The organism is Brevundimonas sp. SPF441 (assembly GCF_009661015.1).
GTDB classification, from domain to species: domain Bacteria; phylum Pseudomonadota; class Alphaproteobacteria; order Caulobacterales; family Caulobacteraceae; genus Brevundimonas; species Brevundimonas vesicularis.
Genome location: NZ_WJWX01000023.1, coordinates 1 through 52358, shown reverse-complemented (window position 1 = coordinate 52358; position 52358 = coordinate 1). Strand labels below are relative to the sequence as shown.

68 protein-coding genes and 1 tRNA gene (1 of these 69 running past the window's edge) are annotated in these 52358 nt (G+C 66.4%); 39 read left to right on the top strand and 30 right to left on the bottom strand.

What is annotated here, in order from left to right:
- From GGC30_RS12830 to GGC30_RS12815, 4 genes are all read left to right on the top strand, one after another.
- A protein-coding gene (locus GGC30_RS12830; RefSeq protein WP_153924856.1) for an exopolysaccharide biosynthesis protein crosses the window boundary here: on the top strand, positions 1-88 show its final stretch. It extends 557 nt beyond the left edge of the window; 88 of the gene's 645 nt are visible here — the last part of the coding sequence; its start codon lies beyond the left edge, outside the window; it ends in the stop codon at positions 86-88.
- Between the two features lie 134 nt (positions 89-222).
- Positions 223-1332, top strand: a complete 1110-nt coding sequence (locus GGC30_RS12825; protein ID WP_153924853.1) for a DUF5694 domain-containing protein — start codon at positions 223-225, stop codon at positions 1330-1332.
- 142 nt (positions 1333-1474) lie between these two features.
- A complete protein-coding gene (hppD, locus tag GGC30_RS12820) occupies positions 1475-2587 on the top strand; it encodes a 4-hydroxyphenylpyruvate dioxygenase (RefSeq protein WP_153924850.1) in 1113 nt (370 codons plus the stop codon).
- The gene (locus GGC30_RS12815) at positions 2588-2773 is read left to right on the top strand and encodes a hypothetical protein (protein WP_055807817.1); all 186 of its coding nucleotides are present in this window, start codon (positions 2588-2590) and stop codon (positions 2771-2773) included.
- A gap of 15 nt (positions 2774-2788) precedes the next feature.
- On the opposite strand, the gene GGC30_RS12810 is transcribed toward GGC30_RS12815, so the two are convergent.
- Both GGC30_RS12810 and GGC30_RS12805 read right to left on the bottom strand, forming a co-directional pair.
- Positions 2789-3292 carry a DUF1543 domain-containing protein gene (locus GGC30_RS12810; RefSeq protein WP_153924847.1) on the bottom strand — a complete coding sequence of 168 codons (504 nt, stop codon included), beginning with the start codon at positions 3290-3292 and terminating at the stop codon, positions 2789-2791.
- 11 nt (positions 3293-3303) lie between these two features.
- Positions 3304-4968 carry an FAD/NAD(P)-binding protein gene (locus GGC30_RS12805; protein WP_153924844.1) on the bottom strand — a complete coding sequence of 555 codons (1665 nt, stop codon included), beginning with the start codon at positions 4966-4968 and terminating at the stop codon, positions 3304-3306.
- 253 nt (positions 4969-5221) lie between these two features.
- On the opposite strand from GGC30_RS12805, the gene GGC30_RS12800 reads away from it, so the two are divergent.
- From GGC30_RS12800 to GGC30_RS12770, 7 genes are all read left to right on the top strand, one after another.
- Entirely contained in the window at positions 5222-6394 is a 1173-nt protein-coding gene (locus GGC30_RS12800) for an isoaspartyl peptidase/L-asparaginase family protein (RefSeq protein WP_153924841.1), read from the top strand.
- Positions 6395-6631: 237 nt separating this feature from the next.
- The gene (locus GGC30_RS12795) at positions 6632-6898 is read left to right on the top strand and encodes a hypothetical protein (RefSeq protein WP_153924838.1); all 267 of its coding nucleotides are present in this window, start codon (positions 6632-6634) and stop codon (positions 6896-6898) included.
- Positions 6899-6942: 44 nt separating this feature from the next.
- Entirely contained in the window at positions 6943-7962 is a 1020-nt protein-coding gene (locus GGC30_RS12790; RefSeq protein ID WP_153924836.1) for a fumarylacetoacetate hydrolase family protein, read from the top strand.
- Positions 7963-8025: 63 nt separating this feature from the next.
- Positions 8026-8562 carry a CcdC protein domain-containing protein gene (locus GGC30_RS12785; protein WP_370451986.1) on the top strand — a complete coding sequence of 179 codons (537 nt, stop codon included), beginning with the start codon at positions 8026-8028 and terminating at the stop codon, positions 8560-8562.
- 54 nt (positions 8563-8616) lie between these two features.
- A tRNA-Leu gene (locus tag GGC30_RS12780) sits at positions 8617-8701 on the top strand.
- Positions 8702-8958: 257 nt separating this feature from the next.
- Positions 8959-9924 (top strand): ParB N-terminal domain-containing protein, encoded by a 966-nt coding sequence (locus tag GGC30_RS12775; protein WP_194943599.1) that lies wholly within the window; start codon positions 8959-8961, stop codon positions 9922-9924.
- Positions 9921-10766 (top strand): hypothetical protein, encoded by an 846-nt coding sequence (locus GGC30_RS12770; RefSeq protein WP_153924831.1) that lies wholly within the window; start codon positions 9921-9923, stop codon positions 10764-10766. Before GGC30_RS12775 ends, GGC30_RS12770 begins: the two co-directional genes overlap by 4 nt.
- Here GGC30_RS12770 and GGC30_RS12765 read toward each other — a convergent pair whose 3' ends face one another.
- The 3 genes from GGC30_RS12765 to GGC30_RS12755 all read right to left on the bottom strand — a co-directional run bounded on the left by GGC30_RS12765 (position 10767) and on the right by GGC30_RS12755 (position 13172).
- Entirely contained in the window at positions 10767-11615 is an 849-nt protein-coding gene (locus GGC30_RS12765) for a Dam family site-specific DNA-(adenine-N6)-methyltransferase (protein ID WP_194943598.1), read from the bottom strand.
- Between the two features lie 23 nt (positions 11616-11638).
- Positions 11639-12883 (bottom strand): tyrosine-type recombinase/integrase, encoded by a 1245-nt coding sequence (locus tag GGC30_RS12760; RefSeq protein ID WP_153924825.1) that lies wholly within the window; start codon positions 12881-12883, stop codon positions 11639-11641.
- Positions 12884-12953: 70 nt separating this feature from the next.
- On the bottom strand, positions 12954-13172 hold the full coding sequence (locus tag GGC30_RS12755) for a hypothetical protein (RefSeq protein ID WP_153924822.1): 219 nt from the start codon (positions 13170-13172) through the stop codon (positions 12954-12956).
- A gap of 34 nt (positions 13173-13206) precedes the next feature.
- Between GGC30_RS12755 and GGC30_RS12750 the strand changes: the two genes are divergently transcribed.
- The gene (locus tag GGC30_RS12750; protein WP_153924819.1) at positions 13207-13830 is read left to right on the top strand and encodes a hypothetical protein; all 624 of its coding nucleotides are present in this window, start codon (positions 13207-13209) and stop codon (positions 13828-13830) included.
- Positions 13831-13874: 44 nt separating this feature from the next.
- Here the strand turns inward: GGC30_RS12750 and GGC30_RS16315 are convergent, their stop codons facing one another.
- The 6 genes from GGC30_RS16315 to GGC30_RS12725 all read right to left on the bottom strand — a co-directional run bounded on the left by GGC30_RS16315 (position 13875) and on the right by GGC30_RS12725 (position 15770).
- On the bottom strand, positions 13875-14027 hold the full coding sequence (locus GGC30_RS16315; RefSeq protein WP_194943597.1) for a hypothetical protein: 153 nt from the start codon (positions 14025-14027) through the stop codon (positions 13875-13877).
- Between the two features lie 9 nt (positions 14028-14036).
- The gene (locus tag GGC30_RS12745; protein ID WP_153924816.1) at positions 14037-14309 is read right to left on the bottom strand and encodes a hypothetical protein; all 273 of its coding nucleotides are present in this window, start codon (positions 14307-14309) and stop codon (positions 14037-14039) included.
- Positions 14306-14722: a hypothetical protein gene (locus tag GGC30_RS12740; protein ID WP_153924813.1), complete on the bottom strand. Its 417-nt coding sequence runs from the start codon at positions 14720-14722 to the stop codon at positions 14306-14308. Before GGC30_RS12740 ends, GGC30_RS12745 begins: the two co-directional genes overlap by 4 nt.
- Positions 14722-15195 (bottom strand): helix-turn-helix domain-containing protein, encoded by a 474-nt coding sequence (locus tag GGC30_RS12735; protein WP_153924810.1) that lies wholly within the window; start codon positions 15193-15195, stop codon positions 14722-14724. The genes GGC30_RS12740 and GGC30_RS12735 overlap by 1 nt, the downstream gene beginning before the upstream one ends.
- Before the next feature lie 66 nt (positions 15196-15261).
- A complete protein-coding gene (locus GGC30_RS12730) occupies positions 15262-15576 on the bottom strand; it encodes a hypothetical protein (RefSeq protein ID WP_153924807.1) in 315 nt (104 codons plus the stop codon).
- Positions 15573-15770, bottom strand: a complete 198-nt coding sequence (locus GGC30_RS12725) for a hypothetical protein (RefSeq protein WP_153924804.1) — start codon at positions 15768-15770, stop codon at positions 15573-15575. Before GGC30_RS12725 ends, GGC30_RS12730 begins: the two co-directional genes overlap by 4 nt.
- 184 nt (positions 15771-15954) lie before the next feature.
- Between GGC30_RS12725 and GGC30_RS12720 the strand changes: the two genes are divergently transcribed.
- Positions 15955-16398, top strand: a complete 444-nt coding sequence (locus tag GGC30_RS12720; RefSeq protein ID WP_153924801.1) for a phage regulatory CII family protein — start codon at positions 15955-15957, stop codon at positions 16396-16398.
- Positions 16399-16497: 99 nt separating this feature from the next.
- Positions 16498-16731, top strand: a complete 234-nt coding sequence (locus GGC30_RS12715; RefSeq protein ID WP_153924798.1) for a hypothetical protein — start codon at positions 16498-16500, stop codon at positions 16729-16731.
- On the opposite strand, the gene GGC30_RS12710 is transcribed toward GGC30_RS12715, so the two are convergent.
- Positions 16728-17012: a hypothetical protein gene (locus GGC30_RS12710; protein WP_153924795.1), complete on the bottom strand. Its 285-nt coding sequence runs from the start codon at positions 17010-17012 to the stop codon at positions 16728-16730. The genes GGC30_RS12715 and GGC30_RS12710 overlap by 4 nt on opposite strands.
- Before the next feature lie 89 nt (positions 17013-17101).
- Here GGC30_RS12710 and GGC30_RS12705 point away from each other — a divergent pair, with 89 nt between their 5' ends.
- Genes GGC30_RS12705 through GGC30_RS12680 form a run of 6 tightly spaced genes read left to right on the top strand, consistent with a single transcriptional unit; the run spans position 17102 to position 20160 of the window.
- Positions 17102-17452: a hypothetical protein gene (locus GGC30_RS12705; RefSeq protein ID WP_153924793.1), complete on the top strand. Its 351-nt coding sequence runs from the start codon at positions 17102-17104 to the stop codon at positions 17450-17452.
- A complete protein-coding gene (locus tag GGC30_RS12700) occupies positions 17449-17916 on the top strand; it encodes a hypothetical protein (protein ID WP_153924791.1) in 468 nt (155 codons plus the stop codon). Before GGC30_RS12705 ends, GGC30_RS12700 begins: the two co-directional genes overlap by 4 nt.
- Entirely contained in the window at positions 17913-18857 is a 945-nt protein-coding gene (locus tag GGC30_RS12695; protein WP_153924788.1) for a CHC2 zinc finger domain-containing protein, read from the top strand. Before GGC30_RS12700 ends, GGC30_RS12695 begins: the two co-directional genes overlap by 4 nt.
- Before the next feature lie 28 nt (positions 18858-18885).
- Positions 18886-19257, top strand: a complete 372-nt coding sequence (locus GGC30_RS12690; RefSeq protein WP_153924785.1) for a hypothetical protein — start codon at positions 18886-18888, stop codon at positions 19255-19257.
- Between the two features lie 55 nt (positions 19258-19312).
- Positions 19313-19642 (top strand): hypothetical protein, encoded by a 330-nt coding sequence (locus GGC30_RS12685; protein WP_153924781.1) that lies wholly within the window; start codon positions 19313-19315, stop codon positions 19640-19642.
- On the top strand, positions 19639-20160 hold the full coding sequence (locus GGC30_RS12680) for a hypothetical protein (protein WP_153924778.1): 522 nt from the start codon (positions 19639-19641) through the stop codon (positions 20158-20160). Before GGC30_RS12685 ends, GGC30_RS12680 begins: the two co-directional genes overlap by 4 nt.
- On the opposite strand, the gene GGC30_RS12675 is transcribed toward GGC30_RS12680, so the two are convergent.
- A complete protein-coding gene (locus GGC30_RS12675; protein ID WP_153924775.1) occupies positions 20161-20313 on the bottom strand; it encodes a hypothetical protein in 153 nt (50 codons plus the stop codon).
- 180 nt (positions 20314-20493) lie between these two features.
- Here GGC30_RS12675 and GGC30_RS12670 point away from each other — a divergent pair, with 180 nt between their 5' ends.
- Together GGC30_RS12670 and GGC30_RS12665 are read left to right on the top strand one after the other, a co-directional pair.
- The gene (locus GGC30_RS12670; RefSeq protein WP_153924772.1) at positions 20494-20874 is read left to right on the top strand and encodes a hypothetical protein; all 381 of its coding nucleotides are present in this window, start codon (positions 20494-20496) and stop codon (positions 20872-20874) included.
- A gap of 160 nt (positions 20875-21034) precedes the next feature.
- Positions 21035-21259 (top strand): hypothetical protein, encoded by a 225-nt coding sequence (locus GGC30_RS12665; RefSeq protein WP_153924769.1) that lies wholly within the window; start codon positions 21035-21037, stop codon positions 21257-21259.
- A gap of 93 nt (positions 21260-21352) precedes the next feature.
- Here GGC30_RS12665 and GGC30_RS12660 read toward each other — a convergent pair whose 3' ends face one another.
- Positions 21353-21544 carry a hypothetical protein gene (locus GGC30_RS12660; RefSeq protein WP_066550153.1) on the bottom strand — a complete coding sequence of 64 codons (192 nt, stop codon included), beginning with the start codon at positions 21542-21544 and terminating at the stop codon, positions 21353-21355.
- Between the two features lie 352 nt (positions 21545-21896).
- On the opposite strand from GGC30_RS12660, the gene GGC30_RS12655 reads away from it, so the two are divergent.
- The 4 genes from GGC30_RS12655 (at position 21897) to GGC30_RS12640 (ending at position 23375) form a co-directional block, all read left to right on the top strand.
- On the top strand, positions 21897-22409 hold the full coding sequence (locus GGC30_RS12655) for a TIGR02594 family protein (RefSeq protein WP_153924766.1): 513 nt from the start codon (positions 21897-21899) through the stop codon (positions 22407-22409).
- Positions 22406-22813, top strand: coding sequence for a hypothetical protein (locus GGC30_RS12650; protein ID WP_153924764.1), 408 nt, complete (start codon positions 22406-22408; stop codon positions 22811-22813). Before GGC30_RS12655 ends, GGC30_RS12650 begins: the two co-directional genes overlap by 4 nt.
- Positions 22814-22835: 22 nt before the next feature.
- Entirely contained in the window at positions 22836-23015 is a 180-nt protein-coding gene (locus GGC30_RS16310) for a hypothetical protein (RefSeq protein WP_194943600.1), read from the top strand.
- Positions 23016-23138: 123 nt separating this feature from the next.
- Entirely contained in the window at positions 23139-23375 is a 237-nt protein-coding gene (locus GGC30_RS12640; protein WP_153924757.1) for a hypothetical protein, read from the top strand.
- Positions 23376-23438: 63 nt separating this feature from the next.
- Here the strand turns inward: GGC30_RS12640 and GGC30_RS12635 are convergent, their stop codons facing one another.
- The 4 genes from GGC30_RS12635 to GGC30_RS12620 all read right to left on the bottom strand — a co-directional run bounded on the left by GGC30_RS12635 (position 23439) and on the right by GGC30_RS12620 (position 25432).
- Positions 23439-23636 (bottom strand): hypothetical protein, encoded by a 198-nt coding sequence (locus GGC30_RS12635; protein WP_153924753.1) that lies wholly within the window; start codon positions 23634-23636, stop codon positions 23439-23441.
- Positions 23629-24339 (bottom strand): SOS response-associated peptidase, encoded by a 711-nt coding sequence (locus GGC30_RS12630; protein ID WP_153924750.1) that lies wholly within the window; start codon positions 24337-24339, stop codon positions 23629-23631. The genes GGC30_RS12635 and GGC30_RS12630 overlap by 8 nt, the downstream gene beginning before the upstream one ends.
- Positions 24339-24575, bottom strand: coding sequence for a hypothetical protein (locus GGC30_RS12625; RefSeq protein WP_153924747.1), 237 nt, complete (start codon positions 24573-24575; stop codon positions 24339-24341). The genes GGC30_RS12630 and GGC30_RS12625 overlap by 1 nt, the downstream gene beginning before the upstream one ends.
- 578 nt (positions 24576-25153) lie before the next feature.
- Entirely contained in the window at positions 25154-25432 is a 279-nt protein-coding gene (locus GGC30_RS12620) for a hypothetical protein (protein WP_153924745.1), read from the bottom strand.
- A 187-nt stretch (positions 25433-25619) separates the two neighbouring features.
- Here GGC30_RS12620 and GGC30_RS12615 point away from each other — a divergent pair, with 187 nt between their 5' ends.
- The gene (locus tag GGC30_RS12615; protein WP_153924742.1) at positions 25620-25871 is read left to right on the top strand and encodes a hypothetical protein; all 252 of its coding nucleotides are present in this window, start codon (positions 25620-25622) and stop codon (positions 25869-25871) included.
- Positions 25872-25944: 73 nt separating this feature from the next.
- On the opposite strand, the gene GGC30_RS12610 is transcribed toward GGC30_RS12615, so the two are convergent.
- Together GGC30_RS12610 and GGC30_RS12605 are read right to left on the bottom strand one after the other, a co-directional pair.
- Positions 25945-26283: a hypothetical protein gene (locus GGC30_RS12610; RefSeq protein WP_153924739.1), complete on the bottom strand. Its 339-nt coding sequence runs from the start codon at positions 26281-26283 to the stop codon at positions 25945-25947.
- Positions 26246-26527, bottom strand: a complete 282-nt coding sequence (locus tag GGC30_RS12605; RefSeq protein ID WP_153924736.1) for a hypothetical protein — start codon at positions 26525-26527, stop codon at positions 26246-26248. Before GGC30_RS12605 ends, GGC30_RS12610 begins: the two co-directional genes overlap by 38 nt.
- A 171-nt stretch (positions 26528-26698) precedes the next feature.
- Between GGC30_RS12605 and GGC30_RS12600 the strand changes: the two genes are divergently transcribed.
- Positions 26699-27565: a DNA adenine methylase gene (locus tag GGC30_RS12600; protein ID WP_153924733.1), complete on the top strand. Its 867-nt coding sequence runs from the start codon at positions 26699-26701 to the stop codon at positions 27563-27565.
- 60 nt (positions 27566-27625) lie between these two features.
- The gene (locus GGC30_RS12595; protein WP_153924730.1) at positions 27626-28177 is read left to right on the top strand and encodes a YfbU family protein; all 552 of its coding nucleotides are present in this window, start codon (positions 27626-27628) and stop codon (positions 28175-28177) included.
- A 189-nt stretch (positions 28178-28366) separates the two neighbouring features.
- On the opposite strand, the gene GGC30_RS12590 is transcribed toward GGC30_RS12595, so the two are convergent.
- On the bottom strand, positions 28367-29218 hold the full coding sequence (locus GGC30_RS12590) for an alpha/beta hydrolase (protein WP_153924727.1): 852 nt from the start codon (positions 29216-29218) through the stop codon (positions 28367-28369).
- A 61-nt stretch (positions 29219-29279) separates the two neighbouring features.
- Positions 29280-31325, bottom strand: coding sequence for an AsmA family protein (locus GGC30_RS12585; RefSeq protein WP_153924724.1), 2046 nt, complete (start codon positions 31323-31325; stop codon positions 29280-29282).
- A 167-nt stretch (positions 31326-31492) separates the two neighbouring features.
- On the opposite strand from GGC30_RS12585, the gene GGC30_RS12580 reads away from it, so the two are divergent.
- The gene (locus tag GGC30_RS12580; protein ID WP_153924721.1) at positions 31493-31786 is read left to right on the top strand and encodes a hypothetical protein; all 294 of its coding nucleotides are present in this window, start codon (positions 31493-31495) and stop codon (positions 31784-31786) included.
- A gap of 75 nt (positions 31787-31861) precedes the next feature.
- On the opposite strand, the gene GGC30_RS12575 is transcribed toward GGC30_RS12580, so the two are convergent.
- Together GGC30_RS12575 and GGC30_RS12570 are read right to left on the bottom strand one after the other, a co-directional pair.
- A complete protein-coding gene (locus GGC30_RS12575; protein WP_153924718.1) occupies positions 31862-33973 on the bottom strand; it encodes a S9 family peptidase in 2112 nt (703 codons plus the stop codon).
- A 69-nt stretch (positions 33974-34042) separates the two neighbouring features.
- Positions 34043-36145: a S9 family peptidase gene (locus tag GGC30_RS12570; protein ID WP_153924715.1), complete on the bottom strand. Its 2103-nt coding sequence runs from the start codon at positions 36143-36145 to the stop codon at positions 34043-34045.
- Between the two features lie 115 nt (positions 36146-36260).
- Between GGC30_RS12570 and GGC30_RS12565 the strand changes: the two genes are divergently transcribed.
- From GGC30_RS12565 to GGC30_RS12530, 8 genes are all read left to right on the top strand, one after another.
- Positions 36261-37115, top strand: a complete 855-nt coding sequence (locus tag GGC30_RS12565) for a GNAT family N-acetyltransferase (RefSeq protein WP_153924712.1) — start codon at positions 36261-36263, stop codon at positions 37113-37115.
- Complete coding sequence (gene tsaE, locus GGC30_RS12560; protein WP_153924709.1) at positions 37112-37570, top strand: tRNA (adenosine(37)-N6)-threonylcarbamoyltransferase complex ATPase subunit type 1 TsaE; 459 nt, start codon at positions 37112-37114, stop codon at positions 37568-37570. The genes GGC30_RS12565 and tsaE overlap by 4 nt, the downstream gene beginning before the upstream one ends.
- The gene (amgK, locus tag GGC30_RS12555) at positions 37563-38654 is read left to right on the top strand and encodes an N-acetylmuramate/N-acetylglucosamine kinase AmgK (protein ID WP_153924700.1); all 1092 of its coding nucleotides are present in this window, start codon (positions 37563-37565) and stop codon (positions 38652-38654) included. Before tsaE ends, amgK begins: the two co-directional genes overlap by 8 nt.
- The gene (gene murU, locus GGC30_RS12550; RefSeq protein ID WP_194943596.1) at positions 38651-39370 is read left to right on the top strand and encodes an N-acetylmuramate alpha-1-phosphate uridylyltransferase MurU; all 720 of its coding nucleotides are present in this window, start codon (positions 38651-38653) and stop codon (positions 39368-39370) included. Before amgK ends, murU begins: the two co-directional genes overlap by 4 nt.
- A complete protein-coding gene (addB, locus tag GGC30_RS12545; RefSeq protein ID WP_370451984.1) occupies positions 39367-42417 on the top strand; it encodes a double-strand break repair protein AddB in 3051 nt (1016 codons plus the stop codon). Before murU ends, addB begins: the two co-directional genes overlap by 4 nt.
- Complete coding sequence (gene addA, locus GGC30_RS12540; protein ID WP_153924697.1) at positions 42414-45851, top strand: double-strand break repair helicase AddA; 3438 nt, start codon at positions 42414-42416, stop codon at positions 45849-45851. The genes addB and addA overlap by 4 nt, the downstream gene beginning before the upstream one ends.
- A gap of 116 nt (positions 45852-45967) precedes the next feature.
- A complete protein-coding gene (gene trxA / locus GGC30_RS12535) occupies positions 45968-46297 on the top strand; it encodes a thioredoxin (RefSeq protein ID WP_017506226.1) in 330 nt (109 codons plus the stop codon).
- Positions 46298-46369: 72 nt separating this feature from the next.
- Positions 46370-46555: a hypothetical protein gene (locus GGC30_RS12530; RefSeq protein WP_066552684.1), complete on the top strand. Its 186-nt coding sequence runs from the start codon at positions 46370-46372 to the stop codon at positions 46553-46555.
- On the opposite strand, the gene GGC30_RS12525 is transcribed toward GGC30_RS12530, so the two are convergent.
- Positions 46552-47838: a folylpolyglutamate synthase/dihydrofolate synthase family protein gene (locus tag GGC30_RS12525; protein ID WP_153924693.1), complete on the bottom strand. Its 1287-nt coding sequence runs from the start codon at positions 47836-47838 to the stop codon at positions 46552-46554. The two genes, GGC30_RS12530 and GGC30_RS12525, sit on opposite strands and share 4 nt — an antisense overlap.
- A gap of 36 nt (positions 47839-47874) precedes the next feature.
- On the opposite strand from GGC30_RS12525, the gene GGC30_RS12520 reads away from it, so the two are divergent.
- Complete coding sequence (locus GGC30_RS12520) at positions 47875-48318, top strand: DoxX family protein (protein ID WP_153924691.1); 444 nt, start codon at positions 47875-47877, stop codon at positions 48316-48318.
- Here GGC30_RS12520 and accD read toward each other — a convergent pair.
- The 5 genes from accD to GGC30_RS12495 form a co-directional block, all read right to left on the bottom strand.
- Positions 48273-49163: an acetyl-CoA carboxylase, carboxyltransferase subunit beta gene (accD, locus tag GGC30_RS12515; protein WP_153924688.1), complete on the bottom strand. Its 891-nt coding sequence runs from the start codon at positions 49161-49163 to the stop codon at positions 48273-48275. The two genes, GGC30_RS12520 and accD, sit on opposite strands and share 46 nt — an antisense overlap.
- Before the next feature lie 10 nt (positions 49164-49173).
- Complete coding sequence (trpA, locus tag GGC30_RS12510) at positions 49174-50016, bottom strand: tryptophan synthase subunit alpha (RefSeq protein ID WP_153924684.1); 843 nt, start codon at positions 50014-50016, stop codon at positions 49174-49176.
- Entirely contained in the window at positions 50013-50492 is a 480-nt protein-coding gene (locus GGC30_RS12505; protein WP_370451983.1) for a hypothetical protein, read from the bottom strand. Before GGC30_RS12505 ends, trpA begins: the two co-directional genes overlap by 4 nt.
- Entirely contained in the window at positions 50489-51691 is a 1203-nt protein-coding gene (gene trpB / locus GGC30_RS12500) for a tryptophan synthase subunit beta (protein WP_153924874.1), read from the bottom strand. Before trpB ends, GGC30_RS12505 begins: the two co-directional genes overlap by 4 nt.
- An 89-nt stretch (positions 51692-51780) precedes the next feature.
- Positions 51781-52358: phosphoribosylanthranilate isomerase (locus tag GGC30_RS12495; protein ID WP_153924681.1), on the bottom strand; the 578-nt coding region annotated here is incomplete at its 5' end.

The window sequence follows — 52358 nt, the reverse complement described above, 5'->3', positions numbered from 1 at the left end:
CACCACTGTCTGGTTGACCATCCTGGGCGCGCTCGGGACCGGCCTTCTGATGGGCGCCGAATGGGCGACCCGCTGGCTGCCGGGCTGACGCCGACATCGGTTCCAGCGCTGCAAGCGTAGCCTTAGATGTCCAAGAATTAACGGGCGCCCGGGCGGTGATCCGTGGAAGGTGGCGTGACCGACCGACGGTCGATCCTTCTCAAATTCCTTTCACGGCGTGTCATGGCCTTGCCTCTTCGTTCCTCCCGCATCCTGTTCGTCGCCGTCGGTGCGCTGCTGGCCGTCGCCCTGCCAGCAGCCGCGCAGGACTACCGCCAGCCTTTCCATCCCGATCAGCTGAAGGGACCGCCCGCCGGGGCGCTGAACGAGGTGCTGGTCCTGGGCACGCCGCACCTGTCGAACCTGGGCGACGGCTTCAAGGCCAAGAGCCTCGCGCCGCTGCTGGATCGGTTGGCGGGCTGGAAGCCGACCGCCATCGCCACCGAGGACCTGTCGGGCCTGCAATGCGACAGCCTGCGTCGCTATCCGTCGCGCTATGCCGAGACGGTCGACAACTATTGCTGGGATCCCGCCCCCGCCGCCCTGGCCACCGGTCTGGACGTACCCGCCGCCAACGCCGAGGCCGAGCGGCTGCTGGCCGAATGGCCCGCCCAGCCCACGGCGGCCCAGCGGCGTCATCTGGCGGCGGTCTTCCTGGCGGCCGGCGAGCGGGGATCGGCCCTGGTTCAATGGCTTCGCCTGCCCGCCCAGGATCGCATCGCCGGGGACGGCCTGAACGACGCCTTGGTCGGCGTGCTGAACCAGATCGAGGAACAGGCCAACGAGACCTTCCTGATCTCCGCCCCCCTCGCCGCGCGCCTGGGACTGGAACGGCTATGGAGCGTCGACGACCACTCCGCCGATTCGCCCGACCCCGCCGACCCTGTGGAGAAGAAGGCATCACAGGACGCCGTCATGGCCGCCTGGGACAATCCCGCCAGCACGGCCCGTCGGGCGCAAGACGAACGTCTGAGCGCCGCCCTGGATCAGCCGGGCGGCCTTCTTCAGATGTACCGCGCCTACAATGCGCCGACCGTCCCGGCCATGGCCTATCAGTCCGATTTCGGCGCAAATCTGGTCGAGCCGTCGCCGCAGGCCTTCGGCCGGCGCTACCTTGGCTATTGGGAGACGCGCAATCTGCGAATGGTCGCCAATATGCGCGATGTCCTGGGCCTCTATCCGGGCACTCGGATGCTGACCATCGTCGGCGCCTCGCACAAGGGCTACTACGAGGCCTATCTGGACCAGATGCACGACGTCCGGCTGGTCGATCCCGAAGCCGTCCTGCGCTGATCGCATAAAGACGACAGACGGGGCTTACGGGTCGTCCGTCATCACGACCCCGTGGCTTCGTCTTGGCTCCGTCGTCTTCTGTGACTAGGTTCCGCGCCAATCGGCGGCCAGACCGCCCTCAAGATCACGCGGGAGACGCGCCATGAACGACATGACCCAGGCCCAAGATCAGGCCACGGCGGAACAGATCGACCTCGAAAACCCCCTCGGCGTCGATGGTTTCGAGTTCGTCGAATTCACCGGCCCCGAGCCCGAGGCGATGATTTCGCGCCTGGAGCTGATGGGCTTCACCCAGACGCACGTAAACCCCAAGACCGACGTGGTGCGCCTGAAGCAGGGCGATATCAGCTTCCTGGTGCAACGCTCGCCCAAGGGTCAGGCCGCCGACTTCGCCAAGGATCACGGCCCGTCCGCCAACGGCATGGCCTTCCGCACCACCGACGCCAAGGCCGCCTATGAGGGCGCCCTGGCCCGCGGCGCCGTTGCCGCAACGGACGCCGCCGGCGGCGCGCTGGGCGACGACTATCCCTACATCCTGCAAGGCATCGGCGGCTCGCTGCTGTATGTCATCGATCAGTACGGCGACGCCGGCTCGCTCTATGACGCCTGGGACGAGATCGAGGGCTGGGAAGAAGCCGAGCGCAAGAACTCGATGGGCCTGGAGATCCTGGACCACCTGACCCACAACGTCCGGCGCGGCCAGATGCGCACTTGGTCGGGCTTCTACAACTCGATCTTCAACTTCGAAGAGCAGAAGTATTTCGACATCAAGGGCAAGGCGACGGGCCTGTTCTCCCAGGCCATGATCGCGCCCGACCGCGCCATCCGCATCCCGCTGAACGAAAGCCAGGACGAAAACTCCCAGATCGAGGAGTTCATCCGTCGCTACAACGGCGAAGGCATCCAGCACATCGCCCTGACGACCGAGAACATCTTCGAGACGGTCGAGGCGATGAAGGAACGCGGCGTCGCCTTCCAGGACACGATCGAGACCTATTTCGAACTGATCGACAAACGCCTGCCCAACCACGGCGAGGACGTGGAGCGGATGCGCAAGAACCGCATCCTGATCGACGGTTCGGACGAGGAAGGCCTGCTGTTGCAGATCTTCACCCAGGACACCTTCGGCCCGATCTTCTTTGAGATCATTCAGCGCAAGGGCAACGAAGGCTTCGGCAACGGCAACTTCCAGGCCCTGTTCGACTCCATCGAGCTGGACCAGATCCGTCGCGGCGTCATCAAGGTCGACGCCTGAATGACGATGCGGCCGCCGACCTGGCTGCCCTGGCTCGGCCCGGTCCTGGCGGCCGGCGCCGGTGCTTTGGCCGGCGAATACTGGCTGGGCGGCGGCTTCTGGATGGTCCTGATCGCCGCCCTCCTCTGCGGCTTCGCCCCCATCATCGGCTATCAGGTGTGGAAGCGGCTGCACCACAGGGGGTGAGGGCGGCCCCTTGCATCAGCGAAGCGGCATGTAGCGGCAGGTGAAGCTCGGGTCGCCGGACATCGGGCGGGGCGTCAGGTGGATATGCATCCGCTGGGTCTGGGCGGCGTCCTGGAGTGCGAAGGCTTGTTCGGCCTCATACATCTCGTCGCGGTGGGCGTCGCTCCAGCCTGAGGCCAGCTTGATGGCGCGCGACTTGGCGGCCTGAAGCGTGTCAGCGACGACGAAGACGTTCCGGTGCTGCTCGGCGAAGGCCACCCCGTCATAGCCGCCCAGGTTCACATAATAGAGCTTCTCCTGGCCGGTGTAGGGCTCGGGACGCAGGCTGACGTCATAGCCGTCCGCGTGTGAAATCTCCGACCAGCAATCGATGTGCAGACTGCCCGTCTTGCCCCACCACTGTTCACGCAGAGCGTCGTAGGTGGCCTCGATCGAGGGCGCGGCGATGAAGCGCATATCATGCACTTCGATATTGGCACCGGGGTGCTCGCCGCCGATGTAGATCGCAAACAGCTTCATCAGGTCTCGCTTCAGGCCGCCGAGGCGGCGGGATGGGTCGGGTTCTCCTCGCCTTTGACCACCAACGCCAGCCTGCGCCCGACGATCCCTCCCATTTCAAAGGAACTGGTGATGCCCTGCGCAAAGGGGTGGCGGCCCATCAGGAACGGCAGCGTCAGACAAAACAGCCGGTCCGGCGGCAGGGGTGCATCGACGGGTCGAAACAGCTCATCGACAGCAATGCCGCGCACCACGTCGGGCGCGTCATTGGCGACCTCGTCGCGAACGATGCCCTGTTCCAGCAGCGACAGGAACGGAAACTGGATCGCGGCCAAGGCCTGCTGGCCGGTCGCCTCGATGAATATCGGAAAATGTCTTGTCCGTCCGGCGATCGTCACGTCGGCCCCCCGTTCCGGACTTTGCGTATCGACCGCGTGGTCCTCGCCGAGCGCCAGAACCTCCAGCTTGCCGGCCTCGTGCAAGGCCAACATCCGCTCGATCGATTCATGGGGCACGCCGGCGTAGACGTCGACGAAGATCGGTTTGAACACCCGGCTGAAGCGCTCGAACTGCGCGGCGTCCAGATGCGGCACGATCGCGGCGACGACTTCATGCATGCGAAGGATGGCGTCGCGCCACGCCACCGTGACCCTGGCGGTGTGATTGGCCCGCGCTTCTTCCAGGTTCGCCGCGGCCCAGACGAACGGATCGCTCGCCGCACGTCGGGCGAAATAGGCCTGGGCGAACGTTTCCAGAGTCGCTTCTCCCAACCCCGTTTCTGCGGCGTAGATCGGATCGGCTTGGATCAGCTCGCGCCGAAAGAGGTCGAACACCGCGTCCAGAAGACCACCTGTCTCCTGCACGATCAGGGCGGCAACCGCCTCCGGCGTGCAGATGTCCAGCGGGGCGTGGGGCAGCGGAAAATAGAAGTCCGCTTCCGGCAGGATGCCCTTGCGCGACATCATGGTCAGGCGAAACGCTTCGGTGGCCGGGGCGGGTTCGTACACTAGTCGCTCGCCTTGACGGACGAAGGCGCCGTGTGAACCCGCGAGCGCGACCGCCGCATCGATCGCCGTCAAGGACGAGCCGCGTATCCCGATGTCCGTCGCGGGGATCTTGGACAGCGCCGAGGCCGGCCACGGACTGAGGTAATAGCCCGGACGGCCCTGCTGTCGTGACGGCCATTGGTGACCCGTGGCGAGGACCACATGATCGAAGACCGCCTTGCTCGCGCGAAGGGATGGCGGCGAGACATAGGTCAGTTCGATGCCGTCCGGCGTGTTCGCGGCGTCGACGACGCGACAGTCGGTCATCACCTGGATCGAGACGCCACCGGCCCTCGCCCGTTCCACAAGGGCTCTGAACTGGTCCTCGAAATAGCGCCCCAAAGCGAGACGCGGCACGAAACTACGCTCGTCCAGCGCGGCAGGGTCGACGTCCAGCGCGCGCACCTCCGCCGAGGTCCGTTCAGCCAGCCAGTCCGCCAGGGTTTGCGTGACCGGCGGGATCTCCACGCTGGCGATGTTCGACAGCATGGCCCGGTCGTTCCACTCGGCGCTGTAGGGGCTGCCCGATCCCGCAGACCCGCCCGCCTCGATCACGGTGATGCGCGCCGACAGGTCGCCTTGGGACAGCAGGGCGTGAAGCGCGTAGAGAGTGGTTGGCCCCGCTCCGACAAAGGCGATTGATGCAGTCATGCGCCCACAATGCGCGACGCGCAAAAAGGCGCCATGCCGAATGTTTTTCAATGGAAACAGCTACCTGTACGCTACTGAACAAGTTCGATCTGCGCGATTTCGCACACAGGACCGCCGAGATTCGCCCGACTTAGTTATGAGCTTCGTTTTTCTTTGATCGATCAGCCTGACACGACCCCGTGATGGGTTACAGTGGCGGGTGCCGACGTCCTGCCGACGGGGTGCGTCCTGATCCGGCGCCGGGAGGAATTCCATGATGCGTATCGCCTGTTCGGGACTAATTGCCCTCTTTGCACTGTGTTTTTCCTCGGCGTACGCAGAGGACGCCGCGCCGCAATGGTCGCTGGCGATCCACGGCGGGGCCGGCGTGATCGAGCGGGCCAGCCTGACGCCCGAGCAGGACGCGGCCTATCGCGCGGCGCTGCAAGGCGCGCTGGACGCCGGTTCGGCCGTGCTGAAAAGCGGCGGCTCGGCGCTGGATGCGGTCCAGGCCGCCGTTCAGGTCATGGAGGATGATCCCCTGTTCAACGCCGGGCGCGGGGCGGTCTTCACCGCCGCCGGCCGTAACGAGTTGGACGCCGCCGTCATGGACGGATCGGACCTGACCGCCGGTTCCGTCGCCGGCCTGACCACCACGCGTCACCCCGTCGCCGCCGCTCGCGCAGTGATGGAGCGATCGCCCCACGTCATGCTGATCGGCCCCGGCGCCGACGCCTTCGCCGCCTCGGTCGGGCTGGAGCAGGTCGATCCGGCCTTCTTCTTCACCGAGCGCCGGTGGCAGGGACTGGTCAAGGCCCTGACCGAGGCCGGACAGCCCGTCCCCGAACGCCCCGCCAGCGCGCCCCTCTCCCCAACGGCTCTAGGCGCACAGGCTGAAATCGCCCCGCCCTTGAACGAAAAGAAGTTCGGCACGGTCGGCGCAGTGGCCCTGGACAGCCAGGGACGCCTCGCCGCCGCCACCTCGACCGGCGGCATGACCGCCAAACGCTGGGGACGGGTCGGCGACGTGCCGGTCATCGGCGCAGGCACCTACGCCTCCAACGCCGACGGCTGCGCCGTGTCCGCGACCGGCGACGGCGAATATTTCATCCGCGCCACCGTCGCCCGCGACATCTGCGCGCGCATCGGTGTCTGGCGGAGTCTGAGCGACGATGAGCGATTTGAGCGAGAACGCACTGGCTCTGAGGCAGCTTGTCGAGACTTCCCTCCCGACCAGATGTGTTTGGCTCACATTGCGCCCGCGCACATCGCGGCGGCGAAAGCCGAGCTTGCCGAGGCTAAGGCCCTTGGCGGGCTCGGCGGCGTGATCGTCATGCCGACAGGAGGCTATCCTTACTTCGCCATGACGACATCGGGCATGTATCGCGGCGCGGCATCTTCCGACAGGCCCGCCCGCGTCGCCATCTATGCCGATGAACAACCCTGAGCCGCTCTCTTCTTTCGTCATCCTCCGGGCCGCGCAGCGGAACCGGGGGGCCCAGCGGCGCCGAAGGCGAAATCCATCCGCCTCGCGATGTCTGACGGTCATAGCTGCGACAGGTTCGCGCTATCGCGCGCCGCTGGGTCCCCCGATCTGCGCCGCTGGCGCGGCTTGTCGGAGGATGACGAAAGCAAATTTCAGACTATTCAGACGTTTCAGACTCTCTTTTTCCAGACCGAGCCCATGCCTGTATCCGACGATGAACTGACAGTGATGGCCCAAGAGGAGCTGGACGCCGCCTGCGCCATGGCCTTCGTGGAGGTGAAGAAGATCACCCCCTGGGGCGACAGCTACGAGGGCTTTGCGCCGTCGGGCCGCACGGTCGAGGTCGAGCGCCGCTATTTGTGGGCGGTCGAACCCGAGGGCGGCGTCATCGTCGAGGTCGAGGTCCGCGACGCGGCCGCCCGAACCGGGGCAGAGGCCCGCGCCCTGCTGACGCCAAAGGGATGAGCGCTCGGTTTCCAACCTCGTGAATTCGGTCTAGGCCTTTGTCCATGAAACTCGCCTCGCTCAAGCACGGCCGCGACGGCCGCCTCGTGGTCGTCTCCCAGGACCTGAACTGGTTCACCGACGCATTCCTGATCGCCCCGACGCTGCAGGCGGCATTGGACGACTGGGACCGTTGCGGTCCGCGGCTTGAGGCCCTGGCCGAAAGTCTGGAGCACGAGGGCGTGCCGCGCGGTCGCTTCCACGAACGCGACGCCGCTTCGCCGCTGCCCCGCGCCTATCAGTGGGTCGACGGCTCGGCATACGTGAACCACGTCGAACTGGTGCGTAAGGCGCGCGGGGCCGAAATGCCCGAGACCTTCTGGACCGACCCGCTGATGTATCAGGGCGGTTCCGACAGCTTCCTGTCGCCGCGCGACGCCATCCCGCTGGCCGACGAGGCCTGGGGCTGCGACCTGGAGGCCGAGATCGTCGTGGTCGTCGGCGACGTGCCTCAGGGCGCGACGCGCGAGGAAGCGCTGGCCGCCATCCGTCTGGTCGGACTGGTCAACGACGTGTCTCTCAGGAACCTGATCCCCGCCGAACTGGCCAAGGGGTTCGGCTTCGTCCAGTCCAAGCCCGCCAGCACCCTGTCGCCCGTTTTGGTCACGCCCGAGGCGCTCGGCGACCGCTGGAAGGACGGCAAGCTGCACGGCGCGCTGAACGTCCAACTGAACGGTCAGGACTTCGGCAAGGCCGACGCCGGCGTGGACATGACCTTCGACTTCGGAACCCTGATCGCGCATCTGGCCAAGACCCGGTCGCTGGGCGCCGGGACCATCATCGGTTCGGGCACGGTGTCCAACAAGGACGCCGACGGCGGCCCCGGCAAGCCGGTGTCCGAAGGCGGCCTGGGCTATAGCTGCATCGCCGAGGTCCGCACCGTCGAGACGATCCTGCGCGGCGCCGCCGAGACGCCCTTCCTCAAGCACGGCGACACGGTGCGGATCGAGATGCTGGACGAGCGTCATCATTCGATCTTCGGCGCCATCGAACAGACCGTAGCGCCGCTATCCAGCGCGGATTGACGCCGCTAGGGTGCTGACAGCGGCCTCGGGGGAGGCCGCATCCTGTCTTTGGGGAGAGACGACGTGCCGCCTGAAAAACTGATCCCGCTGCTCATGATCCCGATCATGCTGGTGGTGGTGCTGCTGAAGAACCGCAGGAAGCGCGTGCTGAAGCCGCAACTTCTGTGGGTCATGCCGACCATCGTCCTGCCGCTGATCGGCCTCGGCCTATGGGGGACGGCTCAGAACCCCCACATGGCCCACGCCCCGTTCGGCCCCGACGCCTGGGCGGTGCTGGCCATTGGCGGCGTCTTGGGCGGGATCGCCGGCTGGTATCGCGGCAAGACCGTCACCATCGAAAAGGAGCCGGACGGTTCGCTGATGGCCCAGGCCTCGCCGCTGGGCCTGATCCTGCTGGTCGTGCTGCTCGCCGGCCGGTCTCTGCTGCGCGACCTGATCGAAAGCCACGCCGCCGCCTGGCATCTGAACGCCATGGCCGTAACCGACGCCTTCCTGGTCTTCGCCATGGGGCTGATCGTCATGCAGCGCGTCGAAATGTACATCCGCGCCCGCCGCATCCAGTCCGGCGGCACGGACAGTCATGTGGAGGTCGCGGCCTAACGCTTCGGGCTGGACGCGGCCTTCGCCTCTGTGGCATGAGGCGGTCCTTCCGCTGCGGGCGTGGTGGAATTGGTAGACGCGCTGGACTCAAAATCCAGTTCCGAAAGGAGTGCCGGTTCGACCCCGGCCGCCCGCACCACCTTTTAAGTCAACGACTTAGCTAAAAGGCCCCGACAAAAATCGGGGCCTTCTGCGTTTTGGGTCCTTCGTTGAATTCATTCAACTTTCTCCCACTTTCTCAGGTTTCCGCCATGCTCCGGGCGCCGCGCCAGCGCCGCGATGTTCCGATTCGGTTCTCACGAGCTAAGAACCAAGCAGCAAATCAAAGCGCTAGGGCCAGAAAATACTTGTGCGCGCGGAGCCGCAACCTATCATTGGCGTGTTCGGGGAGGCTCTATGAGCATTGCGACTGCAGCGGCCCAGCCGCGGCCAAAACCACAGACGGTCGAGACAAATCGTCTTCGACCCAATCCGCATAACCCTCGGATGCTATTCGACGCTGACCCAATGCTTACGCTGAAGGAGTCGATCCAACGCGTTGGAATCCTGGTGCCCCTAACCGTGTATCGCGCTGAGGGTTCAGAGAAGTTTACTATTTTAGATGGGCAGCGCCGTTGGACGTGCGCCACGGCGCTGGGGATGCCCGAAGTGCCTATCAATGAGGTTCCAGAGCCCTCTTTGACCGAGAACATCGTCACGATGTTCCAGATACACAAGCTGCGCAAAGATTGGGAACTGATGCCGACGGCGCTCAAGCTTGGCGTCTTGATGGATCACCTCGACGAGAAGCGCGAGAGTGTCCTGGCATCGTTAACCGGCCTAGATACAGCCGTTGTGACGCGGTGCAAAAAGCTGCTCACGTTCGAGCCAAAATATCACGACAAGATGCTGCATCCTGACCCCGGCAGGCGGCTCCAGGCAGATCTGTTCATCGAGATGTATCCGATCGTCACTGACCGCTCTGTGGTGAAAGCGGACTGGTTCAATCGCGTCGATATGATCGAGTCCTTTATTCGTAAGCATGAGGAAAAGCTGTCAGGGTTCAAAGCCGTGACAGATTTTCGGAAGATCAAAGCTTACCTCACTGCTGCGCGGAAAGCAGACCGCGAAGATGATACGCTCAATCGTCTGCGAGATTTAGTGTACTCGGACCACGTCACTATAGCCGATCTAGAAGTTGACGAAGCACGCATCCACAGCACGGCTGACGGATTGATAAGATCAATTGTGCGATTGCGTGGCGACTTAATGGCTCTCGACGTGGATGAATTTGCTGCCGAGGATAATCTGTGGCGTGAGATGGAAGATTTTCTTCTAGCGTTGAAGGAGAAACTTCTTTCCGCAGAGCGACGCCCAGTATGAGTTCCGTCAATATTGAAGTTGGCCTACCGTTGCCGGCCACTGATGAGCAGCTAAGCGCTTGGGAAGCACGTTTCCGTCCGTATCGTCGACATCCCACAAGGGAATGCTTGATCGCGTGGCTTCGCCAATTTGAAGAAGAACATCAGTCCATCGCACATCGCGTCTTGGACAACGTCATTCTTCTTAGTGAGGATGACATCCTCCAAGGCTACAAGGGCACGTTAGAAAGTCTACCTGGCTGGAGCAAACAGCCCAATGCGCGGATTGGTCGCTGGTTTTTCGTCGGGATGGGAGATGCCGGCGAGAGCGGGCAGGCAATGTTGCGTTTGTTCAGAGAGGCAAACGGCCTTTCCGCAGATCGATGGCAAAGTCTCTGCGTCATGCCCCGTGAGTTGCCGGGTCTCGCCTTGAAAGCCGTTGACAGCGTCGTATTCGTCGACGATTTCGCTGGTAGCGGCCAGCAAATGGTTGATTACTGGCCCTATATCGAGGAGCTGGTCGCTTCCGAGGCCAAGTGCTACTTAGCGCTCTCAGCAACAACCACACGGGCACAAACCCAGATCCAGACCAACACCGAACTCGAGGTCCGGGCGCCTGTGGTGCTTCAAGAAAAGGACAATCTGTTCTCCGACGCCTGTGAAGTCTTCTCGGCAGATGAAAAAGTTGTTCTCGAACGCTACGGCAAGAAAGCCTCTAAAAGCCAACCGCGAGGGTTCAAGGACTGTGGCTTGGCAATTGTTTTAAGCCATAAGACGCCCAATAACTCAGTGCCGATTTTGCACGCAAACCACGCTAACTGGATCAGCCCATTCCCGCGTCAGCTAATACATAACGCTGCCTAGTTAGAATGAAACAAACATCGCTTCTGTAACGCGTCCTCGCTTCGACGCATTAGATGCCAGAGTGGACGGTCTTTCGAGCTGGACTAGCCTAAAGCCTTCATAGAGCGCGACGACGTCAGCGTGGTCTGCGTTTGATATGATTACGTGCACTCCACGGTCAGCTAGTCGCTTGGCAGTCAAAGCAAGTCGTTCCTGATCGGACCAGCTGAACAGCTTTTCGTTGTAATCCCTAAAGCCATTCAGATTGTGCTTTGTGACGTAGGGCGGATCTAGAAATACAAGATCCCCCGCGCGAGGCCTGCTTAAAGTTTTCCCGAAGTCACAGCGAGTGATGGTAACACCCCGACGTTTCAGAAGGGTGGAGCAGGCACGAAGGTTTCCCTCATCAAAGATGAAATCGCTTTGGGGTGCGCCGTAGGGAACGTTGAACTCCCCGCGTTTATTTACCCGGTAGAGCCCATTCCAACAGGTCTTGTTCAGATAGAGAAACTCAGCCGCTCTTTCAGGATAATCGGTCGCCCTGTTGGCCCGAATGTCATAGAATATGCCTTTATCAGGCTTCAGCGGACGTAAGTAGGCGCCCAGATAGTCGGCATTATCCCTAACTGCTTTCCACACGCCTACCACTTCTGGGCTGAAGTCAGATAATGATGCGCGATCTGGCTGAAGAGCTAGAAACAAAGCTCCGGAGCCCAGAAATGGCTCGTAATACCTTCCGTAGGTTGTCGGGATGAATGGTAGAATTTGACCCAGCAGTCTCTGCTTCGACCCGGCCCAACGAAGAAATGGGCGCGCATCGGCTTTGATCCCAACGATCTCCGGACCGGGAGTAGTGACTTGCTCGCTCATAGCTCGGCCTAACGAATTCACCTTCATTGGGGAAGTGATCTTGCTGCGATCATGCGTTCGCTGGCCTGGGCGATGGCGTCGTCGCCGGCGGGATCGGTCCAGAGGTGGCCGTAAAGATCCATGGTCAGCTGCAGGGTGGCGTGACCAAGCAGCTCCTGCAGCTTCTTCGGCTTCACGTCCTGTTCGATCCAGAGGCTGGCGGCCACGTGGCGCAAGGTGTGCGGTCCGAACGCCGGAACCGGCCGGTTCTTGCCCTTGCTGTCCGGCAGCATGTCGACAAGGCCGGCGCGGCGCAGCATGGGCAGCCAGCACTCGCGGAAGAACTCGTTGTAGCTCCAGACGCCTTGTCCGGATTCCGGATGCGGGAACAGTCGGCCGGCGGCGCGGACTTTCTGCCGGCGGCCGTCGACGTGGTCGAAGGGGCTGACCGGTCCACGCGAAAGGCGCCAGGCGCGGATGGCCAGCGACGTCGTTTCGCCGATCGGCACCTCGCGCGTGCCCTTCTTCGACTTCGGCGGATCCAGGGTGCGATAGTGGCGATCGAGGCGCTCGCGAATCCGGACCTTGCCGCCCTTGGGCTTCACCTGGGCGGCGTCGTCGGCCAAGCCGAGAACCTCGGAGATCCGCAGGCCGCCGAACATCAGCAGGCGCACGATGGCGGCGTCGCGCAGGGGTGCGTCGCCTTCGCCGGCGGCGGCGAGCAGTCGGCCGAGGACGGCCTTTTCCGGAATGGCGAACTCCTCGTCTTGATCGCGTTCGACGCGCTTGCCGCCCTCGACCTTGCAGGCCTCGGCCGGGTTGGTCAGCAGCCAGCCCTTGCGAATACCGAACCGGCACCAGGTCACCAGACTGCGGCGAACGCGGCGGGCGAGGTTGACGGATCCGGAGCTGGCCAGGACGTCATCGAGCAGCCCTTGGATCTGAGGGGCGCGCAGGTTCGACAGGCGTGTGCGGCCGAGGGCGTGCGGCGCAAGGTGGACGTCCAGGACGGACTGATAGCCATCACGCGTGATGGCCTGGCGCTGGCCGATCTTCACCAGGCCGTCGAAGTGGCGAATGTGCTGCTCGGCCAGTTCCGTCAGCGTCATGATCGAGGATCCGCCGACGCGGCCGGCGCCGACCTCGTTCAGCCAGGCCTGGGCCTCGCCCTTGCGTTCGAAGTTCTTGGACTGGCGCGATCCATCCGGGCCGGACCAGGTCGCGCGCCAGCTGGTCTTGACGCTGCCGTCCTTGCGCGGACGGTGTGAGATCTTGCGGATGTTGGCCACGCTGCGGCTCCTCTTCGGGCCGCATAGATACACGTCAGGCGCGCGGCGTCACCTTCCGCGCCGGGATCGGTCAGGCCGGCCGGTGCGGAAGGGTCTCGGGATCGTTGAGCCAGGCGTCCAGCTCGTCGGGGAAGGCATAGTAGCCCAGGCCGTCGCGCTTGCGGATCGGCACCGACCAGCCGCGCTCGCGCGCCTGGTAGACCCAGCGCTCCGGTTTGCCGATGTAGTCGCCGATCGCCTTCACGCCGTCCAGGCGCGGGCGCACGGCGTGCGCAGATCCATCAGCCATGGACAGAGCTCGCAACCTGTGCGGTATGCGCAATATGAAGCAACCGCTCGGACCTGTAGTCTTCTGCACCATCTACACACTGGGCGTGGCGCTTACAGTCGTTCTCGCCATGGTCCACGACAGGCTCGGCGAAGCCTTCCTGAAAATTTTCCTGCCGGCATTTCAGATAGTCATCACCACTGGAGCAATTCTGTCCGCGTGGTTCCTGCAGCAACACAAGCGCACCACGGACGAACGCGACCTGGCAAAAGCGACCGCCGACGCTGTGCTGGCTGTTGCTAGCTCGATCGATAAGACCGTCGAACACGTAGCTGTTCGCAGTCAGACGAAGACTTATTCCGCGCTGCTGTTTTCCGCCAATGCGTTGATCTTGAGAGAGGAAGTCACATCCCTGTCTACCGTACCGTTGACCGCTCTCAGGCCAGCGGCCGCCGCCGTGGCGCTGGTAGACTACCGACGGGTCGCGAGGCAGGCTTCCGTTATAGTTGAACGCTGCGTAACCGAGGTTCCGCCGAAAACGCCGACCAAGCGGGTTGCCAAGAGGCTCACCGATTTGCGGACGGCGGAACGAGAACTGATCGAGGCTTTGGGACGGGCCTTGCCTGAAAGACTCAGAAGCGCCGAATACGTCAGAGCGCCAGGCGTGGCGGCTGACTGAAGCAACTCGCACTGATCGGCCATAGAAGCTTTGCCTGATCTTATTCACGGCTCTACTCCGGCTTCGATCAGCTCGCCGCGATCGATGCTGAACAGGTGGGCGATTTCGCGCAGGGGCCAGCCGGCGCGGCGCATGGCGGCCGCCCAGGCGACGAGGCGCGGATGGCGGTCGGGGATCGGGTCGAAGACGTCGGGCATCAGCGGCCTCTAAAGAGCGGAGTGGCGCCCAGCCGCCTGGGCCGGGCTGGCGAGAAGGGCGCGGCCCTGATCGGTGGCGGTCCAGCCGTCCGGCGTGCGGGCGAGCAGGCCCTGGCGATCGAGGCGGGTGAGGGCAGCGCGGGTGCGCAGGCCGTGGATGGCGGGGTCGCAGGATCCGAACAGACCCTTGGTCACGATGCGTTCGGCCTCGCCAGCCGAGACGGGGCGGCGTGCGGCCTCGCGCAGGATCCGGCGATCGCGGCGGTCACGAAGTCGGTTCATGCCGCTTCATCCAGGATGACCAGGCGGTTGCGTCGCAGCGCGGCCTTCATGTGCTCCAGTCCCCTGCCCTTCAGCCAGGCGTGACCGATCAGGCGATCGCGGCGGCCATCCAGATCAGTGGCGAAGATGCTGACGCCCGGGCGGGCGACCAGGTCGCCCTTGCACTCCAGGTCTGCGATGTCGGCCAGCTCTAGGCCCTGCTCTCCCCGCTCGCGCTGGACGTGGCGGGCTAGGTGATCGAGATCTCGGAAGGCCATCGGCTTGTCGTGCGGGTTCGCGCCAATAAGGGCGTAGTCGATGTCGCCGGCGAGAGCGGCCCGGCCGCGCCGATCCCGGCCGTCACCCTTTGGCGGCGGAACGGCGAGGTCATGGGCCGCCAGCAAGGCGGCCCCCTCGATCCATGGCCGGCGCATCAGTGGGCCCCCACTCTTTGATCGGCTCCCCGATTTTCCGCACGGATAGCGTCAGGCGAGGTGAACGCGGCGCGAAGATCGCGCGGCGACGAATGAGCCGCCATGGCGCGCAGCACCGTCAGGGCGGCGTCGCGGGCGTCAACCGAACCGATGCGGTTGAAGGCCTCCAGCATGTCAGACGCGCCCGGGCGGGCCAGCGCCAGCGCATCGAGGTCGCCGGCCTCGAGCTCGCCCAGGAGATCCGCACCGGTCGTGCGCAGGGCGGCGGCGATCAGCAGCAGACGCGCGGCCGAGACGCGATTGACGCCGCGCTCATACTTCTGGACCTGCTGGAAGGTGACGCCGGCGGCGCTGGCCAGCTGCGCCTGAGTGATACGGCGCGCCTCGCGCCGCGTGCGGATCCGGGCGCCGATCGCGATGTCGACGGGGTCGGTCGCCAGATCAGTGACGGGGGCGGCTTGAAGTTTGGTCATAGAAGTCTGTCCCTGCGGATGAGCCTGAGAACCAGGCGGTGAAGAATGGAGAGGGCTTGGCCCACGTCAGACGGCGTCGCCGTCGCGCAGGGCGTGATCGCCCCGGCTGGTGATGGCGAAGCGGCCCTGATCGGCCTGGACGAAACCCAGATCCTCGAGGCCGACCAGGGCGCGCCAGACCTTGGCGCGTTCGATCCGGCTGGAATGGTCGGCGCCTCGCGTGGCGGCGTAGACCTCGGACGCTTTCAGGGGGCCGCGCCGGTGAAGGGCGCGCAGGATGCGTTCCCAGCGGCCGCCCGGGGCGTAGGCGCCCGGGGCGGGTTCCTGACGCGCGGCGGCATGTTCCGCCGCACACTCCAGATCGATCAGGGGGCCTTTCATGCGCGGCCTGCCGTATCGGCCAAGAGACGCGCCCGACGCTCCAGCTCGGCGACGATCAGGGCGCCGGCGCGGACCAGGTCACGGGTTTCCCCGGCGGGCTTGAACATGTGCGGATCCCAGCCACCCGGCCAGAACAGTGCGCAATCGGGATCGCCAGCGGCGGACGCGGCATAGGCGGCGGCGGCCAGGGCCATCTCGCCATCCTCGTTCTGCTCGTCGTCCTGATCGGGCGAATATCCGAGATGCTCTCGGCGTGCCGATGGAAGCTTGGGGTGCGCATCAGGAAACCTTTTCCGAAACTGCGCCAACCATGACGACGACCCCCACGGCTGGCGCCGAGAATTCCAACGTGAACATCTCGCGAACGGAGCGCCGCGCTTGAGGCCGCTGCAGCTGAAAATGAAGTTCGGCAAGCTGATCGAGGAATGCGGCGGGCTGAAAGAGGCCAGCCAGGCCTGCGAGGATCTGGCCCGGCGCTATTCCGTGCCGCAGCTCTCGCGCTGCTGCACGCCGAACGCCCCGGACTTCGCGCCGATCGACATCGTCATGGCGCTGGAAGAATACTGCGGCCAGAACATCGTCAGCTCGGCCATGGCCGAACAACGGCCATCGGAGCGGTCAGCGGTCGGCGACCTGATGGACGAGGCCAGCGAGGCCACCGAGGTCGTCGCCCTGCTGCAGCGCCATGTGCGCGAGGCGCGCAGCGACGGCCGGATCAGCCCGCGCGAGGCCCAGGCCATCATCGCCCAGGCGGAGGCCGCCATCGAGCAGCTGCGCGACGTGGTCGACGCCGTCAACGCCGTGGCGGAGGCCGGGCGATGAGCAAGCTTCAGCCTGCCCTGATGAAGAGCGCGACGTTCCGCCGGCGCATGCGCGGTGTTGCAGCCCGAGCTCAGAACACCTTCACCCTGGAGAAAGACAGTGCCGTTTTCCCAAGCCACCATCGGCCGCACCTGCGGCGAGACGATCACCACCACGACCGAAACTACTTCGATCAATCAACGCGTTCAGGAGGTTCACTTGACGCGGAACGGATCGGAGATCGTATTGGCGATCCTGCCAGCGGATCGAGGGGACATTGGCGGAGCCAGCATCGCCCTGTCGCCGGAGCAGGCGCAGGCGGTGGCGGATCGCTTGTCGGGCGCTACCGCCTAATCCTTCTCGTTCTTCGTCGTGGTCTTGCCGCACGACGGGTTCTGGCACTGAAGCGTCAAAACCTTCATGCCGACCACGCCGAGGCTGGGGTGGGGCTGCTCGTCGATGACGCGCAGGGATCCGTGACAGAAGCGGCACGCGCCCGAACTTGGCACGGTGGCCCGACTGGCTTCGAGGGCTCGAAGGCGACGCTCAAGCGCATCGACGCGATCTGGAAGCGCCGAAACACGCTTCCAGATCGGCAGAGCCTCCAAGGCCTTCATGACGTCGAAGTTGATCATCGTTCGCGTTCCTCTTGCGCAAAAGCAGGCACTGAGGGGCCGAGTCTCGGACCGACGCAACAGAGATATCGTTGCGGAAGCGCCCAGCCATGAGCCGCTACGGCCGACTGGCGAAGGCGCCTGACAATCGGTTTACGCCGGAAGACGCCGCGTGCTGGCGCGACCTGATCGCGGCGTCCGGCAAGGCGGCGCGAGGCTTGGCGACGGCGGCTGTGCCGGACCTGCAGCGCGTGACAAACGCGGCCAAGAACGCCTGCGCCCCCGGCGTCGTCACCCGTGAAAACCCGTGCGTGATCCTGGTGCGTCTGGCGCGTCGATACTGCGCAGAGACAGCGGCCGGACGCAGAGATCTGCAGGCCGAGCTGGCGACGGCGGCCGAGGCAGCTGAAGCGGCCATCGAGGCCGGGCAACCGCGTGGCCGCAAGGATATCGACGGGTGATCAGGGTCGAGGTGATCGGCCCGGCGACGCTGCACCTGGGCGACAGCTATGAGATCCTGCCGGCACTGGGCGAGCAGGACGCCGGCGTCTTCGATCCGCCCTATCGGTTCGCCACCTCGGGCGGTGGACGGTTCCGCAAGGCGCGCCCGTCGATGGACCAGATTGCGGCCAAGGGCCTGGACCAGGGGTTCGACGACAGCATCATCAGCCCGGCCCGGTTCCGCTCGGTCGCGGTCTTCTGCCACAACGACCAGCTGGCCGAGCTGCTGCCGCGCCTGAAGGCCCGCTATCACCGGACGGTCGTCTGCAGCTGGCACAAGAGCAACCCGCTGCCGGTGGCGAACAAACATTATCGGCCGGACACAGAGTTCTGGATCCACGCCTGGCTGGAAGGCGCGCATCCGATCGGGACGCTGACCGCCGAAGGGCGCGTGGTCATCCAGAGGCTGGGGGTTCGCGGATGACCGACGATCGCCTCTTTGACCAGGCCCGCGACGCCGTCCGCTGTGAGGACGTCGCCGATCGGCGCGTGAAGCTGCAGAAGGCCAAGGGCGGCTGGCGCGGCGTCTGTCCGTTCAAGGATTGCGGGTCCAACAGCAAACAGTCGCCGTTCTCGATCTTCAGCGACGGTCGGCGCTGGAAGTGCTGGAGTTGCGATCCGCGCGGGGGCGACGTGATCGACCTGGAGCATCGGCTGTTCGGCACCCAACAGTCCCTCGCCATCATCGACCTGGAGAACCAGCAGAACATCGCCCTGTGGCGGATCAAGGTCGAAGCGTCGGGAAGCCGTCCGGCCATCATCGAGGCGTATTCCGGCTTGGGCGTCAGCGCCCTCGCCTTCAGCGCCGAGCAACTCTACCTTGGCGACAACACGGTCTTTGATGACGCCACCAACACCTGGCAGACCATCGACGGATCGACGGTGTACATCCGTGCCGAGGGCGCGCCGTTCGGGGCGTTCAACAACCTTCGGGAATGGTGGGGACCGACGGGCATCGCTCTTGGCGCCATGACGCCGGACAATGGCTACAGCGGCCGCATGACGACCGCGCCCTACAACTTCACCAACACGCTAAACCCGCGAACCTTCTCGGCCTATGCGTCGCCGGGTTCTATCGAGGCGCACAGGTCCAACGCCGGAAGCCTGACCTCGGCTGCTGTCTCCATCCTTTACCAGAACGCCAAGGGGGCGGTGTCGGTCACATGGGAACGGCTGATCGGCGGCGTGACGGCGGCCGGCACGGCGGTGATCGATGCGCCGACAGCCCTCACCACAACCTTCACCAAGACGGTCAGCGCCCAAGAGCGCACCGATACCGTGTTCCAGGCCACCCTGACGGACGCCGGGTCCGGTGAGCGCCGCCAAGTGATCGTGCCTGTGGTCTTCACCAGCGGCGCGGCCTGATCCCATCCACAAACCAGAGGAGGACGGCATGGCCGGACCTGACAAGACCGATGCCGAACGGGCCGCAGAAGAGGCCGAGCGTCTGGCGGCGGCGCAGGCGGCGATGATCGCCGCGACCGAGGAGGCCAAGGCCTCGCGCCTGCCTAGCGCCGTCCGAGCGCTGGAAGTGTTGAACGGCAATGCAATGGCGGCGGCCATGTCCGCCTTAACCGAAGCCGTCGCCGCCAACGTCGACGATCTGCCCCGCGCGCTTGGCCAGCAGGCGTCGGAAGGCACGAAGCAGATGCTTCAGCGCATTCTCAACTCGTTCGAGGGCGCCCAGCGGGATGCACAGGCGCGGATTGCTGCGCTTCAGCCCGCAACGGCTGTCCCGCCCGCTGCGCCCGAAGCCGAGGCCTGACCTCATCAAGCCGCCCAACGGCTGTTCCACTACGGCCTGACTATCGGAGGGGCGGATGATCGACCCACGCGAACTGCCCGCGTTCTGGGGCCTGTGCGGCGGTTTGCTGTCGGGGGCTGTCGGGCTGGTGACGGCCTATTCCGCGAAGGCCGGCAACCCAGTCGCTCAGCGAAAGGCATGGCTTCATCTCGGCCTCGGTATCGTCGCTGGCCCTATCGTGGCGGAAGCCCTGACCCACGGCGTGATCCTCGCCGTCGTTCCTGTCCTCGACATGCGCGGCGTCTCGCTGGCGCTGGGTTGGATGGTGGCCAACGACCCGCGAGCTCTTTTCGATACCCTGACCCGCGTGGTGCGGGCCGTCTTCAACCAGGAGCCTCAGCGATGAACGCTCACGTGCTGATGGTGCTCTACACGGGCATCACCTTCGTTTCGGCCGGCGCATGCCTGCTGGAAATCTGCCGGCTGCTCGGCAAGACCTACGAGACGAAGGCCTCGGCCTCTATGCTCTGGCGCGGCGTCCACTTCATCGGTGCTGCGATACTGTTCGTCTACGGCTGCATGGTCCTGTTCCCCGGCCGCGCGCTACAGGTGCAGCACATGAGCATCGGCCTGCCGTTGGTCGGGACAGTGATCATTGTCGCCGCCCTCGCCTACCTGGACCACGTCATGGGCGAGCGCGAGCCGCCGCCCTGGAGCCATCAGTTCATTCAGCTCCTGGTTCTCCTGGGTATGGACGGCCTGTCCCGCCGCGCCGCCTTCATGCTTCCGCCCGCCTCGACCGATGATGGCCCGCCGCCTGAGAGCGATGGAAAGCGCGGGCTGCGTCTGCTGGTGCTGACCGGCGCCATTGCCGTTATCGCCAGCGTCGCCGGCTTCATCCTGACCAATAGCGCGACCGCCTGATCAGAGGTCTCTGGCTGGTCCGTTCGGTTCGTCCGGCTCACCGTCCTGGTCTTTGTCCACAAACGGGGCCTTGGGCGTGACTGGTCGTAGGACCATGGCGAGCAGGCCGACGACGATGAATGCGACCACGATGAGGGTCAGAAAATGCGGCATGGGGCGGCTCCTTCGTCTCCATGAACGCACACGCAGATTACGAGATGCGCCGGCCGCCCGGTCATCTTGCCGCGTCCAAGCCCACCGACTGACGAACCGGGTTCGCCACAAGCAGCCCTTCAGAAGTTCCGATATGGGTGGGAAGGCGACATTGGCGTCTTGCGGGGTTAGACTTCAAATATGTCGACATCCGCAGCCAGTCTCGCTCGCCTGATAGCCGGTGAGCTATCAGTCCTCACAGACGACAGCGTTAAGCTCGCCGTTCTTAACGGGCTTGTCGATCCGCGCCCGATCACCCTCGACTGGGAATACGGAACCCCCGGCCAGCAGTTTGAGGGTTGGGTCGTGTTCGACCACGAAGCGCAGTCAGATACCCTGATCGTCTACTGCGAGCATGGGTTCGGCCCCCTGTCGCCTTGGGGCTTGGTGTTCGCCACCCCCCGTCAGGGAAGCCGGTCGATGGGGATGGACAGCGGATGGTTTCGTTCATTCATGGAGGCGTTCTGGGACTCCCACGCCGCCACACTACTCGCCGAAAGCGGACAGGCTGAAAGTCGCTAACGGGTCGATTGCGGTCTTTGACTCCAATGTTGAAATCGGACGTGGGCCCGCTGGCCGGAAAGCGGTCGCGGCGGATGTCAGCGAAGGGTGGAAAGCAGACATTCATTGCAACATGGATGCGCCGCTGCTCTGATAAGGTGAAGCTAGGGACTTGATCATTATGTTTTCCAAAAAGCGCAGACTTATCTTTGCGGCGTTGTACGGATCCTTCGTCCTCGTGAGCCTGTGGCTTTACGGCATCCCTTCTGACGTGTCCGAAGTCTTGGCTATCTTTGTGGTGCCCGGTCTGGCGGCTTATTTCCTGTATCTTTTCTATGGGGGAGTGTTCTCACGGGCGAAGAAGCTAGAAAGCAAAAGGCCGGCTCATTGTGATCAGCAACGCTGATGCTTCGGCTTGATAGCCGCTCACACGTCCGCATTGGGTCGGTTTCAGTCATAAGCATCAGTGCTTAAAGCGGTCCTACGGCGCCTCGGCGACTTAGGCGAAAGTCTGCGTGATCAGCTGATCGGTCAGGTCCAGGTGGACTTCCAACGCGGCAATGGCCTCGGTTCGGGCACGCTCTGCGGCAGATCGATCGCCCGCCGTCAGATGGGCTGCAAACTCGGTAATCTTCGCCGTCATCAGCTGCTCCGCGCCCATGGCGCGCCGCTCCAGCGTCCCGTCATCCATTCCACGTCCCCAATGGCTTTGCGGCTCGGCCGTTGATGTCCTCGCCCAGCCGGGCCGCCTGACGCAGTTCGGGCACGAGCCGCGACGTTTATGGCTTAGCTGACTGTGGCGCTCGCTGTCACCTGATCCGGGGCACGCCCGCCAAGATCAGCCCAGTAATCCAAGCAAGCATCGTCACGAGGATGGGCGCGACGTTCTTCTGATTCATCGCCATCCATCCCCCAATGGATAGGCCGGGGCATTTGCGGAACCGCCGGCCTGGAAACTCCCCGCTAGAGCGAGCCCCCAGGCTCAACTCTCACGCTATGCGGCGCAGCTTACGCGCGCAACCCTTAACAACTGGAGACTTATCATGGCCTCGAAAGAGCCTGCCTGGCTGGCGTTCGCCCGCCAGCAAATCGGCGTGCGTGAAATCGTCGGACCCAAGCACAGCCCGGTCATCATGGGCTGGATCCAGAAACTCGGCGCCAAGGTGCTGGGCATCAAGGTCGTCGATGACGAGACGGCGTGGTGCGGCACCTTCGTCGCCATGTGCATGATGACGGCCGGGCTGGCGTCTCCGGCGATCGCCGTTCGCGCCTCGTCCTGGGGGATGTGGGGCCGTGAGCTGGTCGGGCCGCGTCTGGGCTGTGTCCTGGTCTTCACGCGCTCGGGCGGTGGCCACGTCGGCTTCTATATCGGCGAGGACGCGACCCACTTCTACGTCCTGGGCGGCAATCAGGGCAATGCCGTCTCGATCACCCGCATCGCCAAGGATCGGCTGGCCAAGGGCGGCATGCGCTGGCCGGCCGGCGTCGCGCTCCCTGCGGTTCAGGTGATCCGCCTCAATGCCGCCGGCGTGCCCGTCACGGTGAATGAGGCATGACCCGCACCCTCACGCCGCTGGGCTGGCTGATGGCCGGCTTCGCCCTGTTGATGGCGATCGCCCTGATCGCCTGGGGCTGGAACAATCTCTGGGCTTGGCTGCCGTGGTCGGCCGAGGCGCGTCTGGATCGAGCCGAGGCGCGGACCGATCGGGCGGAAAGCGACGCCTCAGCGCGCGGTCTGGAAGCCCAAGGCAACGCCGAGCAGGTCCGGCGCACGGAAGCCTATGGCGACATCCGCGTGCGCGTCGAAGCCGCCACCGCCGAATCCATCACTCAAGCCCGGAGCGCCCCTGATGCAACCGATCCTCTCGCGGCCGATCGTGCCGCTCGCCTTCGCGATCATGACCGCCGCCTGTGCGACATCGCCCCGGCCGGTTGCCCCGCCGCGCCTGGCGCTCCCTGACGCGGCGATCCGGCCCTGCGCGTTGGCTGTGCTGCCGGATCATCCGACGGCCGCTGATCTCGACGCAACCTATATGCAGCGCGGCGCCCAGGTGGTCAGCTGCGACGCCGCAAGGGCCCTCGCCGTCGAAACGCTGATTGCGGAGCGGCGGTTGATTGATGAGTGGTTGAGGCTGCAGCAAGGTCGTCGGCAGGTCGGTTAGGGCGCGCCAATGGCGGCTGAGGCTGCGCACAATCAGGTGCGTTAGCGACGCTTCCGGGTTGCGTCGCCCGTCCTTCTATGTCCGCATCGCTAACTGGGAGAATTGCTCCCGTTGGAGGCTGATATGAAGTTCAATACCGTCACCCGTTTGGCGTTCGTCACCGCCATCCTCGCCGCCACCGGGGTTACTGCTGCCGCCACGGCTCAAAGCACGAACCCGACGTACCGCCGATGCATCGCACAGGGGACCTTCGCGTGTTATCCGAACGGCAACCTACCGACGCCAGGATCCCCGGAAGAGGCAGCGGTCGAGCAATGCATCGCTCAAGTGTACGAGCGATGCGCCTCACTGCTCGGCTGAAGTCCGGTCGTCACGATTTAAATATTGGGGCCCGCTCTCTTCAGGAGGCGGGCCTTCGTCCTTTCAGATCACGCCCCAGAGACGCCCGCAGAACCCCACGAGCATCGTGATGCCTATGCACACGCCCACGATCTTGAGCTTGGCTGCCGTCCGCTGAAAAAGCGTCGGCGGGACGTATTGGAGCTTGGTGAAATCCTCTGGACGATAAGGAGCGTTGTGCGCCTCATCGTCGTCGCGACCGTCTTGTTTCGGATCAGGCATCAATCACCCCTAGCGCACCATTGGGCAGCGCTCGCTGCAGTTCCCTGGCGATCTCCCACGGCGCCGTCATCCAGGCTTCTATCTCGTCGGACTGCGTCAGGATCACAGGCATGGCCTTGGGGTGAACCGCCCCGACCTCGGCGTTGGGTTCGGTCGTCAGGAAGGCGAAGACGTCGATCGTCTCCATGCCTGTCTTGATCTTGCGCACGCTGGTGTGGGCCTGGAGGTGAAGGCCGGCGAAGAAGGCGAGCGGCTCGGGGTCGTCTACGGCGAGCTTGAACCAGACGGGTCGGTATTTGCCGGCCGCGTCCCGGCCCGGCTCGCTGAAAGCCGTGAACGGGACCAGACAGCGCGACGTCGGCGACAGGTGCGGTCGCCAGTGACTGGAGCTGGTGTTGCGGACGTTGGTCGTGCCGCTGTCGGGTTCGAACTCCAGAACCTTCTGGAAGTCCACTTCGCCGCCCTTGGTCCGCAGCTTGTCGGCGCGCTTTGTCGCATTGTCGAAGATCATCTTCTTGGACGACGGCATGCCCCAGCGCGCCAGAGCCAGTTCGCGCACGCCGTTCGCATCGTTTCGGACGATGGGCGCGGGATAGTCCGGGTAGATATCGCCTGGCGCGAGGTTGCCGACCGTCGCCCGCATGGCGCCGGCCATGTCCATGATGGCCTGCGGGCCGGAGCGCTGGCGATAGAGGTTGCACATCAGTCGATCAACCCGCGCCGCTGCATGTCGATGATGATGGGGTCAGTCAGCGAGGCGATGACCTCCATGTCGAAGGCGTCCTCAGCCGCAGTCTCATCTGCGAATGAGCGCGGCTGGTTCTGGCGCAGTGTTGAAAGCCGCCAAGACGCCTGGACGACCTGCTGACGGGCCAGATGCTCGATACGCTGGAGGCGAACGCCCGCGCGCGATTTTATGAGGGTCTTCCGTGTCGCCATGGCTCAGTCCTCCCGACCCGAAACCTGACACGGCGTTCAGCGATTGTGGAGTCGCGGCAGTTCGTCATCCTGCCCGGCATCCTCGGCTTGCAGGCGGGCGCCCGTCGGGCATATTTCCGCACCGGAGGATTTTCATGAAGTATGCTGTGCCCGCATTCGCCATCTTGAGTGCCCTAGTGTTCGCGTCGCCGACCATTGCTCAAGACGCGCCCTCGTCTGTGCAAGCCCCCGCCCCGGCTCCCGCCGCCTCGGGATCGGCGGCAGCAGCCGAAGAGGCTGATCCTCTCGTTTGTCGCACCGCAGTCGTGCGGACCTCCAGCCGGATGCAAAGGCGAGGTGATCGTCGCTGCCTCCGTCGCAGCGAATGGGCCCGGCTAACCGAGGCCAATCAAGACCAGGTTGATCGCGCAAGACAGTCGCGACCGCCGGCTTCTTCGGGCAATTAAAGCCGCCCTTCGTCGATCTTTCATCAAGGCCGTCATCCGGTTCGGGCGCCGGGCGTCTGCGCACTGACCAGAGTGAGACGCCCGTAACCTGAGCAAGCGCAGACCCGCCCTCTCACGAGGGCGGGTCGGAACTCACCAGTTTTCGGGCAGGGTTGGCCCGTTGCCGCCGCACACATAGATCGGCGTTGCATCGAAGTAGGGCGAGGGCACATTCGCGCGCAGCACATAGCTGTAGCTGCCGCTGCGACCGCAGCCTCGATCAGAGATTTCACCGAGGTATTCGGTCTTCGCCGCGTCGGCGTAGTAGACGTAGTGGTAGGCGGTCAGATCCGTTTGCGCGACGGCCGAGGTGACGCCGGCGGCGGCGACCAAAGCGGCGCCGACAAGCATGGCTTTAACGCGGATTTTCATCGTGTTTACTCCCATGTGCACGCTGGTTGCGTGCACGCCAAGGAGCGCGTCCGAGCGGAAAGAAATCAACTCACAGGCGTGTCATAAACCACGATTGTAAGCTTCACAGGGGAATCATGACGTTGACAGCACAACTCGGAGGTGCCGCTATGAGGACGCCTTCGCTTCGGAAGGAATGGAGTATGTGATGAAGAACTCGCTACGCCTTGCCCATCTAGCGCTTGCTGCTGCAATGTTGACGTCTTCGGCCGTCGGCGCAGCGACATTGGCCCCCACGCAAGCCGAAGCGGCCGAACGGCCGTGGCTGATCATCACCTATCTGAGGAACGGTCAGAACGTCGGCAACACGCAGGTCTTCTGCAACAGCCCTGACGTGAATTTCGGCGACACGACCAACTACGACGACACGCACTACGACTACTATTTCATGTGTCCATGACGGCCGGCCCCTAGCGCTAGCTGGCCAAAACCGGGTGGGCCGTCATCCTTCGGGGTGGCGGCCTCTCGTCGTTTCAGGTCTTCTCGCGCCAGGAACTTCGCAAATCGACTTTTTGGCGCACAGTTCCCGAGCGATCAGCCTGCGGCGCCAAGCCATCTGTGCTGACGTGTGTCGATGGGAACGACCAGCCCACCCCGGCGGTCGCGCCGCTGAGCTCTGACCAACAGGCCTTCAGGGTTGCTGTCGCAGCCATAAGCGGCAGCTGCTGTTCCGCCGCATGGTTGAGACCGCCCATGATCTGCTGAAGGCGGAAATAGCAGTCGACGATCTCCTTCAGGTCTTCCTCTGTGATCGCCGTCTTCTTGCTGGCTCCCTTATGCACGGCGTCGCCCTTGCCGTCCGCTGCTCTCAAGAGCCAAGCGGTGATCGTGTTCCGACACCCGGAAGCGGCCGAGGCCTAGCGCGATCGCGGCACTGACCAGACGGTCGTTCTCTTCCTTCGACACATAGGCGACATTCGACCCAGGCCCTGGCGTCACCGGCAGGCTGGGATGCGGCGGCGGATTGCGCACGACGCGCGCGGCCAGCTCGGCCTCCAGCCGCATCAGCTCTGACAGCGGCATCGGTCGTGACGAACCTGGTTTGTCGATCGGCATGCCCTTCCTCCTCCTTCATTTCGCCCCCGTCCGGGGCGGGATCGGCGCGTTGCAGCGCGTCGATCTGCGGGCCTTACCCCGCACGACCGGGACCGATCGGCCGTCCGGCTGATCGCCGCCCCCGCTCACGCGAGCCGGGGACTCCTACTCGTGCAAAAGGCGACTCCGCAAATGAATTGTTCTCGTAATGTTCTCATCGTTGATCAGCGCCCCGTCGCGCCTTGTGAACCGCCGACGGCGTGGCTGGGCGGCAAGCGCCACCTAGCCCGGCGGATCTGCGGCGTGCTGGCCGCCACGCCCTATGACGCCTATTGCGAGCCGTTCATCGGCATGGGCGGCGTGTTCCTGCGCCGGCGGGTCCGGCCGGCCGTCGAGGTGATCAATGACGTGAGCGGCGACGTCGTGACCCTGTTCCGCGTCGCTCAGCGCTTCCCCGACGCCCTCATCCGCGAACTGGCGTGGCGGCCGGCGGCGCGGGCGGAGTTCGAGCGGATCCGCGAGACGCCCGATGTCGATCTGCTGGACATCGAGCGGGCGGCCCGGTTCCTCTACCTTCAGACGCTGGGCTTCGGCGGCAAGGTCTCCGGGCGGGCTTTCGGGGTGAGCCCCACCAGCGCGCACAACTTCGACCTGACGAAGATCGAGCCGCGCCTACGGCAGCTGCACGACCGGATGGCGGGCGTCGTCATCGAAAACCTGGACTGGCTGGCCTTCATCAGCCGTTATGATCGCGCCGGCAGCCTGTTCTATCTGGACCCGCCGTATTGGGGCGGCGAGCGCGATTATGGGTCGGGCATGTTCGCCCGGGACGACTTCCAGCGGATGGCCGACAAGCTTCGGACGATCGAGGGTCGGTTCCTGCTCTCGATCAACGACCGGCCGGATATCCGCGAGATGTTCCACTGGGCCGACATCGAGGCCGTGAAGACCACCTATTCGATCGCAAAGGACGATCGCGCGTCGTCGACGGCGGCCGAGTTGCTGATCAGCAGGGGCGTGGACCTGACAGCGGCGGCGGCGCAGCGCTCTCTATTTTAAACTGACGGTTGCCGCCGGAAGTCCTAGAAGTCTGCTTCAACCTAAGTGGAGGAGAAGCGAATGAAGCTATCTGACGGCGAAAAACTCGGCCTATTTATGCTGGCTGAGATCTATGAGCATCTTGGCGTGAACGGCGACATCGAGCCCGAGTTTGTGAAGGATGCCATCAGCAGCGGTCACGCGTGGGCGGTGAAGGAGCGCTATTCTGGCATCTTCAACGACAGCGGCTCTGATGAGATCGCGCACCAGGTTAGCCGTATCCTCGGCATGTGGCGTATGATTGAGGAAAGCTACGCCAAGCTTGATCATTCCGAAAAGACCCGGCTGGCCTCGCTCGTCCCACATCTCGGGGAAAACCCTCGCTTTGAGGGCTTCGACGGCAATGCCGGCGACGGCTTCTATGGGACCGCAGAGTTCCTGGTGAACAAGGCTGACATGGGCTGGGACGACTTCCAGGGTCGGCCGCTGAACTCTCACGGTTCGGCCACTACCGCTGGCCACCTCCGCATGTTGGAAGTCTACTCGGAGCGGGCAGGCAACCTACATCGAGGAGGTTTTACGGTCGAGGATCTGGCGGCGATGCTTCAGGCTAGGGCGCACCCTGATCGCTAGATCGACTGTGCGGCACAGGAGTTGGTCAAATGGCCTGGTCCTGTGCCTACCGCCTTTCTCGGCCAAGCGCCGTGACAGCGCCGCGACGCGGCAAAGCCTTTGATTCCATAAGCAATCGCCAGCACTCAAAATCCAGTTCCGAAAGGAGTGCCGGTTCGACCCCGGCCGCCCGCACCACTCTTCGTCGGTTCAGCCCAGCTGCCGGTGGAAGAAGTCCGTCACATCGGCCAGCACCGTCGCCTTCTTGCGGAACAGGGGCGAGAAGGTCGCGATCAGGTCGGCGTGGTCCAGGCCCAGATAGAGCTTGGCCTCCGAGCGCCCGCCCACCGCGCGCATCCGCTGATCCAGAATGACCGTATCCTCGTCGTGGACCACCGTGTCGGCCGTGCCGTGGCCCAGCCAGATCGGCGGGGCGTCGGCGCGGACGAAGGTCACGGGCTGGGTCAGGGTCGGATCCGGCGCACGGCCGAAGGCGTTCTGCGACGCCGCCACGTCGAACGGCAGGAAGTCGTAAGGGCCCGCGATACCTGCGGCCGCCTTGATCAGATCGGGCCGGCCGACGGCGGCCATGTAGCGTCGGTCCAGGGTGATCATCATCGCCAGATGCGCGCCCGCCGAATGGCCCAGCACGCCAAGCCGCGCCGGATCGCCGCCATATTGACCGACCACCTCGGCCGCCTTGGCCGTGGCGGCGGCCGCGTCCTCTATGAAGGCCGGGAAGACGACCTGGGGAACGATGCGGTAGTCCGGCAGGGCGACCACGAATCCGCGCGCCGCCAAGGCTTGCGCCGCCCAGCCATACTGGCTGCGCGAGCCCGAATCCCAGCCGCCGCCATAGAAGAAGACCAGCGTCGGATAGGGGCCAGGCGCGGTCGGCGCATAGAGATCCATCTGCTGGCGCGGATCGTCGCCATAGGGGACGTCGCGCGCGACGCGTCGCACGCCGCCGTCCCTTGGTCCCAGGGTGTTCAGCAGGCTCAGCGGCGAACAGGCGGCGGCAAGAAGCCCGAGGGCAGGCGCGAACAGTCCACGGCGTGTCATGCAAAAGGCTCCATCACCCACAATACGCTCGGATCGCCGAATCGGTCGTCGTCATCAACGATCAGCGGGCGTTGGCGATCAGCCGGCCGCAGTCGGCGTCCTCGGCCAGGCCAGGATCGACGAAGGCGAACAGGGCCGTCACCGGCGCCACCACCGCGCCCAGCAGGCCCGCCAGACCGCCCTGAGACACGACCGAACCGACATCGACCCCGACCTTGGGCGCGGTCAGGGGGCCGGACACGGTGATCGGCGCCCAAAGGCGCAACAGCCGCGGCTTCTTGGATTCGCCTTCGATCCGCAGGTTCATCGTCTCAGCGCCCAGATTGATGCTGCCCTTGCCCTGGGCCAGCACCACATCGGTATCGATGACGAAGGTGCGGGCCGTCGCCGTGCCGCCGCTGACGTTGAAATCGGCGACGGCGCAGCGAATCTGGCTTTCGGACTGATCTCCGCTCAGCAGCTTCAGCAGCCCGGCGCTGGCGTTGATGCCCAGCAGTTCGGCGAAGGCCGCCCGCATCTTGCCGTTCGGCACCACCAGGCTGAGCGAGCCTTTCGATGCGGCGGCGAAATCGTGGATCGAGGCGCCCGGCCCCTCCAGCTTCGCCCGGCCCAGCGCCCTGCCGGTGACGGGCGCCGAGCCGTTGCGGGCCGGGATGATGGACTCCAGCGGATAGCCGGCCAGACGCAGATCGACCGTGCTGTAGGGGGTGTCCTTGGTCGCATCGATCCGCGCCGTGCCGTTCAGTGCGCCGCGATTGAAGTCGAAGCTGATCGGATCCAGCTTCAGGATGCCGTCCTTCAGGTCGGCGCCCAGGTTCACCTGACGCACGTCGAAGGCGTTCGCCTTCACCGATCCGGCTCGATAGGACAGGGAACCGTCCATGGTCTGCAGACGCTCGGTCTGCAGCTTGGCGTCCGGCAGCAGCTTGCCGCCGACCGCGACCGGCGCCTCAGTGTCGGTGCCCGCCGCATTGGTCCGGGTCCGCGCGCCCAGGACAGCGGCCAGGTCGTCGATGTCCAGACGACGCGAGGTCAGGTCGGCGTCGACGCGCAGACGCTGGCCCGACTGGACCTTCACCTCGCCCGACAGATCGGAGGCCCCGACGCGTCCGTCGAAATCCTTGAAGGTCCAGATCCGCCGATCGCGGTTCAGGGCGCCCGACAGCCGGTAGGGCGGCGTATTCGGCAGGGCGACGCCGGTCAGCAGATAGAGGTCCGACATATTGCGTCCCTGGATCGTCATGGTCGCATCGAACCGCCCCAGATCGAACGGTCGGGTGATCGCCCCCTTGGCGACCAGGGACGAGTCCGCGCCGGTCACATCGGCCTCGAACCGATAGGGACGGTCGCGCCGGATGTTGATGAAGGGACCGCCCTCGATCCTGACGGTCATGGGCGCGCCGCGCACATCGCCGCGCCCGTCCAGCACGAAACCGGCCTGGCCGCTGGACGCCTCGCGCGCATTGACCGCCGCCTCCAGCGTCAGTCCGCGCCGCTGTTCCTCGAAGGTCAGCTGCCCGTCCTTGATGACCAGTTGCTGGATGACCGGCAGGTTCAGGCCTTCGCCGTCGTCGGGCTTGTCGGGATTCAACTGCCAGCTCTTGCGGCCGTCCTTGGTGGAGATCAGCACGACTCGGGGCCGGGTGAAGCTCAGCAGGGGCATCTCAACCTGACCGGCCAGCAGCTTTCGAAGGCGCACCGAGGCCTGGACCTCATCGACGTCGGCCGTGTCGCGATCGCGCGCCCAGTCGGGACCGCCGATCTTAAGCCCCCGCACCACGGCGGACGGCGTCCAGCTGAACAGATTGACGTCCAGATCGCCGGTCAGGGCGATTTCGCGTTCGTATTTGACCGAGGCCCAGCGGCCGATGGGCCCGCGCAGCATGTTCCAGTCGAACAGGGCCAGGAAAAGAACCACGGCCGCCACGACGACCAGCACCACGCCCGCCGTCCATTTTTCCGCCGCCCCCGGTCGTCGAGCCGCCGCATAGACGGGATCGTTGTCGCGCACCCAGTCGCGCCAGGCGCGCAAACGCGCCCCGGCCGGAGCCCACGCCCGCTGGTTCAGGTCGGCCCGAAAAGTGCGCCAATTCTGTGGGTTCGACAATCGCTCGTCTCCGTCAGCCAGAGGAAACGCACCAGCCCCGGTTTGGCGCCGCCGGGTCAGCTTGTCGTCGATCTGACGCGAAGCTGTCGCATAACCTTTACAAACTCCAGGATCGGCGCATAATTTGTCAGAGTCCTGATCTTAATTCGGGCCGTGGAGGACTGCCGATGACCCGTTTCCTGACCCCCGCCCTGATCGCTGCGGCCTTGGCGGCCGCAACGACGCCGGCGCTGGCGCAAAGTCCGCGCCCCGCCGTGCTGCAAACCGTCAAGGTTTGCGGAACCAACGTGGCCTCACGCACGGCCTATCAGCGCGACCACGGCGCGACGCCGAGCTTCGTCACGGCTCAACAGGCCGTCGCCGCCTATCAGTCGGGCCAGCGCTGGGCCGCGCCGCGCTGCATGACCGCGCATCAGTATGACCGTCTGGCCGGCGCGCCGATGCAGCGGGCGGCGCTCTGATCCCGATCAAACGGGCATGAAGAAGGGGCGCGGTCGTCGGACCGCGCCCCTTTTTATCGTCTGGACGTACGCTTCTTACTGCGTCGGCGTCAGATATTTGTTCAGCCAGCCGAACACTTCATTGTGCCATTGCAGGCTGTTGGCCGGCTTCAGCACCCAGTGGTTCTCGTTGGGGAAGACGATCAGGCGGCTGTCGATGCCGCGCCGTTGCAGGGCGGTGAAGGTCGACAGCCCTTGGGCGGTCGGAATGCGGAAGTCACGGTCGCCCTGAACCACCAGCATCGGCGTCTTCCAGTTATCGACGTGGTTGGCCGGGTTGAACTTCTGATAACCCTCCGGCTTGTCCCACGGCGTGCCGCCGTATTCCCATTCGGTGAACCACAACTCTTCGGTCGAATAGCCCATGCCGAAGGTGTCGAAGACGCCGTCGTGGTTGACCAGGCACTTGAACTCATTGGACCAGTTGCCGGCGATCCAGTTGATCATGTAGCCGCCGTAGGAGGCGCCCAGCGCACAGGCATTGTCGCCGTCCAGGAAGCTGTACTTCTGTTGAGCCGCCACCCAGCCCTTCTGCAGGTCTTCCAGCGGGCGGTCGCCCCAGTGTTGGCTGATCGCATCGGTGAAGGCCTGGCCGTAGCCGGTCGAGCCGTGGAAATCGATCATCACCACCGCATAGCCCGCGCCCGCATAGGTCTCGGGGTTCCAGCGATAGGACCAGCCATCCCCGAACGAACCCTGCGGCCCGCCGTGGATCAGGAAGGCGACCGGATATTTGCGGCCCTCGACATAGCCAGCCGGCTTGATGACATAGCCGTGGACCGTCTCGTTGTTCCAGCCGGCGAAGCTGAACTGCTCATACTCCCCGAACTGTTTGGCGGCGAAGGCGGGGTTGGACTGCGTCAGACGACGCGGCATTTCGCGACCCAGATAGGTCTTGAAATACAGGTCGCCCGGCTCGCGCAGGCTGTCCTGGGCGAAGACGAAGCCCGAGGGCGTCTGTTGGAAGGCCGAGACGTGGCCCGCGCCCGTGATCGGCGTCACCACGCCGTTGCGCGTATCCACCGAAAACAGCTTGGTCGAGCCGACGTCGCCCGCCGTCGTGTACAGCGTCTGGCCATCGCGCGACCATTGCAGCGTGTCGGCCGAGCGATCCCAGTTCGAGGCGATCTCGCGCTTCTGGCCCGTTTCGACGTCCATCAGCACGATCTGATAGCGATCGGCCTCGAAGCCCGGCCGCGCCATGGCGCGATAGGCCAGGGTCCGTCCGTCCGGCGAGAAGACCGGGCCGGTGTCCCAGGCGTCGTTGCCGTCGGTCAGATTGGTGAAGGTGCCGTCGCCCGACAGGCCGTTGGTCTTCCACAGGTCGAAGTTGGTGCTCCACGGCTCGGTCTGACCGGCAAGGCGCGCCGAGAAGACCACGGCGTCGCCCGCCGGCGTGAAGACGAACTCGCTCTCGTCGCCGAAGGGCTTGGAGGGCGTGTCGCCGTCAAAGCCCTTGGTGATCCAGGTCGGCGTGCCCGTAGCCTTGCCGTCGCGGCCGATCGACTGGACGAACAGGTGGTTCTGGGTGTGGTCGTTCCAGGTGTCCCAGTGACGCACGAACATGCGGTCATAGACCTGGCCCGTCGTTTTCTGCTCGGCGATGGCCTTGCCCTGTTGGACCGAGGCGTTCAGGTCGGCCGCATTCGGATAGACGGCCAGCGACACCGCCACCTTGTCGCCCGAAGGGCTGATCCGATAGGCGTTCACGTCGGTGGGCAGGTTCGTCACCTGAACCGGCGCCGACGTCGGCGAGGCCACGCGCCAGACCTGGCTCGCGCCCGACTTGCCCGACAGGAAATACAGATTGCCGTCCCCGCCCCAGCGCGCAGTGTTGGCGCCCTGATCCGAGATGGCCAGGCGGCGCGGGGCCGTGTCCGGTGCGTTCAGGTCCAGGATCCACAGGCTGCCGGCGCGGCTGTTGGCCTGAACATCGGTGGTCGTGACCGAATAGACGACATAGCGGCCGTCCGGCGACACCTGCGGATCGCCCAGACGGTTGGCCGAGATCATATCCTGATAGGTGAAGGCGTCAGGCGTCGCGGGCGCGGCCGGAACCGGCGCGGGCGGCACCTGGGCCAGGGCAGGCGCGGCGCTCATCAGCGCAACAGCCGCGCAGGCGGCGGACAGAAGGGAACGGTGACGCATCAAGATCTTCCTCGCGAAGCTTTCTGGCCGCGAGGCGTAGCACCCTGCCAAGGCGCGTCAATGGGTCGCTCAGCCCGCCGGCGCCGTATAGCGACCCACCCAATCCAGGATTTCCTGCTGCCAGTCGACCCAGGTGCGGGGTTTCAGCACCCAGTGGTTCTCGTCCGGCACATGGACGAAGCGGCTGGGCACGCCCTGACGCTGAAGCGCCGAGAAGGTCGCCAGCCCCTGCTCCATCGGCACGCGGAAGTCCTTGGAGCCATGCAGCACCAGCATCGGCTTGTTCCAGTCGCCGGCGTAGGTCTCAGGGTTGAAGGCGTCATAGACGGCCTTGCGCTCCCAGCTCGGACCGCCGAATTCCCAGATGAAGTTGCCGATATCCATGGCGTTCATCAGCTGCGGCACGTCGAACACCCCGGCGTGGTTGACCAGACAGCGCCACGGCCCGTTCCACTTTCCGGCGATCATATTGACCATATAGCCGCCGTAGGAGGCGCCCAGCGCACAGGCCCGGTCGCCGTCGATCCACGGGTTGTTCGACAGCGCCGCCGCCCAGCCCTTCTCCAGGTCCTCCAGCGGCCTGTCGCCCCAATGATCGTTGATCGCGTCGGTGAAGGCCTGGCCGTAACCGGGCGAGCCGTGGAAGTTGATCATCACCACCGCATAGCCCGCCGCCGTGTAGACCTGCGGATTCCAGCGGTAGGACCAGTTCTCGGTCCACGGCGATTTCGGCCCGCCGTGGATCAGATAGACCGCCGGGTAGCGCCGGCCCTCGACCGCGCCCGCCGGCTTGAACACCCAGCCCTGCACCGGCTCATTGTTCCAGCCGGCGAAGGTGAAGGCCTCGCCCTTGGGCAGGTCCATCTGCGCCAGCACCTCGGCGTTCTGGCGGCTGATCTGGCGGGGTTCGCCGCGCGTCTGAATAAAGATCTGGGTCGGGGCGACGAAGCTTTCGTGGGCGTAGGCCAGGACACCGGCCCTCTCCTCATAGGCGCCGACCGTGCCGTTTCCGGTCAGGGGCGTGATCCGGCCGGTGCGGGCGTCGACCGAGAACAGCCGGTTCTGGCCCTCGTCCGCCGCCGAGACCAGCAGCGACCGGCCATCGGTGCGCCATTGCAGGCCGCCCGCGCCGCGATCCCAGTCGGTCAGTTTCTTGGCGCCGGAGCCGTCCGCCTCAGCCACCCAGACCGCCGCCTGATCCCCGCCGACATTCTCGCGCGGCGCCGACAGCCAGGCCAGTTGGCGACCGTTCGGAGAGAAGACCGGATTGCCGTCCGATCCCTTGTTGCTTTCCGTCAGATTGACCGGCGTCCCGCCATCTAGCGCCACGCGGAAGACGTCGCTGTTGCTGGTGAAGGCTTCGCCCACGCCTTGCGTCTGCGTGCCGTAAACAAGGGTCCGGCCGTCCGGCGAAATGTCGAAGCTGGAATCGCCGGCCGAGACATCGGCATCGAGACCCGCCAACAGGTCGCGCGGTTCGCCGCCACTCAAGCCAGACCCGTTCAGCGGCTGGACGAACAGATGGGTGCGGCGCGTATCGACCCAGTGGTCGAAGTCGCGCAGCGGCAGACGGTCATAGGACTGGATCGTCGATTTGCCCCGGGCATCCAGCCGCGTCTTGGTGCAGGCCAGGGTGTCGCAATCGACGAAGACCGAGACGGCGAGGATCAGCGACCTGCCATCCGGCGCGATGCGGAAGCCCGACACGTCGAAAGGCAGGGTCGTCACCTGGGCCGCCGCCACGCCGGCCGCATCCGTGCGCCAGACCTGGTTCGATCCGCCCCGCGACGACAGGAAATAGATGGCTCCGCCGTCCGGCGCCCAGCGCGCGCCCGAGACGCCGCCTTCGGAAATCGCCCGCTTACGCGGCTCGCCGGAATGTTGACCGGGGGCGACGTCGGCCAGCCACAGGCTGTTGACGCCCTTGTTGCCGTCCCAGTCGGTGGTGCGCACGGCGTAGAGGATCTGGCGGCCGTCCGGCGAGACGCGCGGCTCGCTGACCCGCTCCATCATCGCCAGATCTTTCAGCGACAAGCCGCGCGATGCGGGCGCCTGGGCGGCGGCGGCGGCGGCGGCGGCCGGCGCGGACGAGGCCTGCTGCGCCAGGCTGGGCGCGGCGGCCAGGATCAGGCTTCCAAAGGCGACCGCCGCCATCCAGCGTGAACGCGTCATGTCTTCATTCTCCAAAGCTTTTCGACAGTGATAGGGGCCGCCCGTCCGATCGCCAAGCGTCCACGACGCCGCGCATCTTGCCCCCTCCGACCGAACCGGCGACAAGCGATCTTTCATGACCGCCGCCACCCTTCCCGCCCGCCGTCAGCCCCACATCGTCGATGTGCTGATCGCCGAACGCGCGCCACGCCTGACCGCCTCGCCGCTGTGGCCGGTCGTGCGGCCGGCGCTCTACGGCGTGCTGGGCTATGGGGCGGCGGTGCGAATGGCCGACGCCATCCGCGACCTGTCGGGAACCGAGACCTTCGACTACGTCTCGGACCTGCTGAGGCTGAAGGTGACGACGACGAATCTGGAGCGCCTGCCGGCGACCGGCCGCTGCGTCGTCGTCTGCAACCACCCCACCGGCATCGCCGACGGGGTCGCCGTATTCGACGCGCTCAAACAGCGGCGCACAGACATGATCTTCTTCGCCAACGCCGACGCCATCCGTGTCTCGCCGCGATTGGACGAGACCATCATCCCCGTCGAATGGGTCCACGACAAACGCACCCGCGAAAAGACTCGCGCCACACTGAACGCCGCCAGGGAGGCGTTCGAAGCGGAACGCTGCGTCGTCATGTTCCCCGCCGGTCGTCTGGCGCGCGAGAAGAACGGCGTCCTGACCGATCCCGAATGGGCCCCGACCGCCGCCTCGATGGCGCGCAAATACGATGCGCCCGTCGTGCCCATGCACGTCACCGGCCCCTACAGCCGCCTGTTTCACCTGTTCGACAAGGTCTCGCAGGAGTTGCGCGACGTGACCCTGTTCCACGAGTTGCTGAACAAGGAAGGCAAGCCGTTCGGCGTCGATGTCAGTCTGCCCATTCCCGCCGATCGGCTGGACGTGGACGCAGCCAAGGCCACCGAGGCGTTGAAGACCTTCACCGAGCGCACCCTGGCCACCGATCCTGACGCGGTGTTTCCATGAAGATCGCTCTGCCCGACGCCGAGGCCACCACCGCCCTGGGCCAAGCCATCGCCCACCTGCTGGCGGCGGGCGACAGTCTGCTGCTCTACGGGCCGCTGGGCATGGGCAAGTCGACCCTGGCGCGCGGCTTGATCCGCGCCCTGACCACGCCGGACGAGGACGTGCCCAGCCCGACCTTCACCCTGGTCCAATTCTACGAAAGCGACCCCCCGGTCGCCCATTTCGACCTCTATCGCCTGACCCGACCGGAAGAGGCCTTCGAGATCGGCCTAGACGAGGCGCTGGACGAGGGGTGCGTCGTCATCGAATGGCCCGAGCGCCTGGGCGACGATCCCGGCCGGTTCCTAGGAGCGGACCAGCTGATCATCGAAATCTCCGAACAGGGCGACGGCCGCCTTGCGACCGTTTCCGGCGTAGGGCGATGGGAAACGGGGCTGAAGGAACTGCATGTCTGACCGCGAAACCCTCCGTCTCGACTTCCTGAAGGCCGCCGGCCTGGCCGACGCCGTGCGCGCGCCCCTGCCCGGCGACGCCTCGACGCGGCGGTATGAGCGGCTGACGCCGACGACCGGTCCGACCCTGATGCTGATGGATCAGGCGCCCGCCGCCGAAAGCCAGCCGTGCGATCCGCGCTGGACGCCCGAGCAGCGTCACGCCGCCGGCTGGAACGCCGTCGCCCGCCTGTCCGCCGGCCGGATCGAGGCCTTCGCCGCCGTCGCCGCCCATCTGAAGGCTCTGGGCCTGTCCGCCCCCGAAATCCCGTCGCTGGACGCCGCCAACGGCCTAGCCGTGCTGGAGGATTTCGGCGACGACCTGTTCGCCCGCGTGATCGAGAGCGGCGCCGACGAGACGCCGCTTTATCTGGCCGCCATCGAGGCCCTGGCCGTTCTGCATGACGCAGGCGCTCCGCCCGAAACCCTGCACGGTCCCGGCGGCGATTGGCCCCTGCTGACCTATGACGAGACGGCGCTTCAGGGCGGGGCCGATCTGTTCGTCGAATGGTTGCCGAAGCTCGACGATCGGGTCCGCTTTGACGCCGCCGCCATCGCCGACTGGCGCGCGGCCTGGGCGCCGATCGTCGCCTCGGGCGCGGCCGGGGCGTCGGTCATGGCCCACCGCGATTATCATGCGGAAAACCTGATCTGGCTGCCCCAGCGCGACGGCGCCGCTCGCGTCGGCATGATCGACTTCCAGGACGCGGTGCGCGCCCACCCGTCGTGGGACCTGCACTCCCTGCTTCAGGACGCTCGCCGCGACGTCTCGCCGGCGTTGGAGGCCGAGGCGCTGGACCGCTATTTCGCGCTGCGGCCCGGCATCGACCGCGCCGCCTTCATGGCCGACTACGCCGGCCTCGCCGCCCTGAACGAGGCGCGGATCATCGGCATCTTCGCCCGCCTGATCGCGCGCGACGGCAAACCCCGATACCGCCAGTTCCTGCCGCGCATGTGGCGGCATCTGAACGCCAATCTGGACCAGACGGCCCTGGCGCCCGTCGCCCGCTGGTTTGATCGTCACGTTCCTGCCGAGGTGCGCGCATGACCCGTGCTCCAAAGACCGCAATGGTGCTGGCCGCCGGCCTGGGCACGCGCATGCGCCCCCTGACCGACGACCGACCCAAGGCGCTGGTGGAGGTCCAGGGTCGCGCCCTGATCGACCATGTGCTGGACGGTCTGGCGGACGCCGGCGTCGAAAAGGCGGTGGTGAATGTCCACTGGTTCGCCGACCGGCTGGAAGCGCATCTGGCGGCGCGCGGACGCGGCCCGCAGATCGTCATCTCCGACGAACGCGCCGAACTGCTGGAGACCGGCGGCGGCCTTAAGAAGGCCCATTCCCTGCTGGGCGAGGATCCGGTCTTCGTGGCCAATATCGACAGCGTCTGGATCGACCGAGGCGACGCCCTCACTGATCTGATCCGCCTGTGGAACCCCGAGACGATGGACGCCGTCCTGCTGCTGGCCCGCCGCGAAGGCTCCATCGGCTTTGAGGGCGACGGCGATTTCTTCATGGCCGACGACGGAAAGCTAACCTTCCGGGGCGACGCCCCTTCCGCGCCGTTCGCCTATATGGGCGTCCACATCACCCGCCCCGGCTATGCCGATCACGGCCCCGACGGCCCCTTCTCCCTCAGCCCCCTTTGGCGCAACTCCGCCGCTAAAGGACGTCTGTTCGGCTGCGTCCTGGACGGCGATTGGATGCACGTCGGCGACCCGCAGGCGCGGGATGAAGCCGAGGTCAAACTGGCGGGAGAGGCGTGAGCCTGTTCGATCCCTTCCTCGGCGACACGCCGCGCTGGTACGCAATCCCCGCGCACCGGCCGTTCCTTGAAGACCTGGCCGCCGGCGTCCTGGCCTGGCTGGGCGATCTGCCGCCCGAAACCCTGTCGGACGCCACTATCCTGTTGCCCAACCGCCGGGCGGCGCGCGCCTTCACCGGCGCCCTGTCCAAGCTGTCGCAGGGTCGCCCCATCCTGCTGCCTCAGGTGCGGCCGCTGGGCGATCTGGAGGAGGACGAGCCGCCATTTACGCCCGGCGCCTTGGGCCTGGACCTGCCGCCCGCCATCCCCGCCCTGACGCGCCGGTTCGAGATGGCGCGGATGATCGTCGAACAGTTCGATGCGTCCTTAAGCCCGATGCGTGCATTGGACCTAGCCGACGCGCTGGGCGGCTTCCTCGATTCCTGCCAACTGGAAGAGATTCAGAACCCCGAGCGGATCGCCACATTGGTCGACGGCGAAATGGCCGAACACTGGGAACGGTCAGCCGAGTTTCTGGGTCTCGCCGTCACCGCCTGGCCCAAACGCCTGGCCGAACTGGGTTTGGTCGATCCGGCCTGGCGTCGCGCGACCCTGCTGCGCCGCCTCGCCGACCTGTGGGACCGCGAACCGCCGCGTCAGCCCGTCATCGCCGCCGGCTCGACCGGCACCGTCCCCGCCGCCGGCGACGTGCTGAAGGCCGTGGCGAGGGCGCCGCTGGGCTGCGTCGTCCTGCCTGGCCTCGACCTGGATCTGGACGCCGGCGTCTGGGACCGGCTGGACGAACAGCATCCGCAAAGCGCGATGAAGCGGCTGCTGGACCGCTGTGAGATCGCGCGCGAGACCGTCCGCCCGTGGTTCCGCCCTACCGTCTCTCCGGCCGTCGAGGCGCGCGGTCTGGCCCGCCAGCGGCTGGTCAACGAGGCCCTGTGCCCCGCCGAGGCCACCGATGACTGGCGCCGCGCGATCCGCGACATCCGCTCGGCCGCCGCCGCGCGCGGCGAGGCGCGCGACCCCATCGCCGAAGGGCTGCAGGGCCTGTCGCTGCTGAGCGTGCGCGCCGAGGAAGAGGCCGCCGCCGCCATCGCCTTGATGATGCGCGAGACGCTGGAAACGCCCGGCAGAACCTGCGCCCTGGTCACCCCGGATCAGGCCCTGGGTCGCCGTGTCTCCGCCCGGCTGGAACGCTGGGGCGTCACCGCGGATTCCTCGGCAGGCGCGCCCCTGTCGCGCCTGCCCGCCGGCGCCCTGGTCGATCTGTGCGCCCGCTGGATCGCCGATCCGGTCCAGCCCCATCTGCTGCTCGCCGTCGTCAAACATCCTCTGGCCGGGTTCGACTTGGGCGAGGCCTCTCAAGCGGCAGCCGTCGCCGCGCTGGAGGAACACGCCCTGCGCGGTCCCCGCCCGCGCGACTTCGCCGCCGTCCACCGCCGCCTGCTTGAGGCGGTGCAGCCCGACCGGCGCGGCAAGGCGCCGCCGGAATGGAAACAGGTCCGGCTGTCGGCCGCGACCCGCCTGGTCGATCAGCTTCAGGCCGCCGTCGAGGCCGCGACCGCCGTCTTCACCCCCGACGCGGATTTGAACGTCGCCGCCTCGGCCCTGACCCGGCTGATCGAAACCCTGGCCGGCCAGAACGCCTGGGCGGGTCCCGACGGCGAGGCCGCCGCCGCCCTTCTGTCCGGCCTGATCGAGGGCGGGGCGTCGCTGGGCCGGATCCGTCGCGCGGAACTTGCCGAACTGGTGACATCCTTGGTCAAGGAAAACGTCGTGCGCAACGGCGGCGCGACCCATCCGTCGCTGCGCATTCTCGGCGCCATTGAGGCGCGTCTGATCAGGGCAGACCGGATGATCCTGGCCGGGCTGGAGGAAGGCGTCTGGCCCCAGGCAGCCCCGACCGATCCCTTCCTGTCGCGCCCGATGCGCAAGGCCCTAGGCCTGCCCCCGCCCGAACGCCGCCTGGGCCAGACGGCCCAGGACTTCGTCCAGGCCGCCTGCGCCGAAGAGGTGATCCTGGTCCACAGCGAACGGCGCGGCGGCCAGCCGGCCGTGCGTTCGCGCTGGCTGTGGCGGCTGGAGATGCTGACGCGCGGGGCCGGCGTGGCGTTGCCGCGTCCCACAACCGTGCTGGACTGGACCCGCGCCCTGGATGCGCCGCCGCCCGGCCCGCCGCAGTTCGCCAAACGCCCAGAGCCGCGCCCGCCCGTGCATCGCCGTCCGCGCAGCCTGTATGTCACCCGCATCGAACGCTGGGTGCGCGACCCTTACGCCATCTACGCCCTGTGGGTGCTGGGGCTGGAGGCGATGGAGCGGCCCGGCGCGTCTGCCGAAGCCCTGGCACGCGGCAACGCCGTCCATGCCGCCATCGAACGGCTGACGCTGGACTGGCCCAATGACCTGCCCGACGATTGCGAGGCCATCCTGCACGACCATCTGCTGCGCGAACTGGGCGCGCGCGGGTTCGAGGATGCGGCCATGGCGCGTGAGGCGCCGCTGGCCCGCAACTGCGCCCGTTGGCTGACCGAGTTCGAGCGCCGGCGTCGGGCGCGCGGCGTCGATATCCTGGTGGAACAGCAGGGGACGATGACCTTCGACGCCCCGGCCGGGCCCTTCACCGTCAAGGCCTTCGCCGACCGGATCGAGCTGGCGTCGGACGGGGCGGCGGTCATGGACTTCAAGACCGGAGCGGCGCCGTCCGCCAAACAGGTCAAGTCCGGCTTCGCCCCGCAGCTGACACTGACCGCCGCCATCCTGGCCGACGGCGGGTTCAAGGACACCAACGGCCCGGTCACGCCTGACGAACTGACCTATGTCCGCGTGGTCGGGCGAAAAACGGCGGGCGAAGTCGTCACCCGCGCCTCGGGCTCTGAGGCCGCCGACCTGGCGCAGGCGGCGCTGGACGGGCTGATGCGCCGCGTCGCGCGCTTCGACGACGAGAACACGCCTTACGTCTCCTGGGCCGCGCCTCAGTTCATGGGCAACCAGGGCGGCAACTACGATCATCTGGCCCGCGTCTGGGAATGGTCTGTGATCGGCGATGGGGACGAAGAATGAGCATCGCCCCTCAGATCGTCGCCGCCGACCCGCGCCTGACCGTCTTCGTCACCGCCAACGCCGGTTCGGGCAAGACAACCACCCTGGTCAACCGGGTGGCGCGGCTGCTGCTGGATCAGGTCGATCCCGGCGCCATCCTGTGCGTCACCTACACCAAGGCCGCCGCCGCCGAGATGCAGGCCCGGCTGTTCGACCAGTTGGGCGGCTGGGCCGTGCTGGACGACGCCGCCCTGTCGCGCGAACTGGCCCGGCTGGACGACGGCGACCCGCAGGCGATGGATCACGCGGCCCTGTCGCGCGCCCGCAAGCTGTTCGCCCGCGCGCTGGAGACGCCCGGCGGGCTGAAGATTCAGACCATCCACGCCTTCTGCGAGAAGCTGCTGCGGCGGTTCCCGCTGGAGGCCGGGGTTTCGCCCCGCTTCACCGTGCTGGAAGATCAGGCCGCGACCGCCCTCAGCCATGCCGCGCGCGAGGACCTGGCCCGCGCCGCCGTCGCCGATCCGGAAGGCCCCATCGGCTTGGCCTACAGCCACTTCGCCGTCGAGCTGGACTGGCAGAGGTTTCAGGCCCTGCTGTCGATGATCGAGGCCAAGCGCGCCGATCTGCTGGACTATATCGACCGTGCCGAGGCAGGGACCGCGCCCGATCCCTGGTCCTTGACCGGCGCCGAACGCGACCGCAGCCCGGAGGATTTGGAGCGCGATTTCGTCGCCTTCATCGATCCCGGCGAGTGGAACCGCATGGCCGAGGCCATGGAAACCGGCTCGGCCAACGACAAGAAGATCGCCGACGCCATGAGCATCGCCGCCCCGCCCCATGCCGGGTTCGCGGCCCTGGCCGGGGTCTTCTGCACCCTGGCGGGCGAACCGCGAAAGAGCATGGGCACAAAGTCGGCGCCGCAAGGCGCGGTCGGCTGGCTGCTGGACCTTCAGACCAAGTTCCTCGCCACGCGCGAGGCTCTGCGCAAGGCCAAGGTCGCCGACGATACGGTCAAGGTCCTGACCCTGGCCCGCGCCCACGCCGCCTTCTACGAAGCCGCCAAGGCCCAGCGTGGGGCGTTGGATTTTCCCGACTTGGTCGCGCGCGCCGCCGCCCTGCTGACCCAAAGCGGGGCCGCCGCCTGGGTGCTGTACAAGCTGGACGGCGGCGTCGATCACGTCCTGATCGACGAGGCCCAGGACACCGCCCCCGAACAATGGGCCATCGTCCGCGCCCTGACCGGCGAGTTCTACTCCGGAGAAAAGTCCGGCCGCACCGTCTTCGCCGTCGGCGACGAGAAACAGTCGATCTACTCTTTCCAGGGCGCGCGACCCGAACGGCTGCGCCAGGAACGCGGCGCCTTCCTCGCGTTGGCCGAGGGCGCCGGCGAGCCCTTCGCCGGGCCGGAACTGAACACCTCCTATCGCTCGACCGAAGAGGTGCTGGCCTTCGTCGACGCCGTCTTCGCCGATCCCGACCGCACCCGCGCCCTGACCGGCCCCCAGGGCGACATCGCCCGACACCTCCCTGCGCGGCTCGGCCAGCACGGCGCAATCGACCTTTGGCCCCTGTTCCTGGACGAGCCCGGGCCCGAGACCGACGCCTGGGACGATCCGGTCGATCAGGAAAGCGCCGGCAGCGCCCGCAAGCGCCTGGCCCGCGACCTGGCCCGCGAGATCCGCCGCCAGGTCGAAAGCGGCGTCGCCGTCTTCGATCGCAGCACCCGCGACCTGCGCCCGGCTGGCTACGGCGACTACATCATCCTGGTCCGACGTCGCGACGCCACCTTCGAGGAGATCATCCGGGCGCTGAAGACCGAAGGCGTACCCGTCGCCGGGGCAGACCGGCTGAAACTGTCCAGCCATATCGTCTTCGACGACCTGATCTCGCTGGCGCGTTTCGCCCTCTTCCCCGACGACGACCTGTCCCTGGCCGAGGTGCTGCGCAGCCCGCTGTGCGATGTGGACGAGGACGGCCTCTACGCGCTGGCTGGGCGCGAGAACCGCAAGGCCGGCCAGCTGTGGCGCGACCTGCGCGACCGGGCGCACGAACGCCCCGAATGGGCTCGCGCGCGCGATGCGGTGCAGGCCGCCATCGGCGCGCGCGGCGGCGATCCCTTCGCCTTCTTCTCTCAGGCCCTGAACCGCGTGGACGAGACGGGCCGGTCCGGCCGCGCCCGCATCCTGGCCCGACTGGGGCGCGAGGCGGAAGAAGCCATCGACGAGACCCTGAACCAGGTGCTGGCGGCCGAGAACCGAGGCGCGGTCGATCTGGAGACCTGCCTGGCCCAGTTGGAGGCCGCCGACGTCGAGGTGAAGCGCGAACTGGAAGGCGCGCGCGGCGAGGTCCGCGTCATGACCGTCCACGGCGCCAAGGGTCTGGAGGCGCCCATCGTCATCCTGCCCGACACCACCATGAAGGCGAAGGCGCAAGGTCCGTCCCTGATGCCTGCGGTCACGCCGGAGGGCGAGGGCGAGGCTTGGCTGATGGCGCCGGGCTCGGCGAAGGACGACTGCCCGGCCTCGGCCGACGCCCGCGCCGCGCGCCAGGCCCGCACCGACGACGAGACCCTGCGCCTGCTCTATGTCGCCCTGACCCGCGCGCGCGACCGCGTCATCGTCATGGGTCGCGCCTCAAGCCGGGGGGCCGAGGCCGGCAGCTGGTGGTCGATCCTTGAGGAAACCTTCGACCGCCTGGGCGATCAGGTGCGCGAAGTCGAGAACGGCGTCCGCCGCTATGGCGTCGATCCTGAGCGTCGCCCGGTCGCCGCCGATGAAGCGCGGTCTGTCGCCGCCCTGCCCGTCTGGGCCGCCTCGCCGCCGCCGGCCGACGCCGCCGCTCGCTTCGCCTCGCCGTCGCGGATGGAGGGCGGCGCGATCCGCATTCCCGCCCCCTCGCCCCTGGCCAGGACCGAGGCGGGCGGGGCGGCCCAAGGCGCGTTTTTGGGCCGGTTCCGTCGCGGCGACCTGATCCACCGGCTGCTGGAACGCCTGCCCGAGATCGCGCCCGCCGACCGCCCCGACGCCGCCTGGCGCCTTCTGGCGCGCGAGACCGATCTGGACGAGGCCCAGCGCGCCGAGATGATAGCCGCCGCCTTCTCTGTCCTGGACGATGCCCGCTTCGCCCCCGTCTTCGGTCCCGGCTCCCGCGCCGAGGTCGCCCTGACGGGGTCCGCGCCCGACCTGCCGCCCGGCGTCGCCATCAACGGCCGCATCGATCGGCTGGTGGTCACGCCCGAGAAGGTTCTGGTCGTCGATTACAAGACCAACCGCCCTGCGCCAGACGCCATCGAGGCGGTCGATCCCGCCTATGTGTTGCAGGCCGCCGTCTATGTCGCCGTGCTGAAGCGCCTCTATCCCGATCGCCCGGTCGAGGCCGCCTTGGTCTGGACTGACGGGCCCAAGCTGATGCCCATTCCCGAAACCCTGCTGGCGGCGGCGCTCGCGGGCAGTTGAATTGCCCGCGATTCGCTCCCACATCTGCGACCGAACCCGGACGCTCCGGCCAACATCAACCTGCGCTCAAGTAGCGAGGCGCCGCGCGCCGAGCGATAGCGCCCAAGGAGCCATTTATGGCGACAGTTAAAGTCACCGACGAAAGCTTCGACGCCGACGTCCTGAAATCCTCGACTCCTGTCCTGGTCGACTTCTGGGCCGAATGGTGCGGCCCCTGCAAACAGATCGGCCCGGCGCTGGAACAGATCGCCGACGAACTGGGCGGTCAGGTCACCGTGGCCAAAATCAACATCGACGACAGCCCCATGACCCCGTCCAAGCTGGGCGTGAAGGGCATTCCGACCCTGATGCTATTCAAGGACGGTCAGATGGCTTCGATGAAGGTCGGCGCCATGCCCAAGGGCAAGATCGTCGAATGGCTGGCCGAGGCCGGCGTCAAGGCCTGAGCCCTTTCGACCCTGTCAGATCAAGCGCCCGCCGGTCCGACCGGCGGGCGTTTTTCATGCTAGGATGGCGCCATGAGCGACGAAGACACCCCGAACCCTGCTGACGACATTCCCGGCGAGACCCCGGTCCAGAAGGCCCTGCGCCTGAAGAACGCCAGGCTGGATGCGCGCGCCAAGCCGCCGCGCGGCGGTCGCTTCCAGCGCGAACAGGCCGCCCGCATCGCCGCCGGCAAGTCCAAGCCCTGGATGACGCGCTAGACCGGCCAGGTTTCCTCGCTGGCGCCCAAGACCTCGCCGGCCAGATACAGTGATCCGCAGATGGCGACCCGGCCTGCGCCCAGGCGCAGCGCCAAATCCAGCGCCTCAGAAACCGATCCCGCCGGGGTCGCCGCCAGCCCATGCCCGCGGGCCACGGCCGCCAGGGCCGTCGGCTCGGCCGCCGCCCCGTCGAAGCCGACGGTGAAGACGGTGGCCTGGCTCTCCTTCAGCGCGGCGAAGAAACCGCCCGCATCCTTGTTGTTCAACATGCCGCAGATCAGGGCCAGGGGACGCGGCGCCCGCGCCTGCCGCTCGGCCAGAAACGCCGCCAGCGCCCGCGCCGCATGGGGATTATGCCCCCCGTCCAGCCACAGCTCCGCCTCCGCCGCCTTGGCCGCAGCGCCGTATGGCCCCGCCGAAATCCTTTGCAGCCGAGCGGGCCAGCGCACACGCTTCAGCCCCTCGGCGATCGCAGCCTCGGGCAGGTCCAGTTCGACCGCCGCCGCCACGGCCAGGGCCGCATTGTCGATCTGATGCGCGCCTGCCAGAGCCGGCGCCGGCAGGTCCATGAACAGTTCGGCCGTCTGGAACGCCAGGCCGCCCCGCTCGGCCCAGGCGTCGAAGTCGACTCCCAGCACGGTCAGCCGTGCATGGACGTCGGCGGCGCGCCGTTCGATGGCCGCCATCGCCTCTTCCTTCTGTCGCGCGATCACGGCCGGCGCGCCTGCCTTCAGCACACCCGCCTTTTCCGAGGCGATGGCGGCCAGATCCGTGCCAAGGAACTCCGCATGGTCGTAGTCGACCGGGGCGATGACGCTAAGCAGCGGCCGATCGATCACATTTGTCGCGTCCAGCACCCCGCCCAGACCCACTTCGATGATGGCCAGGTCGGCGGGCGTCTCGGACATGGCCAGGAAGGCGGCGGCGGTCGTGCTTTCGAACACCGTGGCCTCGCTGTCCGTCTCGGCCATGACCGCCTCGATCCGGTCCAGGATCGCGTTCAGATGGTCGTCCTCGATCAGCGTTCCAGCCAGCCGGATCCGTTCATTGAACCGCACCAGATGGGGCGAGGTGTAGGCGTGCACCTTCAATCCCGCCGCCTCGGCGATGGCGCGGATCAGGGCCACGGTCGAACCCTTGCCGTTGGTGCCCGCCACATGGATCACCGGCGGAAGCTTGTGCTGCGGATCGCCAAGGGCCGCGCACAGCACGCGCATTCTTTCCAGCGAAAGGTCGATCCGCTGGGGGTGGCGCGCGCGTAGTCGTTCGGAGACGGGATCCATCCGCCTCCTTTACCCCCTGATTTCGAGAACCGCGACATGACTTCCAGGCCGCAGATCAGAACCGCGGCGCGCCTCGTCCTCGCGGCCGTCTTCCTGGGCGCGGGCGTGCTGCATGTGATGGTCCCCGGCCCCTTCGTGCGGATCACGCCGGCGTGGGTTCCGCAGCCGGCCCTGGTCGTGGCGCTGACGGGGATCGCCGAACTGCTGGGCGCGGCGGGTCTGATGATCTCGCGCCTGCGGGTTGCGGCGGGCTGGGCGCTGGCCGCCTACGCCGTCTGCGTCTACCCGGCCAACATCCAGCATGCCGTGAACTTCATGACCTCGGGCGCAGGATTAGGCTGGGCCTATCACGGCCCGCGCCTGCTGTTTCAGCCGGTCATCGTGTGGTGGTGCCTGTGGGCCTCGACCGCGATCGACTGGCCCTTCAGGCGGTCTCAGGCGGCGGCGCGGGCGCCGTCAATCAGCATGGACAGGATCTGACCCAGGGTGCGCGGCAGGTCAGCGCGGGTCACGACCCGGTCCACCATGCCCTTTTCCTGCAGATATTCGGCGCGCTGGAAGCCGGGCGGCAGCTTCTCGCGGATGGTCGCCTCAATCACGCGCGGTCCGGCGAAGCCGATCAGGGCGCCGGGTTCGGCCAGATGCACATCGCCCAGCATGGCGTAGGAGGCCGTCACCCCGCCCGTTGTCGGGTCCGTCAGGACCACGGCGTAAGGCAGTCTGGCGTCTTTCAGCTCCTCGATTGCCAGGGTGGTGCGCGCCATCTGCATCAGCGACAGGGCGCCCTCCTGCATCCGCGCGCCGCCGGCGGCGGTGAAACAGACCAGCGGAACCTTGCGGCTCACCGCCTCGCGCGCCGCCTTGATGAAGGCCTCGCCCGCCGCCATGCCCAGCGACCCGCCCATGAAGGTGAAGTCCTGGACGATCACGACCGCGTCCTGACCGCCGACCGAACCATAGCCGATGGCCATGGTGTCCTTGCGGCCCGCCGCCTTGCGCGCCGCATTCAGGCGATCCTTGTAGGATTTGCCGTCCGAGAATTTCAGCGGATCTTCCGGCACGTCCGGCGTGTCGATGGACTGGAAGACGCCGCCGTCGAAGGTGGCCTTCAGGCGGGTCGGCGCATCGATGCGCATATGCCGGCCCGACGGCGTCACCCAAAGGGCGGCCTCCAGGTCCGAGCGATACAGCATCTCGCCGCTGTCGGGATCCTTGACCCAGAGATTGTCCGGGGTGTCGCGGCGCGACACGATCTTGCGGACGCCGGGCGCAAAGCGGCTCAGCCAGCCGCCGCGCTTTTCCTGAGGCTTGGTCTTGTCGTTCATCCGCGCGCTCTTAGACGGTTTCCGCCACGGAAGCACTAGCGGCGACGGATCGAACCGCATCGCCCAGCGCCTTCACCCGGGCCAAAACGCGCGCCGCGACGGGTTCGTTCGCCTCCAGCGCCGCCGCCACCTCGTCCACCAGGGCCGAGCCCACGACCACCGCATCGGCGACGCGCGCGATCTCGGCGGCCCGTTCCGGCGTCTTGACCCCGAAGCCGACCGCGACCGGCAGGCCCGAGGCCTTGCGCACCCGCTCTACGGCCGGCGCCACCACATCCGCGTTCGCTTCCTTGACGCCCGTCACGCCCGCGACGGCGACATAATAGACGAAGCCCGAGGTGCCTTGGACCACGATCTTCAGCCGGTCGTCATCCGAGGTCGGCGTCGCCAGTCGGATCAGCGAAATCGACACCTTATCCAGCGCCTCGATCAGCGGCCCGGCCTCTTCCGGCGGACAGTCCACCACGATCAGCCCGTCGATGCCGCAGTCGGCGGCATAGGCGGCGAAGGCGTCATAGCCCAGGCTCTCGATCGGGTTTAGGTACCCCATCAGCACGATGGGTGTGGCGTCGTCGCCCTTACGGAATTCCCTGGCCAAATCCATGGTCGAGCGCAGGCCGAAACCCGCCGCCATGCCCCGGATCGCCGCTCGCTGGATCGGAGGCCCCTCGGCCATCGGATCGCTGAACGGAAAGCCCAGTTCGATGATGTCCGCGCCCGCAGCCGGCAGGCCGTTCAGGATCGCCAGCGCCTCTTCGCGCGACGGATCGCCGCCCATGACATAGGGAATAAAGGCCGCACGGCCCTCGGCCTTCAGCGCCTTGAAGCGCGCATCGATACGGGCGGTGGTCATTGTTGCGGCGATCCGGCGGCGGCAGGCGGTGTCGCGGCCGCAGCAGCCGCGCACACGTCGCCCGGAATGGTGGCGAAGCCCAGATAGCCGGGCAGTTCGGCGACGGCGGTCTTGGTGGTGTCGTAGAAGGCGACCATCTGCATGCCGTCGCAGCCGCCGGCCTCGCGGCGCTTGATGAAGACGACGCGGTTGTCGTCGCCGCCGGCGGCCAGCCAATTCTTGGTTTCCAGATCGGCGATATAGGCGTCGGCCAGGGCGCCGATCTGGCCCAGCTGTGCGGTCACGCACCAGGCCCGCCCCGTCAGATTGTTCAGCCCTCCGCAATCGGGCGACAGCTCCGCGCCCGGCAGCAGGCCGACGTCGGCCGGACCGCCTTGCGGCGCAGAGGGGGCAGGCGTCGGGCTAGGCGTCTGGGCCTGCACAACGGCGGCGGACAGGCTCAGGACGGCGGTCGCCGCAAGAAGAGTACGGATCACAGGTTCACTCCCAGATGTTTGGCGACCTGGAAGATGTCCTTGTCGCCGCGCCCCGACATCAGCAGGACGACATCGCCGCCCTTGCCGACTTCGCGCGCCACTTCGCCCGTCCGCGCCAGGGCGTGGGCGGGCTCCAGCGCCGGAATGATGCCTTCCAGCTTCGAGCACAGCTGGAAGGCTTCCAGCGCCTCATTGTCGGTCGCCGAGCGGTATTCGGCCCGGCCGATATCGTGCAGCCAGGCGTGTTCCGGCCCGATGCCGGGATAGTCCAGCCCGGCCGAGATCGAGTGGCCCTCGACGATGTTGCCGTCCTCGTCCTGAAGCAAATAGGTCCGGTTGCCATGCAGCACGCCCGACCGCCCGCCCTTCAGCGAGGCCGCGTGATCCGGGGTATCCAGCCCATGGCCGGCCGCTTCGACGCCGATCAGGCGCACGCCCTCGTCCTCGATGAAGGGGTGGAAGGCGCCGATGGCGTTCGAGCCACCGCCGATGCAGGCGACCACCGCTTCGGGCAGCTTGCCCATCCGGGCCATCGACTGGCTCTTGATCTCCTTGCCGATCACCGACTGGAAATCGCGCACCATGGCCGGATAGGGGTGCGGACCCGCCGCCGTGCCGATGATGTAATAGGTGTCCGAGACGTTGGTGACCCAGTCGCGCATCGCCTCGTTCATCGCGTCCTTCAGGGTCGCGGCGCCGGCCGTGACCGAGAAGACTTCCGAACCCAACAGACGCATGCGGAACACGTTCGGCTGCTGCCGCTCCACGTCCACTGCGCCCATATAGACGGTGCAGGGCAGGCCAAAGCGCGCCGACACGGTCGCCGAGGCCACACCGTGCTGCCCCGCGCCGGTCTCGGCGATGATGCGCGTCTTGCCCATGCGGCGGGCCAGCAGGATCTGGCCCATGCAGTTGTTGATCTTGTGCGCGCCCGTGTGGTTCAGGTCCTCGCGCTTCAGCCAGATGTTGGCGCCGCCGAAATGTTCGGTCAGGCGCTCGGCGAAATACAGCGGGCTTTCGCGACCGACATAGTGGGTCAGAAAGCTGTCCAGCTCGGCCTGGAAGCTGGGGTCCGCCTTGGCCGCCTTATAGGCCGCGTCCAGCTCGTGGATCAGCGGCATCAAGGTCTCGGCCACAAACTGACCGCCATACGGACCGAAGCGACCCTGCGCATCCGGCCAGGCGTAGGCGTTCGACAGCGGCTGGGCGGAATCGGCGGCTTGGATGGGGGCCACGATGGGAGTTTGGGCGTTCACAGTTTCAACTTTCACGCGGAGAGGCGTCGCAATTACGACCGGCGCGCGTTTTGGATGAAGGTCGCGATCCGGTCGGCGTCCTTAACACCCGGCGCGCTTTCCACGCCAGAGGACACATCGACCATGGGCGCAGCCGTAATCCTCAGCGCCTCGGCCACATTGTCCGGGTTGAGACCGCCCGCCAGGAACCACGGATGGCGAAACTCCCGGTCCGCCAGCAGGGTCCAGTCGAAACTGTGCCCCACCCCGCCGGGCAGCGCCGACCCCTCCGGCGGCTTGGCGTCGAACATAAGATGATCGACCTCATTACTCCAGACATCGGCGGCGGCGAAGTCGTCTGCCTGCCGGATGGGCAGGGCCTTGATCACCCCAGCGCCGGTCAAGGCCCGCACGCGCTCGGCCCGTCCCGGCGCCTCAGACCCATGCAACTGGATGAAGTCGGGCCTCAGCGTCCGGGCGATCTGTTGCAGCAGGGCGTCGTCGGGATCGACCGTCACCGCCACGATCTTCGCCCGCCCCCGCGCCCGCTCGAACAGGGCGGTGGCGGCTTCGGGATCCAGATGGCGCGGGCTTTTGGGAAACACCACCGCCCTGTTCGAGCGGGCGCGGG

Bases quoted from the DNA above. Each gene is read 5' to 3' on its own strand.
- GGC30_RS12825 (WP_153924853.1), top strand. From the start codon at position 223: ATGGCCTTGCCTCTTCGTTCCTCCCGCATCCTGTTCGTCGCCGTCGGT.
- hppD (WP_153924850.1), top strand. From the start codon at position 1,475: ATGAACGACATGACCCAGGCCCAAGATCAGGCCACGGCGGAACAGATC.
- GGC30_RS12815 (WP_055807817.1), top strand. From the start codon at position 2,588: ATGACGATGCGGCCGCCGACCTGGCTGCCCTGGCTCGGCCCGGTCCTG.
- GGC30_RS12810 (WP_153924847.1), bottom strand. From the start codon at position 3,292: ATGAAGCTGTTTGCGATCTACATCGGCGGCGAGCACCCCGGTGCCAAT.
- GGC30_RS12805 (WP_153924844.1), bottom strand. From the start codon at position 4,968: ATGACTGCATCAATCGCCTTTGTCGGAGCGGGGCCAACCACTCTCTAC.
- GGC30_RS12800 (WP_153924841.1), top strand. From the start codon at position 5,222: ATGATGCGTATCGCCTGTTCGGGACTAATTGCCCTCTTTGCACTGTGT.
- GGC30_RS12795 (WP_153924838.1), top strand. From the start codon at position 6,632: ATGCCTGTATCCGACGATGAACTGACAGTGATGGCCCAAGAGGAGCTG.
- GGC30_RS12790 (WP_153924836.1), top strand. From the start codon at position 6,943: ATGAAACTCGCCTCGCTCAAGCACGGCCGCGACGGCCGCCTCGTGGTC.
- GGC30_RS12775 (WP_194943599.1), top strand. From the start codon at position 8,959: ATGAGCATTGCGACTGCAGCGGCCCAGCCGCGGCCAAAACCACAGACG.
- GGC30_RS12770 (WP_153924831.1), top strand. From the start codon at position 9,921: ATGAGTTCCGTCAATATTGAAGTTGGCCTACCGTTGCCGGCCACTGAT.
- GGC30_RS12765 (WP_194943598.1), bottom strand. From the start codon at position 11,615: ATGAGCGAGCAAGTCACTACTCCCGGTCCGGAGATCGTTGGGATCAAA.
- GGC30_RS12755 (WP_153924822.1), bottom strand. From the start codon at position 13,172: ATGGCTGATGGATCTGCGCACGCCGTGCGCCCGCGCCTGGACGGCGTG.
- GGC30_RS12750 (WP_153924819.1), top strand. From the start codon at position 13,207: ATGAAGCAACCGCTCGGACCTGTAGTCTTCTGCACCATCTACACACTG.
- GGC30_RS16315 (WP_194943597.1), bottom strand. From the start codon at position 14,027: ATGCCCGACGTCTTCGACCCGATCCCCGACCGCCATCCGCGCCTCGTC.
- GGC30_RS12745 (WP_153924816.1), bottom strand. From the start codon at position 14,309: ATGAACCGACTTCGTGACCGCCGCGATCGCCGGATCCTGCGCGAGGCC.
- GGC30_RS12740 (WP_153924813.1), bottom strand. From the start codon at position 14,722: ATGCGCCGGCCATGGATCGAGGGGGCCGCCTTGCTGGCGGCCCATGAC.
- GGC30_RS12735 (WP_153924810.1), bottom strand. From the start codon at position 15,195: ATGACCAAACTTCAAGCCGCCCCCGTCACTGATCTGGCGACCGACCCC.
- GGC30_RS12730 (WP_153924807.1), bottom strand. From the start codon at position 15,576: ATGAAAGGCCCCCTGATCGATCTGGAGTGTGCGGCGGAACATGCCGCC.
- GGC30_RS12725 (WP_153924804.1), bottom strand. From the start codon at position 15,770: ATGGCCCTGGCCGCCGCCGCCTATGCCGCGTCCGCCGCTGGCGATCCC.
- GGC30_RS12710 (WP_153924795.1), bottom strand. From the start codon at position 17,012: ATGATCAACTTCGACGTCATGAAGGCCTTGGAGGCTCTGCCGATCTGG.
- GGC30_RS12705 (WP_153924793.1), top strand. From the start codon at position 17,102: ATGAGCCGCTACGGCCGACTGGCGAAGGCGCCTGACAATCGGTTTACG.
- GGC30_RS12695 (WP_153924788.1), top strand. From the start codon at position 17,913: ATGACCGACGATCGCCTCTTTGACCAGGCCCGCGACGCCGTCCGCTGT.
- GGC30_RS12690 (WP_153924785.1), top strand. From the start codon at position 18,886: ATGGCCGGACCTGACAAGACCGATGCCGAACGGGCCGCAGAAGAGGCC.
- GGC30_RS12685 (WP_153924781.1), top strand. From the start codon at position 19,313: ATGATCGACCCACGCGAACTGCCCGCGTTCTGGGGCCTGTGCGGCGGT.
- GGC30_RS12680 (WP_153924778.1), top strand. From the start codon at position 19,639: ATGAACGCTCACGTGCTGATGGTGCTCTACACGGGCATCACCTTCGTT.
- GGC30_RS12675 (WP_153924775.1), bottom strand. From the start codon at position 20,313: ATGCCGCATTTTCTGACCCTCATCGTGGTCGCATTCATCGTCGTCGGC.
- GGC30_RS12670 (WP_153924772.1), top strand. From the start codon at position 20,494: ATGTCGACATCCGCAGCCAGTCTCGCTCGCCTGATAGCCGGTGAGCTA.
- GGC30_RS12665 (WP_153924769.1), top strand. From the start codon at position 21,035: ATGTTTTCCAAAAAGCGCAGACTTATCTTTGCGGCGTTGTACGGATCC.
- GGC30_RS12660 (WP_066550153.1), bottom strand. From the start codon at position 21,544: ATGGATGACGGGACGCTGGAGCGGCGCGCCATGGGCGCGGAGCAGCTG.
- GGC30_RS12655 (WP_153924766.1), top strand. From the start codon at position 21,897: ATGGCCTCGAAAGAGCCTGCCTGGCTGGCGTTCGCCCGCCAGCAAATC.
- GGC30_RS12650 (WP_153924764.1), top strand. From the start codon at position 22,406: ATGACCCGCACCCTCACGCCGCTGGGCTGGCTGATGGCCGGCTTCGCC.
- GGC30_RS12640 (WP_153924757.1), top strand. From the start codon at position 23,139: ATGAAGTTCAATACCGTCACCCGTTTGGCGTTCGTCACCGCCATCCTC.
- GGC30_RS12635 (WP_153924753.1), bottom strand. From the start codon at position 23,636: ATGCCTGATCCGAAACAAGACGGTCGCGACGACGATGAGGCGCACAAC.
- GGC30_RS12630 (WP_153924750.1), bottom strand. From the start codon at position 24,339: ATGTGCAACCTCTATCGCCAGCGCTCCGGCCCGCAGGCCATCATGGAC.
- GGC30_RS12625 (WP_153924747.1), bottom strand. From the start codon at position 24,575: ATGGCGACACGGAAGACCCTCATAAAATCGCGCGCGGGCGTTCGCCTC.
- GGC30_RS12620 (WP_153924745.1), bottom strand. From the start codon at position 25,432: ATGAAAATCCGCGTTAAAGCCATGCTTGTCGGCGCCGCTTTGGTCGCC.
- GGC30_RS12615 (WP_153924742.1), top strand. From the start codon at position 25,620: ATGAAGAACTCGCTACGCCTTGCCCATCTAGCGCTTGCTGCTGCAATG.
- GGC30_RS12605 (WP_153924736.1), bottom strand. From the start codon at position 26,527: ATGCCGATCGACAAACCAGGTTCGTCACGACCGATGCCGCTGTCAGAG.
- GGC30_RS12600 (WP_153924733.1), top strand. From the start codon at position 26,699: ATGAATTGTTCTCGTAATGTTCTCATCGTTGATCAGCGCCCCGTCGCG.
- GGC30_RS12595 (WP_153924730.1), top strand. From the start codon at position 27,626: ATGAAGCTATCTGACGGCGAAAAACTCGGCCTATTTATGCTGGCTGAG.
- GGC30_RS12590 (WP_153924727.1), bottom strand. From the start codon at position 29,218: ATGACACGCCGTGGACTGTTCGCGCCTGCCCTCGGGCTTCTTGCCGCC.
- GGC30_RS12580 (WP_153924721.1), top strand. From the start codon at position 31,493: ATGACCCGTTTCCTGACCCCCGCCCTGATCGCTGCGGCCTTGGCGGCC.
- GGC30_RS12575 (WP_153924718.1), bottom strand. From the start codon at position 33,973: ATGCGTCACCGTTCCCTTCTGTCCGCCGCCTGCGCGGCTGTTGCGCTG.
- GGC30_RS12570 (WP_153924715.1), bottom strand. From the start codon at position 36,145: ATGACGCGTTCACGCTGGATGGCGGCGGTCGCCTTTGGAAGCCTGATC.
- GGC30_RS12565 (WP_153924712.1), top strand. From the start codon at position 36,261: ATGACCGCCGCCACCCTTCCCGCCCGCCGTCAGCCCCACATCGTCGAT.
- tsaE (WP_153924709.1), top strand. From the start codon at position 37,112: ATGAAGATCGCTCTGCCCGACGCCGAGGCCACCACCGCCCTGGGCCAA.
- amgK (WP_153924700.1), top strand. From the start codon at position 37,563: ATGTCTGACCGCGAAACCCTCCGTCTCGACTTCCTGAAGGCCGCCGGC.
- murU (WP_194943596.1), top strand. From the start codon at position 38,651: ATGACCCGTGCTCCAAAGACCGCAATGGTGCTGGCCGCCGGCCTGGGC.
- addA (WP_153924697.1), top strand. From the start codon at position 42,414: ATGAGCATCGCCCCTCAGATCGTCGCCGCCGACCCGCGCCTGACCGTC.
- trxA (WP_017506226.1), top strand. From the start codon at position 45,968: ATGGCGACAGTTAAAGTCACCGACGAAAGCTTCGACGCCGACGTCCTG.
- GGC30_RS12530 (WP_066552684.1), top strand. From the start codon at position 46,370: ATGAGCGACGAAGACACCCCGAACCCTGCTGACGACATTCCCGGCGAG.
- GGC30_RS12525 (WP_153924693.1), bottom strand. From the start codon at position 47,838: ATGGATCCCGTCTCCGAACGACTACGCGCGCGCCACCCCCAGCGGATC.
- GGC30_RS12520 (WP_153924691.1), top strand. From the start codon at position 47,875: ATGACTTCCAGGCCGCAGATCAGAACCGCGGCGCGCCTCGTCCTCGCG.
- accD (WP_153924688.1), bottom strand. From the start codon at position 49,163: ATGAACGACAAGACCAAGCCTCAGGAAAAGCGCGGCGGCTGGCTGAGC.
- trpA (WP_153924684.1), bottom strand. From the start codon at position 50,016: ATGACCACCGCCCGTATCGATGCGCGCTTCAAGGCGCTGAAGGCCGAG.